Consider the following 57,671-nt stretch of genomic DNA (forward strand, 5'->3'; position numbering starts at 1 on the left):
CGCAGCGCCGGGCTGTGCCGTTAGATCCACGTATCCTTCCGGACGCGCCTGCGCGTCGTCCGCGCCGCTCTGATTGTCGCCATACGTTGCATCGGTCATGATGCGTTCCTTTCCTTCGACGCGATCGCGTCACGCGCCGCCGCCTCCCGCGACAGCGCCTCGGTGAGCATCGGCACCACGCAGTCGGGCACCATGCCGGTCACGTCGCCGCCGTGACGCGCCACGTCCTTGACGATGGAGCTGGAGATATGCTCGAGCACCGGGTCGGCGGGAAGGAAGACGGTCTCCACGTCGCCGATCTTGCGGTTCACGAGCGCCATGCCGAGTTCCGCCTCGTAGTCGCCGTTCTGCCGCAGTCCCTTCACGATCACGGTCGCTCCCACCTGACGACAATAGTCGGTGATGAGGCCTCCCGTGGAGGCGACGACGACGTTCGTGCAGCCGTCCTTCTCCAAGGCGCGGCGGATGATGTCGACGCGGGTCTCGGTGGGGAACATCGGCGTCTTCGCCGCGTTCACCGCCACCACGACATGCACCTCCTCGAAGAAGCGCGCACTGCGTTCGATTACGTCAAGATGTCCGGCGGTCACGGGGTCGTACGAGCCGGGGCACACTGCTATGGTCATGGCTCACTAGCCTACCGCGTCGCGCCGTCACGTCGCGGCGATGCCACGCGCCGGGCGGCGGGGATGCGGCGGGGATGCGGCGGGGATGCGGCGGGAACGTGGCGGGAACGTGGCGGGGATGCGGCGGGGATGCGGTGGCGGGATATATGCGGGATATATATGACGGCCGCGTGCGATGACGGGGATATGCGCCGGCGGCAACTATGATGGTGGGCGGTAGAGAAGACCAGAATGGTCGAATGGTCATGCAGGAGGTCGCCATGATGAACGATGATCTGAACGATGGCAGGATTCCCGCCGCCTTCCTCGACGCGGACACGTCGTCGCCGCTGTCCGACCCGGACGCCGGCGCCGGCACCGCGGTGCTCGAACGCCCGGAGGAGAAGGAGGAGACCCGTCGCTCCGACGACGGCGACGCGGACCGTTTCGCGCACTACGTCTCGCGCGACCGCATCGCCGAATCGCAGATGACCGGCCGGCCGGTGGTCGCGCTGTGCGGCAAGGTGTGGGTGCCCAAGCACGACCCGTCCAAGTACCCGGTCTGCCCCGACTGCAAGCGCATCTACGACGAGATGCGCGGCTGGTGACAAGGGTCAGCGCTGGGAGATCTCGTCGATCTTGGCGAGTTCCTCGGCGCTGAACGTCGTGTTCTTCAGGGCGCCGATGTTGTCGAGGATCTGCTGCGGCTTCGAGGCGCCGGCGAGCACGGAGGTGACGACGCCGTCGTGCAGCAGCCAGGCGAGGCTCATTTCGGCGAGCGTCTGGCCGCGGGCGATGGCGATGTCGTTGAGCTCGCGGATCTGCTGGAGACGTTCCGGCGTGAGCGCGGAATCCTTGAGGAAACGCGGGTCGAGGGCGATGCGGCTGTCGGCCGGCACGCCGTCGAGGTAACGGTTCGTGAGCAGGCCCTGCGCGAGCGGCGAGAAGGTGATGATGCCCTTGCCGAGGCGCTTGGCCGTGTCCTTGAGGCCGTTCTTCTCGATCGTGCGGTCGAAGATGTTGTAGCGGTTCTGGTTGATGACGAACGGCACGTGCAGTTCGTCGAGGATCTTCGCCGCCTTCTCCATCGTCGGGCCGTCGTAGTTGGACAGGCCGACGTACAGGGCCTTGCCGGAGTTCACGATCTGGGCGAGCGCGCCCATCGTCTCCTCGAGCGGGGTGTCCGGGTCCGGGCGGTGGTGGTAGAAGATGTCCACGTAGTCGAGGCCGAGGCGCGTCAGGGACTGATCGAGCGAGGCGATGAGGTACTTGCGCGAGCCGTGGTCGCCGTAGGGGCCGGTCCACATCTCGTAGCCGGCCTTCGTGGAGACGATGAGCTCGTCGCGGTGCGCCTTGAAGTACTTGTTCAGCAGCAGTCCGCAGTTCCTCTCGGCCTGTCCGGGTTCGGGGCCGTAGTTGTTGGCGAGGTCGAAGTGCGTGATGCCGTTGTCGAACGCGGTGAACACGAGCTGCTTCATATGCTCGAACGGCGTCAGGTCGCCGAAGTTGTGCCAGAATCCGAGCGAGACGGCCGGCAGTTTGAGGCCGGACGCCCCGCAGCGGTTGTAGGTCATGTGGTCGTAGCGGTCCTCGGCCGGCGTGTAGATGGTGGTCGCTTCCAGCATCGATGCTCCTTGCGTGTGTGTCGTGGTGTCGTGGTTGTTCCGTGGTTACGCAATCATCGTCGCAATTCAAGTAGACTTGAACGCAAGTCGGCGTCCGCGGCGTGTCGCGCGACGGCGGCGCGACGCCGCGACGACGACGGAACGTCGGCGGGAATCGCCGCGGACGCGCGGTCGCGGCGATGACGGTGATGACGGAACGGAAAGGAACGGGACGATATGGCGACGTACACGATTCGCGAGGTGGCGGAACGCTTCCACATGCAGACCTCCACGCTGAGGTACTACGAGGATCAGGGGCTGCTCACGAACGTCGGGCGTGACGCGGCAGGACGCCGTGAATACGAGGAGTGCCACGTCAACCGGCTGCGCGCCATCTGCTGCTTCAAGAACGCGGGCATGACCATCGAGGATCTGAAACGCTTCTTCGCCTACGAGCAGGACGAGCCGGCGCACATCGACGAGATCCTCGACCTGCTCGAGTCGCGCAGGAAGACGCTCGACGAGCAGCGGCGCGCGCTCGACGAGGCCGCGATGCACGTGCAGCGCAAACTGCACTACTACGGCGACATCAAGCGTGCGCTCGACGCGGGGGAGTCCCTGCCCGACTGGAAGGACTACAAGACCCGCGTCTACACCATCGACTGCTGAGCCGGTCCGACCTTAGAATCCGCGCGGGTTGGTCTGGCACTCCTGAAGCCATTTGGCCTTGTCCGCGTCGTAGTTCGGGTCGGCCATGTCATATGGAATCCATGAGAAACCGCCTGCGCCGTCGGTTCCGCCGTTCAGCTCCTGCTCGATTCGGGCGTCGCTCATGGAATCGTCCACGACATCATGCCGGCGAAGACAGTCGATGACCATGGATGTGTCGTTCTTGCCGTCGGGGTTGGTCTGTTCTTGTTGCCACAGGGCGGAGAGATAGAGAATGCCTGACTGGACGTCGCAGTCATGCATGTCCCGTTCCATACGCGTGGTCCACGCCTCGTCGAGGGTCTGGTCGGGATGATAGACATCCCCCGACCCGTCGATGGACTTCGTGGCGGTGTAGCCCTTGTCGGCCATGCACTGCACGTAGCGATCCGCCGATTCCTGCACCTCCGATTCGGCGAGTTCGCCATCGGAGAGCGCTTCGACGGCGAACTCGCTATGGTTCCGTTTCGCCTGCTCGTACGCTTGGGAATAATCCTGCGCATATGCGCCGGTGAATTCCGGTTCGGCAGTCGCGCTGGATTGCGAGGAAGGCGCGGAGGAACACGAGGCGAGCGAGATTAGAAGCACGCCGACAATCCAGGTTAATACGACTCTATGATGGTTTCGCATGGTCACCGCCTGCTTGTTTTACTGTGCAACCGATTAGGCGGAGTAAGTCCGTACTGCCCCGCTGTAATAGACGAATTTGCCTGTTCCCTTTTGGATGCCGTACAAGCCATTCACTGTGGAGCAGGAGGTCGCATTTGTGGATGAATAGGCTGTGGGAGCCGTGCGTGTGACGAGATGCCCTCCACTGTCGCTGCCGGTTGCTTGGTGGGATACGTAGTATACGGTTCGGGGATTGCGTGCGTAGATGCAGGATTGTGCTTTGGTTACGTAACCGTCCGTAAACGAGAATGCGCTCGCAGTGGCGGTGCCAATGGAAAGCGTGATTATAGAGGATAATGCTACGGCAAATATCCGTATAATATGCTTGCGGATATTCATGATGACTGAACCTTTCGTGAATACAGTGATTTGAATATATACTGGGACGACTGCGGTGTCGGTGTGAAGAATGCCTGTTCCTGGCGTACCGTTCATGATAGGGAAGATGCGCCACAGAGGAAAGGACGCCTGTAGACATGAGGATGACAGCGTTCCGTGGGTGATTGGTGGTGGGGGAATATGCTGGATACGACGATGGGAGGAGAGACATCATGAAACGGTCCGGCGTCTCCGCCGTAACGGCTGTGACACCAATCGCAATATTGGATAATGACGCGATTGCGTTGGAGGGATTGAGTCGGATCGTGGAACGGAACCGGTTGGGAATCGTGAAATGGTGTGCGCGGAACGGGAGGGATGCCGTGCAGCGTTGCGCGGATGGCGACCTTATGCCGCGTCTGCTTCTGGTGGATATGTCCCTTGAGGGCATGTCCGGTGTGGATGCATGCCGTCAGATTCGCAGGCGCACTGCGGCGGTGCTGTTGCTGGGTGTCACGGCTTTCCCCGTGGAACGATATGCTTCGCGTCTCATGGAGGCCGGGGCGCAGGGCGTCGTGACGAAAAACGAGGAGGCGCGGTTGGTCGCGGCTATGCAGACCGTGTTGGATGGTTCGTGGTTTGATGGCTTTGAATCTCCGCGTAACGCGCATATGCGGTTGAAACATGTTTCCGATGATGCCCGGATGCTTCTGTCCGACCGGGAAGAGGAGGTGATGATTCTCCTTAGTCGGGGATGGTCCATCGCGGATATCGCCGATCACATGCAGGTCAGCCGTGCCACGGCGGCGACCTATCTCAGTAGGGCCCGGCACAAGCTTGGTGCCCGGACGATTCGTCAGGCGGTGGCCATATGGACTGGTGAAGATGAACGGTGAGAACGGTGTAGCGAAATTGATTCGTCGGAGAACCGTATCTCTGAAGAGAGGCTTTCTTGCTCATCCGTTCCGTTTGATCATCGTCGCGGTCGCTGTGGCTCTTTCCGTGTTGGACTGGGCGGCGAATCCTACATCATCCTTATACGGGGTGTTTATGGGGAGCCTGCACATCCTGTTGTTGCTGTCGATGCTGATCGATTCCCGTTTCGGTTGCGTCGGACTGATCGTGGTGGAGCTCGTCTCCTGTGTTCTTCCGGTAGCCCAAGGCCCCAGCCGTTTCTGGGGCGTGTATTGTGCGATTGGATTGGTCGCTTATGATACGGGCCTTTCCGCCGTTGCGGTCTCCATGATGCTGTCTTTCCTAGGCACTCAATGCTATCAGGTGGCTCAGTGGCATGGCGGCACCTTGAGCTTCTCCGATTTGCTCGTATTCCTGATGTACGGTGTTACGGCAATTATCGTCGGATACGGTTTCCGTTGGTGGACGACGATGAATACGCGACAGGCCGACGAATATCTGGCCAGTGAGCATGAGCTGCGGCGGATATATCGGCTGCGTGACAGCGACAACGCCATCAGACTTCACGATTCGGTCGCGCAATGCCTGGCCGGCATCCAACTGATCGCGCAGAGAAACATCCGTGACGCCCACGATGGGGATGCCGCCGAGTGGCGCAGGGTCAATGATCTCGCAGCCAAAGGGCAGGCGGAGGTACGAACCATCATTGACATGATGTTGGAGGATGAGAAGGAACATGATTCTGCCGTGCGGAGGTCCGAATGGTGGCTTGCCGTCACTGCCATGGCCGACGATGGCGACGCCATGCTGAAGCGGAACGGATACCGGGGGAAGACCGAACTTATGGACGGCGGTATCGGAACGCGGAAAGTAAATGAACATGATGTTCGCACCCTTGGCGCGGTGCTGAAGGAATTGTATTCGAACATCGACAGGCATGCTGTTCCCGGCAGCGACTATCAGGCGAGCATCACTCTTCAAAAGTCCGCAACGGAAATCGTCATGTCGAATGTCATCGCGGCTTCACGGAATACGTCGGTGAGACAAGGATTGAAATCACGGTTGTATAAGCTCGAACTGATCGGCGGTGAACTCGACTACGAGATCGACGGTGATACTTGGGTGGTATACGCCCGTGTGCCGTTTGCCGATGCGTAAGCCGGGACTGGCGTGCCTGGGGTTTACGGTCGTGCGGGACACAGTATCTTGGGAATCCATGTGGGGCAGGAGAAACGTGCGGATGCCGCCGATTGCGCCGAGTCGTACTGCGCCTGCGGATAGCCTTCGGGAATCGGAACGGTCATCGGCGAACATAGCATGAATGCGGTGACGATTGCGGCTATGAACTGCATCATATGCTCCTTGCTGAATGGGTTGGTCAAAACACCAAATAATATATATGAAGGCGGAATCGCGCGCATTAATTTTTGTCATTCATGTGATGACATGAGGGTATATATATGAGACATCGGATAGTTGGATTGGGTCGGTGCTGTCCCATGGTGATTGATTGCGTGTGCTTGTCATACTGAGCACGACGAACGGCATAGGATTCCGGCTTGTTCCTTGTTGTGCTGAAAAACCCAATGGAGGGTGCGGCATTCGACATTGCGATGACGCAAATTCGGAAAGGATGTATTGTCATGATTTTCTGTAAGAGAATTGTTGTATCGATGATATCGATTATTTTGTCGGTATCTACTGCCTGCATTGCTGTAGGCAGTGCTCAGGCTGCGAATCCCGTGTACTTTCAGGATGGATATGTGAATCTGGTTGAAACGTGCGCATATGCTCGAAATCCCAAGGTAATTGATTGGATTAAGCATACGGGATATGGGTATGACAGCAGCGGGCATTCCGTTCATCGCACGGATGGGCGAATCTATGTTAAAACGGGAGTTATGACATGTGCCCGTGCCAATGGCCTGTATTCGCCTTACAGAGGTGAATCGGAAGTGGGTTACTATAGCGGCACGAAATATTATACCGCCCAATAAATCATGTGTGAGTTTATGTGTGAGCACGTTTTATGGCGCGCTCACACGCATGCGTCTTCAAAGGGGAAGGAGTGAGCGATGACGGTTGGAAGAGTGCTTGCCGGTATGGTGGTTGCGGTATTGACGGCCTTGCCGTGTGCCTGCGGATCGGTGCCCGTCGGCAAGGATGCCAAGTCGGAGACGCCGTCGTTTTCCGGTCCTTGGGCGGCGGAATACCGGCGATACTATGAGCGGGCCAAGGTGGCGGGCAATGATTTCGCGATGGAGGCGCTTGCCGATGGAACGCTGAGCGAAGGAGAGATGCAGGAGGCGACGAATCGCTGGACCGGTTGCATGACGGAGAAGGGGTATACGATTCTTTCGCGATCGTTGTCCGGGGGCGGTGACACCGCAGTGGACCCGGACACTATGCACAACCCCGCGGCTCTTGATGCGTGGGATCGGCAGTATGCCATCGATGATCAGGCATGCATGGAAAGCAGCGGATTGGAATACATGCAGGTGCTTTGGGTCGGCGAGCGGACCGATCCGGGGAAGGATGTCGACGCGGCAGCCATCGTGCGGTGTTTGCGTAGGCACGAGGTCGTCGATGAGTCCATCAGCGACGATGAACTCATCGAGGCGTTGACGGATGACAAGCCTTTCCCATGGACGGACCACGGCGCGTCCTCGCCAGAGCGCGATGGGGAAAAGGCGCGATGGCTGAGCGAATGTACTGTGAACCCGTTGGAGTTGGAGTACTGATTACCCCATCAGGCCGCTTGGCGGCCAGCTCCCCCTGAAGGGGGGGGGAGCAAGGGCAGTCGGTTCTACAGAACCGTGATCTCAGTAGCTGAGCCGTGAAACGGACACCCCGGTGGGGTGTCCGTAGGCGAAGTGAGCGATCGCGCCATAGGCAATCGCGAAGGATTCCTACTGAGATCACCGTTCTACAGAACGGTGATCTCAGTAGGAATCACCGGGTCGCCGCGCATGAGGCTCTGGGCGGCGATGGGCAGTTCGGCGAGGGCCTTCGCGCGGTATTCGTGCGCGTTGACGATCGCGTCGTGGCCCTGCCACTGGTGGTCGATCTCGCCGTGGTCGACGAACGGCACGAGCAGGTCCTTCCAGCCTTCCTCGGGCGTGAACGCGGCGAGCTGGTCCTCGGAACCGGAGACCACGTGCTCCACGTCGGCGAGATTGTATTCGTAGGAGCGGTAGGCGAGCTTCCTGCCCGGCACGGTCGCCTTGTTCTTCGACTTCTTCGCGACCGTCTGCATCGTGCCGTCCGCGCCCTCGCGCTCGGTGAGCTTGTACACCATCGCGCAGGTGGGGGCGCCCGAACCGGTGACGAGCATCGTGCCCACGCCGTACGAGTCGACCGGTGCGGTCTGGAGCGCGGCGAGCGCGTACTCGTCGAGGTCGTTGGTGACGGTGATTTTCGTGTTCGTCGCCCCCAGCGCGTCCAGCTGGTTGCGCACGCGCTGCGCCATGAGCGCGAGGTCGCCCGAGTCGATGCGCACGCCGCCGAGCTCCGGGCCGGCCACCTCGACGGCCGTCTTCACGGCCTCCTCGATGTTGTACGTGTCGACGAGCAGCGTCGTGTTCTTGCCGAGCGCGGCGATCTGCGATTCGAACGCCTGGCGCTCGCTGTCGTGCACGAGCGTGAAGCAGTGGGCGGCGGTGCCGATCGCCTTGAGCCCGTACATCTGGGCGGCGAGCAGGTTCGCCGTGCCCTTGAACCCGCCGACCACGGCGGCGCGGGCGGCGGCCACGGCCGACCATTCGTTCGTGCGGCGTCCGCCCATGTCCATGCACGGGCGGTCCTTCGCGGCGGAGACCATGCGGGAGGCGGCGGAGGCGACCGCGGAATCGTAGTTGAGGATGGACAGCACGAGCGTCTCCAGCAGCGTGCATTCGCCGAACGTGCCTTCGATCTCGAGGATCGGCGAGTTCGGGAAGAACATCTCGCCCTCGCGGTAGCCCTTGATCGAGCCGGAGAAGTGGAAGTCCTCCAGCCACTTGATGGTCTCGGGGCTCACCACGTGCCGGTCGGAAAGGAATCGCAGGTCCTCGTCGTCGAGGTGGAAACGCTCCAGTGCGTCGAGGATGCGCCCGGTGCCGGCGACCACGCCGTAGCGGCGGCCGGCGGGCAGATGACGGGTGAACACCTCGAACACGCACTTGCGGTTCGCGGTGCCGTCCTTCAGACACGCGTCCAGCATCGTGTACTCGTACATGTCGGTCATCAACGCCGGTGAATAATCCATGTTCTCTCCTTCGCCCGTGGGTACTGCACTGTTTTTCGGTTTTTTCGTTGCCAACCAGCCTACTCTTCGCCGCCCGCACTGCGCCAGTCCCCGCCCACCTCCCCGCCCAACTCGGCCAACCTCCCATGGTGCGGTAACCCCTCATGGCGCGGTCGGCGATTTTCGTTGGAAAATGGCGGATTTGCGAAACCGCACCATGGGAGGTTTGCCGCACCATGGGGACGGGGCGTGGGTGGGGAGGTGAGAGGGGTGGAATGAGGGCGGGACGAGGGGGTGGGGAAGAGCGGCCGCGTACACTGGGGGTATGAGATTCTTCGCGGGATTGTGGCGGCTGGCGATCGCCGGCATGTGCTTCGTCGGCACCTACGAGGCGTGGCATCGGCCCGAATACTGGACGTACTTCACGTTCCAGACCGGATTCGCGCTCGGATTCGTGATGCTGTGGGCCGGCGCGGCCACGATCCTGAAGGGCATCCAGCCGCCCGCCTGGCTGAAGGGGTGCCTCACCCTGTACGCGATCGTCACCGCCGTGGTCGCGTTCCTGCTCATGCCGCCCGACGACCCCGCCTACGTGCCGCAGGTGCTCGGGCTCATGACGAACACGTGGCTGCACCGCGTCGCGCCGATCATGGCGGTCGTCGACTTCATCGCGTTCGATCCGCACCGCCGGTTCCCGTGGCACTACATGTTCTCGTGGCTCATCTACTTCCCCGCGTACCTCGCGTTCGTGCTCGTGCGCGCCGCCATGTTCCCCGCGTCGGGTCCGGCGGCCGGCGGCAGCCCGTACCCGTACGCGTTCATCGACCCGACCGCGCTCGGATGGCCGCAGTTCGGCCTCAACTGCGGCAAACTCGCCCTGGGATTCCTCGTGTTGAGCCTCATCGTGTTCGTCGTCGACCGCATCCTGCCCGAACGGCAGCTGCTCGGCTGAATTCCACCGGCTCAAACACCCGGATTCGTGGATCTACAGCGCCAAATGGACGCAAAAGGGGTGTCGAAACGGGTATTCGACGCTGTAGATAATCGAAAACGGGGGTTTCGGACGGTACCATGCTTGGCCTGTAGTGTGCCGGCCTGTAGTATGCTCGGCCCCTCTGGTTTCGGGGCCCCGGGCTCTGGTGTTTCCAGGTGATCCTGGGCGATCTTGGGACCGGGGTTCCGGTGGTTCCGGCCGGTTCCGGGCCGGCCGGCCCTTTGCCGTTCGTCCGACTCGGCCACGTGGCGTAAGCTGGGCCGTATGGTTGAAATCACAGACATGCTGGGCAATCGCTCCATCACCCGTCAGGACGGACGCAAGGTCGACGAACTGCGTCCCGTGCGCATCACCCGCCACTTCACCGACGCGCCGGAAGGCTCCGTGCTCATCGAATGCGGCAATACGCGCGTCATGTGCACCGCCACGTTCACCCCCGGCGTGCCCCGCTGGCGCAAGGACTCCGGACTCGGCTGGGTGACCGCCGAATACGCAATGCTGCCGCGCGCCACCAAGGAGCGCACCGACCGTGAATCCGTCAAAGGCAGGATCGGCGGCCGCACGCACGAGATCAGCCGCCTGATCGGCCGCTGCCTGAGGGGCGTCATCGACATGAAGGCGCTCGGCGAGAACCAGATCCAGCTCGACTGCGACGTGCTCCAGGCCGACGGCGGCACACGCACCGCGTCCGTGACCGGCGCGTACGTCGCGCTCGTCGACGCCCTGAACTGGGCGGAGAGGAACCACCACATCAAGTCCGCCGACAAGGCGATCAAGGACGTCGTCTCCGCCGTCTCCGTCGGCGTCATCAACGGCACGCCGATGCTCGACCTGCCGTACGTGGAGGACAGCCAGGCCATGACCGACATGAACGTCGCCATGACCGGCCACGGCGAATTCATCGAACTGCAGGGCACCGCCGAACACCGCCCGTTCACGCGCGCCGAACTCGGCGTGCTGCTCGACCTCGCCGAAAAGGGCAACAAGGAGCTGCAGGCCGCCCAGCGCGCCGCGCTCGCCCTCGACTGAGACGATCCGACGATCCGACCGACCTCACGAAACGAAGGAACACGCATGAAACTCGTGGTAGCCACGCACAACGAAGGCAAACTCGTGGAGATCCGCCGCATCCTCGCCGAGGATCTGGGCGACGACGCGGCGCAGGTGGAGCTCGTCTCCGCCGGTTCGCTGCACCTGCCCGACCCGGTCGAGACCGGCGTCACCTTCCAGGAGAACGCGCTGCTCAAGGCCCGTGACGTGGCCCGCCGCACCGGACTGCCCGCCATCGCCGACGACTCCGGGCTCATCGTCGACGTGATGGGCGCCGCCCCCGGCATCCTCTCCGCGCGCTGGGCCGGCGCACACGGCCACGACAAGGCCAACAACGCGCTCCTGCTCGCCCAGATCGAAGACATCCCGGACGACAGGCGCACCGCGCGCTTCCGCTGCGCCGCCGCGCTCGTCGTGCCCGGCGACGCGGTGGACGCGACCGGCGGCGACGCCGTGGCCGCCGGGGACACGGCCGCACTCGCCGCCCACCACGAGATCGTCTCCGAGACGGTCGAGGTGGGGGAGATGCCCGGACGCATCATCCGCAAGGCGCGCGGCGAGCACGGCTTCGGCTACGACCCGATCTTCGTGCCCGACGACCAGCCGGGACGCACCAGCGACGACCCCGACCATGAGGGCGAGCCGCTGACCAGCGCCGAGATGACGCCGGCCGAGAAGAACGCGATCTCCCACCGCGGCAAGGCGCTGAAGGCGCTCGTGCCGGCCATCGAGGCGCTGCTGCGCTGACGCGCGGCATGGGCGGCGCGATGCCGGCGTGTGGCGCCATCGCGCGACACGCCGGGTTGCGTTTTGCGCGACGGCCCCTATACTTTTTCTCTTGTGCATGGGTAGCGAATGCTTCCCAAGCGCAAAGCCACTTTAGCTCAGTCGGTAGAGCGGCTCACTCGTAATGAGCAGGTCGTCAGTTCGATTCTGACAAGTGGCTCCACCACCCGGATTCGGTTCGCCGAGTCCGGGTTTTTCGTTCTCCGGCACCGTCTCACCGACTTTTCCGGCGGATTTCCCGGCGGACTGATAGATTGTCTTCTTGCGCGCGAGTGGCGTAATGGTAGCCGCGCAGGATTTAGGTTCCTGTGTCTTCGGACGTGTGGGTTCGAGTCCCATCTCGCGCACGCATACCTCGGGCCCCGTCCAACCCGGCGCCGCACGGCCGCGGGGTGGGGAGGGAAGATCATGACGGCGATACTCGGCCCGGCCTCGCTGCTGCTCATCATCCTGGCCGGATACCTGTTCAAACGCTTCGGCCTGTTCGGCGCGAAGGACTACCGCGTCATCCAGACGGCCGAGTTCAACGTCGTGCTGCCGGGCGCGGTCGTCTACTCGTTCGCCACGAACCCGCACGACATGAGCTATCTGTGGCTCAGCGTGTTCGGGTTCTGTTGCGCGCTCGTCCCGCCCGTCCTCATCTACCTGACGACGCGGCGGCGCAACGTGGCCGACCGCGCGTTCCTCATGCTCAACGGCGCCGGCTTCAACCTCGGCTGCTTCTGCTTCCCGGTCGTCACCTCGTTCTGGGGCGCGGGCGCGGTGGTGCCGGCCGCCATGTTCGACATCGGCAACTGCATCATGGTCGCGGCCGGCACGAACGTGATGACCCAGCAGCTGCTGCACATCCAACCCGGCAAGACGCTCGCCGAACAACACGCCGGCGACGCGCCCACCCTGCCGTATGAGAAGCCGAAGGACCGCGACGCGAAGCGTCTCGCCCGGCGCGCCTTCGCCAAGAACGTGTTCAAGAGCTTCTTCGGCTCCGTCCCGTTCGACACCTACATGCTCATGGTCGTGCTCATGGCGGCGAACATCCGCATCCCCGATTGGATCGCGACCGTCACCCAGCCGTTGAGCGGCGCGAACGCGTTCTGCTCGATGTTCATGGTCGGCATGCTCATGGACCTGCCGCGCGACCGGCACGACGTCAGGGAGGTGCTGGCCGTGGTCGCCTGGCGCCTGCCGTTCGCCGTCGCGTTCGCGTGCGTCGCCTGGTTCCTGCTGCCGTTCACGGCGGAGATCCGCGCGGTGCTCGTGATCTGCGTGATCGCGCCGATCGCGATCTTCTCCACGCTGTTCACCGACAAGGTGCTCGGCAACGCGAAGCTCGCCGGATTCTCGCTCGCGTTCACCGCGATCATCGCCTTGGTGATGATGGGCGCCGCCCACGCGCTGATGGGCGTGTGACGCGTTCCGTCCGCGCGTCCGTCCCCCGTCCGTTCACCGCACCGTCGCCGGCGCGTAGTCCGGTGTTCTTTTTGTGTTGTTGTGTCCGCTTTTGTGAGTATTCTGTTGCGTGATACGGAACGGAAGGCGGACCGAGATGCAAGCGGCCCGCACGCCGTCTCCAATCAATGATGAAAGGAATGGAATCCTATGGCCATCAATCCGCCCGTTGACGCCACCACCACCCCGGCGTGGGTCGCCCTGCAGAAGCACTACGACGAGCTTCAGGCCGAGGGCATCAGCCTCAAGAAGTGGTTCGCCGAAGACTCCGACCGTGTCAAGGAGCTGAGCTTCGACGCCGGCGACCTGCACTTCGACCTGTCCAAGAACCTCATCAAGCCGGAGACCCTCCAGCTGTTCGTCCACCTCGCCAAGGAAGTCAAGCTCGGCGAGCGCATCAAGGCCATGTACAGCGGCGTCCACATCAACAACACCGAGGACCGCGCCGTGCTGCACACCGCGCTGCGCCGCCCGGTCGAGGACGAGGGCAAGTACATCGTCGACGGCCAGGACACCGTCAAGGACGTGCGCGAGACCCTCGACAAGATCTACGCCTTCGCCGACGACGTGCGTTCCGGCAAGTGGACCGGCGTGACCGGCCGCAAGATCGAGACCGTCGTCAACATCGGCATCGGCGGCTCCGACCTGGGCCCCGTCATGGCGTACGAGGCGCTCAAGCCGTACGCGGACGCCGGCATCTCCGCCCGCTACATCTCCAACATCGACCCGAACGACCTGGCCGAGAAGACCAAGGGCCTCGACCCGGAGACCACCCTGTTCATCATCGTCTCCAAGACCTTCACCACGCTGGAGACCCTGACCAACGCCCGCGAGGCCCGCACCTGGCTGCTCGAGGAGCTCGCCGCCAACGGCGCCATCTCCGACGACGACGAGGCCCAGAAGGCCGAGGCCATCAAGAAGCACTTCGTCGCCGTCTCCACCAACCTGGAGAAGGTCGCCGAGTTCGGCATCGACCCGGCCAACGCGTTCGGCTTCTGGAACTGGGTCGGCGGCCGCTACTCCGTCGACTCCGCCGTCGGCACCTCCCTGGCCGTCGTCTTCGGCCCGGCCCGCTTCGAGGAGTTCCTGCACGGCTTCCACGAGATCGACGAGTACTTCGCCAACACGCCGTTCGAGAAGAACGTCGTCGTGCTGCTCGGCATGCTCAACGTCTGGTACCGCAACTTCTTCAAGGCCGCCTCCCACGCCGTGCTGCCGTACGACCAGTACCTGCACCGCTTCCCGGCCTACCTGCAGCAGCTCACCATGGAGTCCAACGGCAAGTCCGTGCGCTGGGACGGCACCCCCGTCACCACCGAGACCGGCGAGATCTTCTGGGGCGAGCCGGGCACCAACGGCCAGCACGCCTTCTACCAGCTGATCCACCAGGGCACTCAGCTCATCCCGGCCGACTTCATCGCGTTCGTCAACACGCCGAACCCGACCAAGGACGGCGACCAGGACGTGCATGAGCTGTTCCTCGGCAACTACTTCGCGCAGACCAAGGCGCTCGCGTTCGGCAAGACCGCCGACGAGGTGCGCGCCGAGGGCACGCCGGAGGAGATCGTCCCGGCCCGCGTGTTCACCGGCAACCGTCCGACCACCTCCATCTTCGGCGTGGCCCTGACCCCGTTCGCGCTCGGCGAGCTCATCGCCCTGTACGAGCACATCACCTTCGTCGAGGGCACCGTGTGGGGCCTCGACTCCTACGACCAGTGGGGCGTCGAGCTCGGCAAGCAGCTCGCCAAGCAGATCACCCCGGCGATCTCCAAGGACGACGAGGCCCTCGCCGCCCAGGACGCCTCCACGAAGTCCCTGATCGAGTTCTACCGCAAGAACCGCGAGTTCTGATCCCATGATCCCATGATCCCGATCCCGGCGAAGCCGGACGGGAAAGGGGCCGGCGAGACGCCGGTCCCGGATCGGAACCTATGATGATGCCCGGCGTCGAGAGGCGCCGGGCATCATCCGTATACGATGCAGCGCCGTCGGCGCAAAAGGAGACAAGAGTCACATGGTGGCAAGCAATTCGCAGAAGAAACGCAAGGCCGCGCGCCGCAACGCGCGGGGCGGTCGCGCCGACGCGCCGCAGACGCGCGAACGCCGTGAACGGCCGCGTTCCGGCGCGCCGGAGCCCGCGCGGAACGCCGGCGGGCGGAACGGGCGCAACGCCGCCGGCGGCCGCAACGGCCGGCCCGGATTCGGCATGACCGTGCACGGCGAGTTCACCGTCGTCATCACCCAGCTCGTCGCCTACGCGCTGTTCTTCGGCATCATCTACACGCTCGGCGTGCGGACGCCCGGCGGCATCATGGGCTCCGGCATGCTCGCCATGTCCGCCGCGATGCTGCTCATCGTCGGATGGCCGTTCGGCGGCGACGAGTCGCAGGCCATCTTCGGACGCGCCGTGGCCGCGGTCACGTTCGTGGTCTCCGCGATCGTCGTGCTGCCCAGCGAGTTCTACACGGACATGACGTACATCCGGTGGGCCGCGTACCTCGTCGTCGCCGCGGCGCTCGTCGTCGCCGCGTCGTTCCTGTGGACCAACCTCCAGCGGGGCAAAGGCAAGGACGCCGACTACACGCGCATCGGCGTCACCGCCGGATTCACCGCGCTGTGCGACGCCTCATGGATCTTCCTGCCCGCCATGTACTCGGACATGTCGAAGCCCGAGGCCGCGTCGTCCGTCGGATGGGCCGTGTTCGTCGTGCTCGTCGTGGCGGCCGTCGTGCTGCTGCGCGTCTCCACGAAACGCTGGAACGCGTTGGAGGAGCCCGGCGCCTACGCGTGGCTCGGCATGGGCATGGTGCCGGTCATGTGGTTCGGACTGGCCGTGTTCCTCGCCTCCTGCGCCACCAACTGGCTCCTGTGAGCCAATCGACGTGAGGCGGCGGATGTGAATCGTCCGCCGTGAATCGTCCCGGGCGTCTATCCTTGGAACCGGAAGTCCATCATGGAAGGCAAGGAGGCAGCACATGACGACGACCGATACGGGAAGGACGCCCGGAACCCACGAAACCGACTATCCGATGGCGCCGAAGGTCTACTTCACACGCGACATCAGCCCCGGCGGACTGATGCGCGCCTACGAGGCGCTCGGCGCGAAACCGCAAGGCAAGGTGGCCGTCAAACTCAGCTCCGGCGAAGGCGGCAACACGCATTATCTGCAGCCGGCGCTCATCAAGGACCTCGTCCACCATCTCGACGGCACCATCGTCGAATGCAACACCGCGTACGCGGGCACCCGCGACACCACCGAACACCATTGGAGGACCATCAGGGAGCATGGGTTCCTCGACATCGCCCCCTGCGACATCCAGGACGAGGACGGCGAGATCGAGATCCCCGTGGAAGGCGGCAGACGCATCACCGCCGACATCGTCGGCTCCCACTTCCCGAACTACGACTACTACGCCGTGCTCTCGCACTTCAAAGGCCACATGATGGGCGGCTTCGGCGGGGCGCTCAAGAACATCTCCATCGGCATGGCCTCATCGCGCGGCAAGAAGCGTCTCCATTCCGGGCAGGACGAGATCCTCGCCAACCCGTTCAGCGGCGACCAGGACGCGTTCCTCGAAGCGATGGCCGAAGCCGCCACCGCCGTGTTCAACACGCTCGAAGGCAGGATGTGCTTCGTCAACGTGATGAACAACCTGTCCGTCGACTGCGACTGCGACGGCAACCCGCACGCGCCCGTCATGGCCGACATCGGCATCTGCGCCTCGCTCGACCCGGTCGCCGTCGACCAGGCGTGCGTCGACATGGTGTACGTCTCGCACGACACCAAGGAACCGCTGATCGAACGCATCGAATCGCGCCACGGCATCCACACCATCGAACACGCCGTCGAGATGGGCCTCGGCAGCCGCGGATACCAGCTCATCGACCTCGACCTGCGCTGACAAACGAAGGAGTCTCCATCATGCAACCGCAATCCACCGCTCCGGCCCGCGCATACGCGCTGCCGTCCGTCACGTTCCAATCCGTCGCCACGCTGCTCGCCGTCGTGGCCGCCGTCGCCCTGCCGCAGGTCCTCCACCTCGCCGGCGCGGCGACGGGCCTCGGCACGATGATCGGCCAGACCCTGCTGCCGATGCACCTGCCCGTGCTGCTCGTCGGGCTGCTCGCCGGTCCGTTCGCGGGCCTCGCCACCGGCGCACTCGCGCCGATCGTGAGCTTCCTCATCACCGGCATGCCGATGGCGCCGATGGTGCCGTTCATGGTCATCGAACTCGCCGCCTACGGTCTGATCGCCGGGCTCCTGCGCGGCGTGCGTCTGCCCGCCGCCGTGCCGTCCCCGATCGGATGGCTGGCCAAGCTCGTCGCCGCGCAGATCGGCGGCCGCCTGGTCGACGCGCTCGCCATCGCCGTGGCCGTCACCCTGCTCGGCAACGCGCAGATGTCGGTCGCAAGCGTGTGGACGGCCGTCGGCGCCGGTCTGCCCGGCCTCGTGCTCCAATGGGTGCTCGTCCCGCTGGTCATGTTCGCCGTGGACCGTCATCGCAGTTGATTCCGCGATCGGATGAGGGGGAGGAACGAAGCCGTCATGGACGACTGGGAACGCGCGAAAAGCACGCTGGCGAAGAATGATTCGCTCGGCTGCGTGGCATGCCGCACGGACGCCGCCGGCCACACCGAAACGCTGACCGGCACGGGCGCGGCGTGCGTCCGCTGCTCGTATGGCTCGCCGAAGGCCGCAGCCTTGCCGGCTTCTGCGCCGCCGACCGCGTGGTAGGCAAAGGCGCGGCGCTGCTCTACGCCCGACTCGGTGCCAAGGCCGTATGGGCCCGCACGATGAGCGAAGCCGGATTCGCCACCCTGCGCGCCCACGGCATCGAAGCCGCCTACGGCACGCTGGTCCCCGTCATCCTCAACCGCGGGCGGGACGGCATGTGCCCGATCGAGCGATCGGTCGAGCACATCGACGACCCCGCAGTCGCCGAACCCGCCATCCGCGCCGCCGTCGCCCGCCTCATGGCGGCGCGCCACCGATAGCGTCGGGACGTTGCCGGCCGGCCGGGCGATACGCGGATTATGTATGCTTGAGTCGGTTGTGAATCATTTCAGGGCGGGGAGGTATCCGGATGGTGACGGGTTCACGTAAGGCGACGCTTCACGACGTGGCGAAACGCGCGCACGTATCGGTGGCTTCGGTCTCGAACTACCTCAACGACTACCCGTACATGAAGCCCGCCACACGTGAACGCATCCGCAAGGCCGTGGAGGAGCTCGGCTATGTCGCCAACAGTCAGGCCCGCAATCTCAGGTCCGGGCGTACCGGCCTCATCTCGTTGTCGCTGCCGGACCTCAACCAGATCTATTTCGCCGAGCTCGCCGAGGAGACCATCAAGCAGGCGCGTGAGCGCGGCTACCGCGTGATCATCGAATCGACCGGCAACGACCGCCGCCGTGAGATCGACAGCGCCCGCGCGATGGCGAGCAATATGACCGACGGGCTGATTCTGAGCCCCACGCAGCTGCGCGCCGAGGACGTCCATGAGCTCGAGGGCGACTATCCGCTGGTGATTCTGGGCGAGCGCATCTTCAACGCGCCCGCGCCCCACGTGGTCATGTCCAACGAGATGGGTGCGGCCATGGCGACCGCCCATCTGCTGCGTGCCGGATGCCGTACGATCGCCGTCGTCGGCGGCACGCTCGACGAGTCGGTGCCCTCGTCGCGCTCGATGCGCACGAAGGGATATCTCGGCGCGCTTGCCGAGCATGGCGTGGCGATGGATCCGTCGCTGATCCGCGAATGCGGGGAGTGGACCAGCGCGGAGGGCGCGAAGGCGGTGCGCGAGATGTTCGCGCAGGGCGTGCGCCCGGACGGCATCTTCGCTCTCAACGACCTGCTGGCATTCGGCGTGATCAGCCAGTTGCGCGAGATGCGCGTGCGTGTACCGGAAAGCGTGCGCGTGATCGGGTTCGACGACATCGACGAGGCGAAGTACACGATTCCCCCGATGACGACCGTCGATCCGGGCCGTACGCGGATCGCCGCACTGGCGGTCGATTCGATCCTCGCCCAGGTCGAGGCGGGGAAGCGGGCGCCCCGCGAGCGCATCGACGTGGATTGCCGTCTGGTGTATCGCGACTCTTCGCCCGAGGTGTGATGGCGCGCGGCGTGTCGCCGCCGGCCGTAAGGGCTTTCACGATATGGGACGGCTGGATTTGACACAGTTCTGAATCGTTATAGAATTGTGACCAACAACCAAATCTGAAACGTTCTAGAAACCGGCGCGCAGCAGCGCCGGCCGGAAAGCGAAGCCGCGAACCGTTTCCCCGGCGTAAAAGCCGCGTGGTCATTGCGAAACCCGATTGCGCCCCCGTTTTCCGTACGCCATTTCTGAAACGTTACAGAAAAGGGATTGCGCAGACGGAAACCCAAGGGAGGTCATTATGTCGGCAAGTCGAACCGCCGCCACCGCCGCACGGGCGGTACGGCCCGGCAAAGCGAAGGCGGTGAGCGAAGCCAGGGGAGGGGAGTCGATGAACTCGTGGCGGGCCAGACTGCGCCCGTACCTGTTCATCGCGCCGCTGGTCATCCTCTCCGGCGTGTTCATCTACTACTGCATCGGATTCACCGTGGCCACGTCGTTCACCGACTGGGACGGCATCTCCGACGAGATGGACTTCATCGGACTGAAGAACTACGCCAAGCTGCTCGCGCCCGGATCGGTGTTCTGGACGGCGCTGAGGAACAACATCATCTTCATGGTCGTCACCGTGGCGGTCCAGGCCGGACTCGGCCTCATCCTCGCCGTCATCCTCAAGGAGCGGCTCCCCGGATCGAACGTCTTCAAGGCCATCTTCTTCATGCCGATCGCCATGGCGCCGGTCATCATCGCCGCCATCTTCCGCATCATCATGGACCCGAACGTCGGCGCCATCAACGAGGCGCTGCGCTTCCTGCACCTCGACGCCCTGGCCCAGAGCTGGCTCGGCGACCCGAAGATCGCGCTCTACTCGATCTGCGCCATCAACATCTTCGAATGGATGGGCTTCTCGATGATCATCTACTACGCGGGGCTCATGTCCATCCCGGAGGACATCTACGAGGCGGCCAAGATCGACGGCTGCGGATTCTGGAACACCCTGTTCCGCATCACCATCCCGAACCTGTCCGGCACCACCAACACGCTCATCCTGCTCGGCATCGTCGGCTCCCTGAAGACCTTCGACATCGTCATCCAGACCACCGGCGGCGGCCCCGGACGCTCCACCGAATTCCTCAACACCTACCTGTACAAGGCGGGCGTGCAGCAGTTCAACGGCGGCCTGTCCGCGGCCATCGGCGTGATGGTGCTCATCATCGCCGTGGTGCTCTCCATCATCCAGGTCGTCGTCAACAACCGGGCCAACCGGTGACACGGGAAAGGAACGCATCATGAAACGCAAAGCCGGCACCACGACCATCATGTACGTGGTCCTGTTCTTCTTCCTCGCCATCTGGCTGTTCCCCATCGTCACGGCCATCGCCAAGTCCCTGCAGGTGGGCGGCGTCGAAAGCTACCGTTCGGTCATCGCCAACCCGGACGTGCACTACTTCCGCGTGGTGTTCAACTCGCTGTTCATCGCGCTGGCCACGGCCGTCGTGGTAGTGTTCATCACGTCGCTCGCGGGCTTCGCCTTCTCCAAGATGAAGTTCGCCGGCCAGAACGTCATCTATGTGCTCATGCTCGCCTGCATGGCCGTGCCGATCGCCTCGGTCACCATGCCGCTGTTCTTCACCATCAAGACCTTCGGCCTGACCAACACCTACCTCGGCATGATCATCCCGCTCGTCGCGTTCAACGCCCTGCAGATGCTGCTGCTGTGGCGCAACTACTTCGACGGCATCCCCAACGAGCTCATCGAGGCGGCGCGCGTGGACGGCTGCTCCACCTGGCGCATCTACCTGCGCATCCTCATGCCCGTGTCCACCCCGATAATCGCCACCACCGGCGTGCTCACCTTCGTCTACTCCTGGAACGAATACCTCATCCCGTTGCTGCTCATCCGCGACGAGACCAAGTACACGGTCACGCTCGCCTCCACCTACTTCATGGAGACGCGCAGCCAGACCCCGGAGATGGTCGCACAGGAGTACGCCGCCCTGATCCTCATGACCATCCCGTCCATCATCGTCTACCTGATCAGCCAGAAGTGGCTGCAGTCCGGCATCACCGCCGGCGCCGTGAAGAGCTGAGGTGAGCGTGATGACTGCACACGCATCCACGTCCGCCCCAGCCACGCTCACCGGCCGCACCTACGCCAACCCGGTGCCCTACGCCGACGGCCGCGCGCACACCGCGCCGGACCCGTTCGTGATCCGCTACCGCAGCCTCTATTACTGCTACGCCACCGACGAGCATGGCGTGCTCGTCTCCACCTCGCCCGACCTCACCGTCTGGACGAGCCGCGGCTACTGCTACACCGAGCCCGGGCGCAAGAACTACTGGGCGCCCTCCGTCATCCTCCTCAACGGCGTGTTCCACATGTACTTCTCGAACATGCCCGAAGACGAGACGGACCCGCACACCGAAATCATGCGCGTGGCCACGAGCGACGACCCGCTCGGCCCGTTCGTCAAGCAAGCTGAACTGTTCGACACCTTCGCCATCGATTCGCAGGTCGTCATGGGGGACGACGCGCGGCTCTACCTGCTGTACGCCGACAACCAGGCGCGCGGTCTGAGCGACGTGCGCCCCGGCACCTCCGTGATGGTCGACCGGCTCGTCACCCCCTTCCGCCGCGCGGGCGAGCCGAAACCGCTCATCACGCCCACGATGGATGAGGAGATCTTCGCCCGCAACCGCTTCGGCGACGGACGCGACTGGCACACCGTCGAAGGCGCCACCTACTTCACCTACCGAGACAAGGCGTTCATCACCTATTCGGCAAACGCGTACGAGCACGAGGATTATTTCGTAGGATACTCCGTCGCCTCGCTGCCCGCCGCCCCCGCAGACAGGCGCATCGACGCCCTCGACTGGCGCAAGCAGCTCAACGCCGGCCGTTTCGACCCGCTGCTCATCCGCTCCGACCGCGTGGAAGGCACCGGCCACAACTCGCTCGTCAAAGCGCCCAACGGCGTCGACGACTGGCTCGTCTACCACGGGCGCAACGCCGATGACGAACTGTACGTCGGCACCGAACAGCGCGTCATGCGCATCGATCCGCTCTACCATGCGGAAGGGCTGCTCGACACCGACGGCCCCACCTCCTCCCGCCGCGTCGCCCCGCTCGCCGCCGACGCCGCCGCGGACTTCGCCCACGGCGTTCCCGACGACTGGACCGTGATCGGCGGCGAGGCACGCGCCGTCGACGACGCCGGCCTGCCCGCGCTCGAAACCGACGCCGCCGCGAACTTCGCCGCGCTCGCGCCGATCGACTCCGCCACGCAGACCGTCGGTGCGTGGGTGAAGGGCGGCACGGCGCCGTTCGGCAGCCGCTATGGCCTCATCGTGCGGTGCGGCGGCGTGCGCGACCTGACCGGCGTGCGGATCGATGCCGGCGCCCGCGGCATCGTCGTCATCGACATGGCCGACGGCATCGCCCGCACGCGCACCTTCCCGCTGCCCGCCGACGTCGACCCGGGCGCGTGGCACGAACTCGTCGCCGTGCGCGCCTACGAACGGCTCGGAATCCTCCTCGACGGCCGATACGTAGGCGAGACGACGATCAGTCCCGACCCCGGCCGTGCCGGCATCGTCGCCACCGCGACGCGCGCCCGGTTCGCCGCGTTCACGGTCACCGACCACGTCGACCTGTGGGGGAAGGCGATGGCCGACGTCGACCGTGAGATCGAGGCGAAGGACCCGGCCCGTCTCGCCGACGGCGAACTCGCCGCATGGGGCGTGCGTCCCGCCACGTTCGTGGTGCGGCCGGGACTGACAGGCCGGCGCTTCGTGCTCGACTTCGCGTTCCGCACCGACCGCGCCGAGACGCTCATCGGCATCGACGGCTACCGCGTGACGTTGGGGACGAGACGGGTGGAACTGCTGCGCGACGGCGTGCCGATCGCCGCCTCGCCCGAACCGGTGCGGCTGCGCGAGACGGGCGACGACGTGTGCCACGACGGCGAAGGCCGGGCGTTGCGCACCATCCGCATCGCCGCCGCGAACGGACTGCTGCGCGTCCACACGCGCGGCCGCGGATGGACGTTGCCGTTCGACGGCGTCGTCGACGACCGCATCCGCATCACCCTCAGCGGGTCGGCGCTCGCCGGCTACGCGAGGACCTCGCTCGGCCCCATCGTCGGGGCAGATGCGACGCAAGCCACGACGAAGTGAACCAAACCCAAGGAAAAGGAAAAGGAGAACACCATGTTCACCATGAAGAAGGCGATCGCCGCCATCGGCGCCATCGCGATGTCCGCAGGACTGCTCGCCGGATGCGGCGCCGGAGGCGGCGACTCCGCCGACGCGGGCCTCGGCACCAAGGACGATCCGGTCGAACTGACCTTCTGGACCTGGCAGCCCACCGACGCCCAATGGAAGACCATCTACGCGGCCTTCCAGAAGAAGTACCCGAACATCAAGATCAAGTGGTGGCGCACCTCGGAGATCGCCGACTACCAGAAGAAGCTGCAGACCTCGATGGCCGGCGGCGAAGGCCCCGACGTGTTCGGCCTGCAGGCCGGCAGCCTCGTCGAACAGTACGGCCGCTTCGCCGAGGACATGAAGTCGCTCGCCGACAAGGACATGTCCGGCTGGGACTCCAAGGTCTCCGAGGGCGCCGTCGCGCAGGTGACCGACAAGGACGGCAAGATGGTCGCCATGCCGACCATCACCTCCGGCTCCGAATACATCCTGTACAACAAGACCCTGCTCGACGAGAACGGCGTCAAGGTGCCCACCACCTACGACGAGCTCGTCAGCGCGAACAAGGAGCTCACCTCCAAGGGGCTCATGCCGATGGCGCTCGGCGCCAAGGACGGCTGGCACCTCGACGACATCTTCGTGTGGCTGTCCAACCAGTACGGCGAAGGCGACGTGTACAAGGCGGCCGCCGGCAAGGCGAAGTTCACCGACCCAACCTTCGTCAAGACGATGAAGGCGTGGAAGCAGATGATCGACGACGGCCTGTTCCAGGACGGCGCCGTCGGCACCGCCACCTACCCGGACGCCCGCGACAACTACTTCTACGCCCGCAAGACCGCGTTCTTCCCGACCGGCTCCTGGCACGTGACCGCCACCATCCCGAACGACGAGACCAAGGGCACCGCCGTCGAGAAGGACGAGATCGGCATGATGGAGTTCCCGCAGGTCGGCGACAAGGACGCCGGCCCCACCACCGGCGTGGACTTCGCGCTCGCCGTGAACAAGGACTCCAAGAAGAAGGCCGCCGCCATGAAGTTCATCGAGTTCATGACCACCGGCGAAGGCCAGCAGGAGTGGGTCGACACGCTGCAGGGCTCTCCGGTCGACAAGGACGTGACCGCCAAGCTGCCCGACGACGCCTCCGAGACCGCCAAGCAGTCCGTCGAACTCGTGACCAAGGGCCAGGCCGCCTCCAAGCTCGAACGCAAGCTCACCTCGCAGGAGCTCAACGACGAGATCGGCGTGCAGATGCAGAACATCTACACCGGCGACGCCACCGTCGATTCGGCGCTCAAGGCGATCCAGCAGGTCAACGAGGGCCTGGACCGCTGACGGCCCGGACTCCCCGCCCCGCGTTCTCCGCGATTCCACGACCCCTGTCCCGGCACGGCAATATATTGGATGATTGCTGTGCCGTGGCGGGGGTCGCCGCATAAACCCCCGTCGCACAAGGTCCAGCCGGTCCGCCTTAAGGCGCGTTTCCCGGCGGATCGGCACCCCTCGCAGGCAGACCTGCGGGGAAGGAACATCGGTGTGCGCACCGAGACCGGGCGGAACGAAACGCCCGGAGCCCGCGGAACGACGCGGGTCGTGCGCGCGCCCCGTCCGGTGGCCGATATGCGGCGGCACCTAAGGAACAATCATGGTCAACGCCATCGAGGCTTTCGACGCCAAGCACATGAAGCCGGCCGAGGAGATCCCGACCTTCCGTCCCGGTGACACCGTCGACGTGAACGTCAAGATCAAGGAAGGCAACAACTCCCGTATCCAGACCTTCACCGGCGTGGTGATCGCCCGCCAGGGCGCCGGCGTGCGCGAGACCTTCGTGGTCCGCAAGATCAGCTTCGGCACCGGTGTGGAGTGTCGCTTCCCGCTGCACTCCCCGTCCATCGACTCCATCAAGGTCGTGCGTCTGGGCCGCGTCCGTCGCGCCAAGCTGTACTACCTGCGCGCGCTGCGCGGCAAGGCCGCTCGTATCGTCGAGCGTCGCGCCAAGTGAGTCGTCCGAGTCGCTGACTCGCGCGAAGCGTAGAACGGTCCGGAACCTCCGCGGTTCCGGACCGTTCTCGTATCTCCGGCGCCCGTGCGCCCCGTGCGCGTTCGGTGCGCGTCACGCCCCCGGCATGCGCGTGTGCATGCGCCCTATTACGATGAATGGAGTTTTCGCGGGGAACAGGAGGGCACATGCCATACGAGAACGACGAGCGCGACCGCCACACCGTCCAGGTGGCCGACCACGGCGTCGACCCGACCGCCATGCCGTCGGCGTCGGCCGCGGGCGCCGCGGGCGCCGCGAGCGAGGCGGCGACGACGGACGCACGGCGTCGGCAGGCGCGCAGACCGCGCCGCGACGACGGCTTCTCCTGGCGCGACACGCTCATCTGGTGCGGCATCCCGATCCTCGTCGTGATCCTCATCCGCGTGTTCCTCGTCGGCTTCTACGAGATCCCCACACGGTCGATGGAAAGCACCATCGAACCCGGCGACCGCGTCGTCACCTACAAGCTGGCGACCAAGACCACCGGCGTCAAGCGCGGCGACGTCGTCGTCTTCCACGATCCGGCCGGATGGCTCGCCAACGAACAGTCCACGAGCCCGCTCGCCGGCGACTATCTCATCAAACGCGTCATCGGCCTTCCCGGCGACACCGTCGCCTGCGCAGGCGACGGCCAGCCGATCACGGTGAACGGCGTCGCCATCACCGAGACCGCCTACCTCAAGAACGGCGTGCAGCCGAGCGCGTTCCCGTTCAGCGTGACCGTCACCGCCGGGCACGTCTTCGTCATGGGCGACAACCGCGCCAACTCCGCAGACTCCCGCTACCATCAGGACGACGGCGACCACGGTCTCGTCCCCATCGCCAACGTGGTCGGCGTGGGCCTGTGCCGCTACTGGCCGTTGAGCCGTCTCGGCTCGCTCGACGCGCACCACGAGGTGTTCGCCGACGTGCCGGACGCGAGCGCCTCCGCCGCGACCGGCACATCCGATGCGACCGGCACCGCCGACACGTCCGGCGACGCGACCGACGGCACGTCCGATGCGGACGTGACGACCATCGACCCGAAGCACGCGAACGACGGCGTGGGCAACTGATGATCACGCCGACGCTCGACCTCGAACGGGAGCTCGCCTCCCGAGGCTACGACCTCATCGCCGGATTCGACGAAGTGGGACGCGGCGCGCTCGCCGGTCCCGCGATGGTCGGCTGCGCCATCATCCGCGCACGCGACCTGACGGGGGAGAGGACGGGCGATGCCGGCGCGGACGGTGCCGGTCCCGTCTCCGCTCTCGCCGTGCCCGCCGGCGTCGCCGATTCGAAGCTCCTCACCGAACGCCGCCGCGAGGCCATCTACGACGAGCTCACCGGCTGGGCCGCCGCGTGGGCGGTCGGCGCGGCGAGCAACGCGGAGATCGACGAGTGGGGCATCGGCCACGCGCTCGGCGTCGCCGCGCTGCGCGCGCTCGCCGAGGCGGAGTCGAAGCTGGGACTCGACGCGCCGGGCGTGTCGGCTGCGTCGAACGCGACGAACGCCGCGGGGGAGCGGCGCGTGCGCGTCGGCGCGATCCTCGACGGGCCGTACGACTACATCACCAAGGCGCTCAACACGTTCGACGCGCCCGACGTGCCCGTCCCCGCCGACGTGACCACCAAGGTGAAGGGCGACCGTTCCTGCGCGACCGTTGCGACCGCCGCCGTCATCGCGAAGGTGACGCGCGACCGGCTGATGGAGCGTCTCGCGGAACGCCCGGAATACGCGGCGTACCAGTGGGCGCACAACAAGGGCTACGGCACGGCGGTGCACAAGGCCGCGATCGCCGCGCAGGGCCCGTGCGACCTGCATCGCGTCTCCTGGAAGCTCGTCTGACCGGCGGCCGATCGGTGGGCGATCGGTGGGCGTCGGCCGCGGCGATCGGCGGACGGTCGGCGTCGCGACACGCACGACACGGGAAAACCAGCGTGTGAACGTTCACGTGTCGCGGCGGTTTTCGCGCTACACTGCGTAAGTCAGTGCAGTGCCGCGCGAAAGGAGAAGAGGTTATGTCCGCTCGCCGCGCCAACAAAAGGCCGTCGATGTTCGAGGTGGCGAAGCTCGCCGGGGTGAGCCACCAGACCGTCTCCCGCGTCATCAACAATTCCCCGGACGTCTCCGACGCCACGCGCGCACGCGTCAAGGCCGCGATCCGCGAACTCGGCTACCGCCCCTCCAACTCGGCGCGCGCCCTCGCCTCCAGCCGGTCGCGCACCATCGGCCTGATCGCCGGCGGCCTCAAGTTCTTCGGCCCGATCTCCGCGATCTCGTCCATCGAGTCGATCGCACGCGGCCACGGCCTGTTCATGAGCGTGATGATGGTGCACGAGGCGCTGTGCACGCAGGCCGAGTTCGACGATCTCATCGACACGTTCAACGAGCAGAACGTCGACGCGTTCATCTTCCTGACGCCCACCGACGTGATGCTCGACGTCGCCTGCCGCGCGCGCGTCAGCCAGCCGCGCGTCATCGTCACCTCGACGCACGGCGGCATGAGCATGCGCGAGGCGCGCTCGCTGCTGTCCTCCGACGATCTGGAACGCACGTCGTTCGTCGGCATCGACCAGTGGGGCGCGATGGCCGACGTGATGCGGCTGGTCAAGTCCGCCGGCCATCGCCGCGTCCTCTATCTCGCGGGCCCGCACGACTGGCGTGACGCCGCGACGCGTCTCGCCGCGTGGGAGACGCTCTCCGGCGCGGAGTCGATCCAGACGCAGGTGATGCGCTGCGACACGTGGGATTCCGGCGAGGCGTACGCGAAGATGAACCGTCTCATCGACACGGCCGGCGTGACCGGCGCGAAACTGCCGACCGCGGTCGTCGCCGCGAACGACGCGCAGGCGGTGGGCGTGGCGCGCGCCGTCCAGGAGCACGGGCTGCGCATCCCGCAGGACGTGAGCCTTGTCGGCTTCGACGACATGACCGGCATGGACAACCTGTTCCCGCCGCTGACGACCGTGCGCCCCGACTTCGAGGGGCTCGGCACGGCGGCCATGCGCGAGGTGCTGCGGCTGCTCGGCGAGGGCCAGGAGCCTTCGCTGCCGAACTCGCAGCATGGCGTCGGACTGGTGCCGGCGACGGTGTGCGACCGCATCTCGCTCGGACCGGTGCCCCGTGTGTGAGGCCGCGGGGACGCGGGGCGCTGGGCCGCGGGGTATCAGACGCGCCGATGACCTGTTATCAAACCGTTATCTTTCAGGGCACGTCGGGGTTGTGATACGGCCATGGGGCCGTTACAATGAATACGGAAATTGTGAGCGTTAACGGCCACCCAAGGAAGGGGTGCGGTCAGCGCCCAAGGAACGACGATCGGGCGGTGATGGCCGGCCGGTCAGAAGGAGTCCACAGAATGGCAGCAACGAACGCCTCCGAGCAGGTCGCCACGATCGCGGAGAAGATTCGCGCCGGCAAGACCTCGCTGGGCATCGAATTCGGTTCCACGCGCATCAAGGCGGTCCTGATCGACGACGAATACAAGACCATCGCCTCCGGTGACTACGGCTGGGCCTCCCATCTGGAGGACGGCCTGTGGAGCTACTCCAAGGAGGAGATCTGGAAGGGCCTCCAGACCGCCTACGCGTCCATGGCCAACGACGTGAAGACCGCCTACGGCGAGACCCTCAGCCACATCGGCCACATCGGCTTCTCCGCCATGATGCACGGCTACCTCGCCTTCGACAAGGACGGCGAACTGCTCGTGCCGTTCCGCACCTGGCAGAACACCAACACCTCCGAAGCGCACAAGAAGCTCTCCGAGCTGTTCCAGTACAACATCCCCGAGCGCTGGTCCATCGCCCACCTCTACCAGGCCGTGCTCAACAAGGAGGAGCACGTCGGCAAGGTCGCGTACTTCACCACGCTCGCCGGCTACGTCCACTGGAAGCTCACCGGCCAGAAGGTCCTCGGCGTCGGCGACGCCTCCGGCATGTTCCCGATCGACCCGACCACCCACGACTACGAGACCGAGTTCATCGAGAAGTTCAACGCGCTGCCCGAAGTCGCCGCCCAGCCGTGGAAGCTCACCGACCTCCTGCCGAAGCCGCTCGTCGCCGGCACCCCGGCCGGCGAGCTCACCGCCGAAGGCGCCAAGCTGCTCGACCCGTCCGGCGCGCTCCAGCCCGGCGTCGTGCTCGCCCCGCCGGAAGGCGACGCCGGCACCGGCATGGTCGCCACCAACTCCGTGCGCGTGCGCACCGGCAACGTCTCCGCCGGCACCTCCATCTTCGCGATGGTCGTGCTCGAGCACAAGCTCAAGGCCCTCCACCCGGAAGTCGACCTCGTCACCACCCCGGCCGGCGACCTCGCGGGCATGAGCCACGCCAACAACTTCACCTCCGACCTCAACGCGTGGGTCGGCCTGTTCGGCCAGTTCGCCAAGGCCATCGGCAACCCGGTCGACGCCGGCACCCTGTACGGCACGCTGTTCCGCGCCGCCATCGCCGACGACGTCGACTCCAACTGCGGAGGCCTGCTCAACTACCCGTTCCGCTCCGGCGAATTCCTCGCCGGCCTGCCGGAAGGCCGCCCGCTGTTCGCCCGCAGCCCCGAAGCCAACATGACCCTCGGCAACTTCATGCGCGCCCAGCTGTTCTCCGCGTTCTCCCCGGTCAAGATCGGCATGGACGTCATGACCAAGCAGGAGCACGTGCAGATCGACTCCCTCGTCGGCCACGGCGGCATCTTCACCACCCCGAAGGTGGCCCAGAAGATCCTCGCCGCCGCGTTCAACACGCCGATCAAGGTCATGTCCACCGCGGCCGAAGGCGGCGCCTGGGGCATGGCCGTGCTCGCCGACTACCTGTGGCACACCGACGAGGCCCACGACAACCTCGCCGACTACCTCGACGGCTGCGTCTTCAAGGACGCCGAATCCACCACCGAGGAGCCCTACGCGGGCGACGTCGTCGGCTTCGAGGACTTCTTCGCGCGCTTCAGCAAGGGCCTGCCCATCGAGCACACCGCCATCGAGAGCATCGACCTCGAAGACAAGTGAGCGCGGGCCGAGTCCCAAGCAATCCAAGCAACCGCAGATTTTCATAAACGTCAATCCCAATCGGAAAGGAAAACCAATCATGGCAACTTTGGCTGATTACGGTCCCGAGGTGCGTGCCGAGGTCAAGCAGGTGCGCGAGGTCGTGTCCACCCTGCACCAGCAGCTGATCAAGTGGAACCTGGTCGTGTGGACGGCGGGCAACGTGTCGCAGCGTCTGCACACGGCGGACCTGTTCGTCATCAAGCCGTCCGGCGTGCGCTACGAGAACCTGACGCCGAACTCGATGGTCGTCGTCGATCTGGACGGCAACGTGGTCGACGGCACCGAGGCGCCGAGCTCGGACACCGCCTCCCACGCGTACATCTACCGCAACATGCCGGACGTGTACGGCGTGGTGCACACGCACTCCACGTATGCGACCGCGTGGGCGGCGACGGGCCAGAACATCCCGTGCGGCCTGACGATGATGGGCGACGAGTTCGGCGGCCCGGTGCCGGTGGGCCCGTTCCGTCTGATCGGTTCGGAGGCGATCGGCGAGGGCGTCGTCGAGACGTTGAAGAAGTATCCGAAGTCTCCGGCGGTGCTCATGCAGAACCATGGTCCGTTCACGATCGGCAAGGACGCTGAGGGCGCGGTGAAGGCCGCGGCCATGACCGAGGAGGTCGCGCACACGATGTGGGCCGCCCGTCAGCTGGGCGACATCATCGAGATCGACCAGGCCGACATCGACAAGCTGAACGACCGCTACCAGAACGTCTACGGCCAGCACTGAGGGTTTTTCTTCGGCCCCCTCTGGAGGGGGCTCCCGGCGAAGCCGGGTGGGGGAGAGACCTCACAAGAAACAACGGAAAAGACTTTGGGTCCCGTTGCGAAAACGGGACTCGAGATGTGATTCCATCCATCACAACGAAGTAAAGGAAGCAAACATGGTTATGGAGAACCCCTTCGAGGGCAAGGAAATCTGGTTCGGCGTCGGCTCGCAGGACCTGTACGGCGAGGAAGCGCTGCGCCAGGTCGCCGCGCACTCCGCCGAAATGGTCGACTACCTGAACAAGACCGGCAAGATCCCGGCCAAGATCGTCCTCAAGCCGACCCTGAAGTCCTCCGACGGCGTCAAGCAGTTCATGGTCGAGGCCTCCGCCGACCCGAACGTCATCGGCGTCATCACCTGGTGCCACACCTTCTCCCCGGCCAAGATGTGGATCCGCGGCCTCGAAGTGCTGACCAAGCCGCTGCTGCAGCTGGCCACCCAGCACCACAAGGAGATCCCGTGGGAGACCATCGACATGGACTTCATGAACCTGAACCAGGCCGCCCACGGCGACCGTGAGTTCGGTTACATCGTCTCCCGCCTCGGCATCCCGCGCAAGATCGTCGTCGGCCACTACACCGACCCGGAGGTCGCCGAGAAGGTCGGTACCTGGGCCCGCGCCTGCGCCGGCTGGGACGCCTCCAACAATATGAAGGTCATGCGCTGGGGCGACAACATGCGCAACGTCGCCGTCACCGAAGGCGACAAGACCGAGGCCGAGCGCGTCTTCGGCGCCTCCATCAACACCTGGGCCGTCAACGAGCTCGTCGCCGCGTACGACGCCGTCAAGGACGACCAGGTCAAGGAGATCATCGAGGACTACAAGGCCAAGTACGACGTCGACCCGGCCCTGCTGGACGCCAAGTACGACTCCCTGTTCATCGCCGCCAAGGAAGAGGCCGCGATGGTCAACATGATGCGCGCCAACGGCTGCACCGCCGGCGTCGACAACTTCGAGGACCTCGGCGCCCTGCCGCAGCTGCCGGGCGTCGGCCCGCAGCGCTTCCCGTCCGAGTACGGCTGGGGCTTCTCCGCCGAAGGCGACTGGAAGACCGCCGTCCTCGTGCGCATCGGCGCCGTCATGGGCTACGGCCTTGAGGGTGGCGCCTCCCTCATGGAGGACTACTCCTACAACTTCACCGAGGGCAACGAGCTCGACATGGGCTCCCACATGCTCGAGGTCTCCCCGGCCATCGGCACCATCGCCAAGCCGAAGCTGGAGATCCACCCGCTCGGCATCGGCGGCAAGGCTGACCCGGTCCGCCTGGTCTTCTCCGGCAAGCCGAAGAAGGATGCCGTCGTCGTCTCCATGGCCGACGAGCGCGAACGCTTCCGCCTGCTCATGGACGTCGTCGACGTCGTCGAGCCGCAGGGCTCCCTCAAGGAGCTTCCGTGCGCCCGCGCCGTCTGGAAGCCGCAGCCGGATCTGAAGACCGCCGTCCAGTGCTGGATCACCGCCGGCGGCTCCCACCACACCTGCATGACCACCTCCGTCGGTCGTGAGGCCTGGGAGGACTTCGCCCGCATCGCCGGCGTCGAGCTCGCCGTCATCGACGACAAGACGACCGCCCGCCAGTTCGAGAAGGAACTGCAGCTGTCCGAGATGTACCACCGTCTCGACAACCGTCACTGATCGGCGGAGTGTCCTCGTCGTTGCTCCTCGGTCGACGTACCTTCGTACGCCTTCCTTCGGTGCGCCTGGAGGACACACGCATCAATCAATGCCGGCAAGTCGTCACTGATTGACGGCGGAACGTTCGTTCCGCTGACCGATTGGTAGTTCAAGGGTCCACCCCATCCGGGATGGACCCTTGTTCGTTCCCTGCCTGTTCCTAATTCCACGCCGTCGTTCCTTTCCCTTCCGTCGTTCCTTTCCCTTCTGTCTTTCTTTTTTCCTTCTTTCCTTCTTTCCTTCTTTCTCTTTTCCTTCTCTCACTTCCCCTCTCTTTCTTCCTCCAGACACCTCCCCGTACCAAACCCCCGTTATCCTCGATTTACAGCGCCAAACACCCGGAATGGCACCATCAAAACGGGTGTTTGGCGCTGTAGATTCCGGATAACGGGGGTTTCGTCCCCGAGATTCGCGGCGCCGAACCCCTCTACAATGAGGACATGGTAAGGCATCATGCGGTTGATGCGCTGTTCGCCCAAGCGCGTCGGGAGAAGCGTTGCGTCGTGGCTCCCACGGACACCGAATTCAAGGCGATTCAGCGTCGCATGCGTTCCGGCGCCATCGTGAAGCCTTTCCGTGGGTTGTATGCGCAGACCGACTATTGGAATGCCCTCGACCGTTACGAACGGATCCGTCACATCGTCCGCGCATTGGCCAAGCGTCATCCCGATTGGGTGTTCAGCGGTCCCACCGCGGCCGTCATGCATCGGTTGGACTGTTCCTATCGTCTGGCATGGCCGTTGCACGTCGTTGGATCTCCCGACGCGCACTACCGCAACACCAGTCGGTTGAGGCGGTATGTCATCTCCGACCCCGAGGTCGTTGAGTTGGAAGGTGTGAAGGTGACGGGGTTGCTGCGCACTCTGTTCGACTGCGCTGCCACCTTGGATCTGAGGTATTCGCTGGCCCCCATCGACTCGTCGGTACGTTCCGGTTTCGTCGATAAGGACGTTCTGCTCGCGTATCCGTCATCGGTGAAGTATTCCAGTCATCGCCGAACCGTCATGCGGGCGTTCGATCTGGCGGACGCGCGCAGCGAGAACGGCGGTGAATCGTCGGCACGGGGCATGCTGCATGACATGGGTTGTCCTCCGGACGATATCCAGGTCGAATTCCCGTGTCTGGACTATCCGAATCGCCGCCATCGCGTCGATTTTCTCTGGAGGATATCGAGAGATGGGACGTCGGATGATGGGCAGGTGGCATTGGAATTCGACGGAACACGGAAATACGTCGACCCGGACATGACCTCCGGCAGAGCGATCCGCGAGGTCGTCGACGATGAGCGCCGTCGGCAGCAGTGCCTGGAGCGGCAGGGCCTATCGGTCGTCCGCATGCACGCCAACGAGTTGGACGCCCCATGGCGTGTCATCCACGAGCTGGAGGAACAGGGCGTACGGAGAACGAAGTGATGGGGCGGACTGGTACGGGCATCTGGGTGACTGCAATCGATATCATGAATGTTGAGGGATTCGCCCATGCGCCGCTATGATAAAGACTTGGAACGTGGGGCATCAATCGAGGGGGATGAATGATATGGGCAATGGCGTCAACGCAGCGGACAATGCGGTGACTCGAGCGGATGGGCGCCGGAATCCCAGCCGGAAGGAAATCGCGAAGAGCCTGTCCTCCATCAAGGTGAAACTCGAGTCCTTGGACATCGACGTCGATACGGACAAGGCGATCGCCATTCCTCTGGATCAATTGCCGGCGCTGGGAGTGGCGTTCGCATCGTTGCCCAACGCTATCCGTACGGTTGTCGGCTCAGTGTCCGTTCCCGATAATCTGTTCTTCGTCAATGACGCTTTCGGCAATCCGCTTAACGCGGCGGCTCTGCAGCACTTCAAGGATGGGTCGGGTCTTCTGGCGTCGTTCAGGGACGCGATCAACGGATTCGGACAGGCGCGACTGCATGAGGCGGCGGGCGGTGCCTTCCAGACCACCGGAGTCATGCCTTATGACCCCACGATGCTATTCATCGCCGCAGCGATCATGCAGATCAACGGCAAACTCGATGCCATCCAGGACACACAGCGTAGGATGTTCCGGTACCTCCAACAGAAAGACAAGGCCCAGCTGCGTGGAGACGCCGAAACGCTCGTCGGCATTCTCAACGACTACCAGTACAACTGGGACAATGACGTATGGCGGGACAACAGCCATATGAAAGTGCTCGACATCAGACAGGACATGGCGACGTCGAGTATTCATCTACGTGCGCAGATCTCGACATTGCTAAAGGAAGGAGGATTCCTCGAGGTCCGTGGCGTCGTCGGCAAACGATCGGACGATATCGCCGATGTGATGAAGGAATACCAGCTCGCCACATACAATCATGCGTTCGCCTCGTTCCTGGAACCTATGTTGAGCGAGAACCTTGATGCGGAATACCTGACGAAGATCGCCGACGACATCGAAGATCGTAGGCTCGACTATCTCCGTTTCTACACGGATTGCTACAACGCGATCGAGAAGAAATCCAACGAATCGGTCGAAGGCAGGTTGCTTGACGGTGTCTCGTTCCTCGGGAGAAAACTCGGCGAAACGATCTCCTCTACACCAATCGGCGACCATATTCCGGTAGACGACACGTTGATCGGCATGGGTGATGCCGTGAATCGGTTCAACATGGAGCGGACCGATGCGCTGCTCGCAAGGATGCGCGATGCGCGTCTGCCGCATGTGCGGCCGTTCTGCGAGACGGTGCGGATGCTGAACCGTCTACACAATGCTCCGATGGTGATGGCGGCGGATGGCGATGACCTCTATCTGCTGCCGCAGAAGAGAGCATAAAGCTACGCGCCATCCGCACGAAAACGCACGCGAAAGCGTTTTTCTTTTACAAGAAATGCGTTCTGTCAATTGCGACACGCGGTGAAACCCTTTTCTCAATGCGGGATTTCTCTCATTGCTATAGACTTGTGGGCGTTGGTTCGAGAGCGTTCACAGTCAATGGAGACAAGGGCTGTAAACGCTAACGAGGAAGAAGCCGACGGCACGGTGAGAGACAACCCACAACGGTGTTCAAGTTCACATCGTGCGAACGTCATGCGCACCGCATGCGCACGTCATGTAAGGAGAGAATGTGCTCGAACACATCCGAGACCACACGCTGAAGAGCCGCGTATTCCGTGCGGCGGTCGGCGTGCTGGCCGCATTGGCCATGCTCGTCACCGCGCTGCCCGCGCAGGCGGCGGTCGACTGGGCGGGCAAGAAGCTCGTCAACCTCGCCCTCTACGCCACCGCCGGCGCGGACAAGGAGAACACGCCTGTGGCCAACGTGAACAACGGCTACCTGGCCGGCGCGGCCGCGACCTCATGGAACACGTGGGCGCAGGGCGGCGTCGACTATCCGACCAAGGTGTGGCTCAAGTGGGACGCCCCGCAGCAGTTGTCCGGCTCGCGCGTCATCTGGTGGGCCGACAGCAACGACATCACGTCCACGGACAACGTCACCTTCCCGAAGTCCGCGACCATCGAATACCTCGACGACGCCACCGGCGAGTGGAGGCGGCTCACCGGCATGGCCGACGAGGACAACAAGGCCACCGACCGGATGGGCGTCAAATACGACACGGCCGACGGCAACGGTCTCAACGGCGCCAACAAGTACTGGAACGAGGTGCTGTTCGCCGCCGACGTGACCACCACGCAGATCCGCATGACGATCGAACGCAACGGCAGCGGCAGGAACGGCATCGGCATCAGCGAATGGGAGGTGTACGGCGCGCAGTCCGAGGACTTCCAGCCCGGCATCGCCCAAGGCAAGAACATCGCGCCCGAAGGCGTCGTCTCCGCCGGCTACACGAACTCCGGCACGTCCACCGCCAACGTCAACGACATGAACCTCGCCACCGACTCCAAGACCTCATGGAACACGTGGAAGCAGGCCGGCGACCTCACATACCCGCAGCCCATCGAGCTCACCTTCGACGAGCCGCGGAACATCCAGAGCATGCGCGTCATGTGGTGGGCCGACGGCGGCGGCGTCCGATACCCGAAGAGCGCCAGGCTCCAGTACTGGGACCACGCCGCCGAACAGTGGACGGACGTCACCGGCATGATCGACGCCGACGGCAAGAGCGTCGACACGGTCGGCGTCGGCACCACCGACGGCGCGACGCTCGGCAAGAACCGCACGTGGAACGGCGTCGCCATCGACGCGAAACACCCCGTCAAGACCACGCGCATCCGCCTGCTCGTCGACCGCCCGGACGGCGTCGACGCCAAGACCGGCATCGGCATCGGCGAATGGGAGGTGTACGGCGAGACCGTCACCGACGAGTTCGTCGCCGCGAAGGTGACCGGCAAGGCGAAGATCGTCAACGGCGAGAACGCCACCTACACCGCGTCCCCGCTGCCTTCCGGCTACGCGGGCGACTTCGCCTACCAGTGGAGCACGGAAGGCGACGCCCTCTCGATCGTCGGCGACAGGACCGGATCCACCGTGACCGTCGCCGGCGCGAAGAAGGGCGAGGGGACCGTCAAGGTCGCCATGACCGACAGGACCAGCGGCGAGACGCGCACGGCGACCGCCTCCGTCGCCGTCGAGGAGGTCACCGGCGTCGACACGTACAAGACGTCCACCGTGGCCGGCACCGCGCCGATCCTGCCGAACAGCGTCGTCGTCGACGGCATCCAGTTCGACGATTCGACGCCCTCCACGCACAACACGGGGCAGAAGACCGTCTCCTACGACTTCGGCGAGACCTTCGACTCGAAGCTCATGCCCGTCACGTGGGACAAGGTCGATCCGGCCAAGTACGCGGCCGACCAGGTCGGCAAGACGTTCACGGTGACCGGCACCGTGTCCGTCAACGGCGTCGAGTTCCCCGCCGAGGCGGAGATCACGGTGAACAGCAAGGTCGCCGCCTCCACGGCGAACCAGTCCGTCACCTTCGAGAACGTGACCCTCACCGACGACTTCTGGAGCCCGAAGCAGAAGGTCAACATGATGAAGTCCCTCGAAGTGTCGATCGGGCACATCGAGGAGGCGTCCGGCGGCGAACCGAACTTCGAGAACGCCGTGAAGAAGCTCAACGGCGAGGAGTATTCGGCGTTCCAGGGCTTCGTGTTCCAGGACTCCGACATCTACAAGTCCCTCGAGGCGATCAGCTACACGCTCGCCGCGATGAAGGACGAGACCGACCCGGCCGTGCTCGAGCACAAGGCGCGCCTCGAGAAGAAGCTCGCCGAATGGGTGGACCTCATCCAGAAGGTGCAGTACGCGGACGGCTACATCAACACGCACTTCACGCTGCGTTCCTCCAGCTACTCCGGCGGCCGCGCCCCCGGCACCCACCGCTGGCGCAACTTCAACAACCACGAGATGTACAACGCCGGCCACTTCATCGAGTCGGCCGTCGCATACACCCGTTACCGCGAAGGCATCGGCGACCCCGACTACAGCCTGTACGTGGCCGCCAAGCGCTACGCGGACGAGATCGTGAGCCTGTTCGGGCCGAACGGCACCCGCCACGAGGTCCCCGGGCACGAGGAGATCGAGCTCGCGCTCGCCAAGTTCTCCGAACTCGTCGAACAGCATGAGGGCGAAGGCGCCGGCGACAAGTACGTCCAGACCGCCAAGACGCTCATCGACCGCCGCGGCGAGGATCCGAAGCTGCGCGACAGCCAGTACGACGGCTACTCGTCCGGCCAGCGCGAATACTCGCAGGACGCGCTGCCGTTCACCGAGGAGACCAACGCGGTCGGACACGCCGTGCGCGCCAACTACCTGTATGCGGGCGCGACCGACGTCGCGCGTCTCGTCGGCGGCGAGACCGAGACCTCGTACCTGCACGCGCTCGACGAGGTGTGGGATTCCGTCGTCAACCGCAAGTCGTACGTCACCGGATCGATCGGCGTGGCCAGCCACGGCGAGGACTTCGGCGCCGACTACGAGCTGCCCAGCAACGACTCCTACGCGGAGATCTGCGCCTCCATCGCCCTGGCGAACTGGAACCTGCGCATGAACCTCGTGCACGAGGACGCCAAGTACGCGGACGTCGTCGAACGCGCCATGTACAACGCGATCCTCGACGGCGTGAACCTCGAAGGCGACCGCTTCTACTATGCGAACAGGCTCGAACTGCCCACCAAGAACGGCGGCACGCTCGGCCGTTCCAGCTGGTTCGCCTGCGCCTGCTGCCCGCCGAACCTCATGCGCACGCTCGCACGCCTCTCCGAATACATGTACACGACGCACGGCGACAACGTGTTCGTCAACATGTACATCGGCAGCGAGGCCACCATCAGCGTGTCCGGCGTGAAGGTCGGCGTCACGCAGAAGACCGCCTACCCGAACGACGGCAACGTCGAGATGACCGTCAGCCCCGAGCAGTCCAAGGAGTTCACCCTCAAGGTGCGCATCCCCAGCTGGCTCAAGGGCCAGAGCGACGAGACCCCGGTCATCAAGGTCAACGGGAAGAAGGTCAAGGCCGAGGCCGTCAAGGGCTACGTGTCCATCGACCGCACGTGGGTCAAGGGCGACGTGGTCTCCCTCGGGTTCCCGATGGAGATCAAGCTCACCGAGGGCAACGAGAAGGTCTCCGACCAGCAGGGCAAGGTCGCCATCGAACGCGGTCCGCTCGTCTTCTCGATGGAGAAGGCCGGCAACGCGCAGCTCAACAGCGGCATCGCCAACTTCGACCCGCGCAAGATCCAGATCCAGCGCGGCGAGAAGAGCACGCTCAAGGCCGCCGAAGGCACGCTCATCGAAGGTATGGACGCCAGCCGCATGATGATCATCACCGGCAAGGCCAAGTACGTGGACGGCGACACGTCGCAGGACATCGACATCCAGGCGATTCCGTTCTACGCGACCAACAACCGCTCCGACGGCACCACCTACGTGCAGAACAGCAACTCCACCGGCATGGTGACCTGGACGAAGGCCGCCGGCACGGCCAAGGTCGACACGGCCGCCCTCGAATCGGCGCTCGCCGAGGCCAAAGGCTATGAGGCCGCCGACTATGAGGCCGACGAGGCGTGGGATGCGCTGCAGAGCGCGATCGACGCCGCCGGGAAGCTGCTGAAGAAGACCGACGCCACGCAGGCCGAGGTCACCAAGGCCACCGCCGACCTCAAGAACGCGATGGCTTCGGTCACGGCGAAGAGCGTCCAGCCCGAGGCGACCGTCGAGAGCATCGCAGTCACCAAGGCACCGGACAAGACGACCTACACCGTGGGCGACGCTGGCCCGGACCTGAACGGCCTCGAAGTGACCGCCACGCTCTCCGACGGCACCACCAAGGCGCTGACCTACGGCGACGACTACGAACTGGCCGACCCGTCCGGCTTCGACACCACGACCGCCGGCGAGAAGACCGTCACCGTCGCGCTCAAGTCGGATACGACGAAGACCGCCACGTTCACGGTCACCGTCAATCCGACCGAAGGTAACACGGTCAACAAGTCGGCGCTCGAATCCGCGATCGCCGCCGCGTCCGCGCTCAAGGAGGCCGACTACACGCCTGTCACGTGGAAGGCGTTCCGCGCCGCGCTCGAGAATGCGATCAGCGTCCACGACGACGCGACCGTCTCGCAGACCGACGTGAACGACGCGCTCGCCAAACTCGAGGCGGCGAGGAAGGCGCTCAAGCCCGCGCCCGCCGCCGGCAAGCAGGACGGCACGCTCACCGGCGGTGGGACCGGAGGCCTGTCGCGCACCGGCACGGCCGTCGCCGGCCTCGCCACGGCGACGCTCGCGCTCGCCATGGCCGGCCTCGCGTTCCTGTCCATCCGCCGCCGTCGCCGCGAGTGATCCGGCGCTGATCGTCCGCCCATCGGCGTCGGGTCCATGCCATCCTTGGCACAACGACGACGCCGATGCGGGTCCTGGCGTCGTTGTTGTGCCAAGGATGGCCGGCGGCGACGCAAAACGAGCCCTTGGCGTCGTCTCCGGCCAGTGACTGGCATGGAACCGACGCCAAGGGCTCTCTCAGTGGCGTTTCCGCGCCATGGGCCGGCCGGAACCGACGCTTATGGCACGGAACCGACGCCTACGGCACGGAAACGACGCGAGTGGCCGAGGCCGCACCTCAGCGCTTGCCGTTGTAGATCTCGTGGTCGATCACGTCGGCGAACACGCGGGTCACGGCCGGGCGCACCACCTTGAGCGACGGGGTCAGGCACTTGTTCTCCTGCGTGAGGCGCTCGTCGAGCACGACGAACTTGCGCACCGATTCGGCGCGGGAGACCGTCGCGTTCGCGCGATCCACGTACTCCTGGATCTCGTCGCGCACGGCCGCGTTCGTGGCGAGCCGGTCGACCGGCGTGTCCAGCGACAGTCCGTGCGCGGGCAGCCAGACGGCCAGCGCCTCCGGGTCGAGCGTGACGAGCGCGCCGATGAACGGACGCTGGTCGCCGACCACGACCGCATGCTCGACGATCGGGCACTTGGCGATCTCCTCCTCCAGCGGGATGGGGGAGACGTTCTTGCCGCCGGCCGTGATGATGATGTCCTTGATGCGGCCGGTGATCGTGATGCGGCCCTTGTCGTCGATCGACGCGAGGTCGCCGGTGCGAAGCCAGCCGTCCGCGGTGAACGCCTCGGCGGTCTTCTCCGGCAGGTTGTGGTAGCCGCGGAACACGTTCGGCCCTTTGACCTGCAGCTCGCCGTCCTCGGCGATGCGCACCGAGGAGCCGGGCGCGGGCTGGCCGACCGTGCCGATCACGTTGTCGTGCACGCGCGTGGCGGCGAACGGGGCGGCGGTCTCGGTCATGCCGTAGCCCTGGATCATCGGCAGGCCGATGCCGTTGTAGAAGTGCGCGAGGTCGAGCGACAGGGGCGCGCCGCCGCACGCCACGTACTTGATCTTCGGGCCCAACGCGCCGCGCACGGTGCGGTAGACGAGCGTCTCGTACTTCGCGTGTTCGGCGATCTCGGAGAGCGTATGCTTCTCGCCGGCCTGTTCTTTCCGGCTCCACACGCGCGCCGCCTCGGCCGCGCGCAGGAACAGGCGCCCCTTCCAGCCGGCGCCCGCCTTGTGCGAGGCCGCGTTGTACACCTTTTCGAACACGCGCGGCACGCCCAGCAGGTACGTGGGTTCGAACGAGCGCAGGTCGGGCAGCAGGGACTTCGTGTCCGGCAGGTAGCCGACCACGCCGTCGTCGGAGGCGATCGACGCGTACTGGATGAACCGTGCGAAGCAGTGGGCGAGCGGCAGGAACAGCAGCAGACGCGGATGGTCGTCGGTGATCATCTCGTGCAGCGCCTCGGAGGCGGCGATGGTGACGGACACGAAGTTGCGGTGCGTGAGCTCCACGCCCTTCGGCGTGCCCGTGGATCCGGACGTGTACACGATGGTCGCGAGGTCGTCGATGTGCACGGAGGCGATGCGCTCGTCCAGCTCCTCGTCGGACACGGTCACGCCGAGGCCTTCCAACGCTCCCAGCGCGTTGCCTTCGATCATGAGGATCTGCTTCAACGCCGGGCAGTGGTCCTTCACCGAGTCGAGCCGGTCGAAGCGCGTGCGGTCGTCGGCGACGGCGAGCCTCACGTCCGCGTCGTTCATGATGCGTTCGGCCTGCGAGGCGGAATCCGTGTCGTAGATCGGCACGCTGACCGCGCCGATCGCGGCGAGCGCGAAGTCGAGCACGCCCCATTCGAGGCGTGTGGAGGAGAAGATCGTCACCGCGTCGCCCTTGCCGATGCCGAGCGCGATGAGGCCGCGCGCGGCGGACAGGACCATGCGGTGGAATTCGCCGGTGGTCACGTTCGCCCAGCGGCCTGGTCCGAGCTTCTTCTCGGCGATGACCGTGTCCGCGCCGGTGCGGGCGAGACGGTCGGCGAGCAGCGAGTAGATGGTCTGGTCGTCGCGCAGTTCGACGGACGATCCGGGGGTGGTGTAGTGGTCAAGCATGATTGCGCGTTCCTTACCGTTCCTTGCGTTCTTCGGCGGCCGTGCGCCTCTCCCCGCGATCCGTATGTCGCGGTGTCGTGGCGCGGTTCCGGCCGATCATCGCCTAAGTTACGCGCGCGTAGGTCGGCGCGTGTTGTGCGCCATGCCACAACCGCGCCGTCGTCTTTTGTGGATTGCTGCAAACCCTTCCATTCCGCTGCGTTTTCCGTTACGGTGGCTTGAGATTCACGAAAGGGGATTCATGTTCGACAAACGATTGTTCCGGATGGCGCCCGGCATAGGCCGTCTGGTCGCCGGCAAGGTCGCCTGCATGTGGGTGGGGCTGCTCGCCAACATCGCGTTCGTGACGGCCGTCGTCGGTCTGCTCGCCCATCTGCTCCATGCCGCCACGCCGGGATTGATCGTCTGTAGCACCACGCCCTCCGGCTCCGCCTGTCCCGTGGATGAGCTGTCGATTTCCGGCGCCACCGTCACGCCGCTGCCGGGCGACGTCGTGTTCTGCACCGGCGTCATCGTCGCCGCAGCCCTCGTGCGCTATCTGACGACGGCCGCCGCCGCGCGTCTCGGCACCGAGGCGTCCGAACGCGTCAAACTCGCGTTGCGCGAGAGGCTCTACCGCAAGATGCTCGCGTTCGGCCCCTCCTACGCGCAGCGCGTGAAGACCGCCGACGTCGTCCAATCCGCCGGCGAGGGCATCGAACAGATCCAATCGTTCTTCGACCTGTTCCTGCCGCAGTTGTTCTACGCGGTCCTCGCGCCGATCACCCTGTTCTGCGTGGTCGCGCCGATGAACCTGCCGACCGCCGTCACGTTCCTCGTCTGCGCGCCGCTCATCATCGTCGTGGTCGGCATGGTCGCGATGAGCGCCGCCCGCACGTTCAAGAAATACTGGGGACGCTACACGGACATGGGCGCCGCGTTCCTCGACGACCTGCAGGGCCTTGAGACGCTGAAGGCGTTCGACGCCGACGGCCGCGCCGCCCGCGAACTCGACGGGAAGGCCGAGAACTTCCGCGTGATGACGATGCGCGTCCTGCAGATTCAATTGCGTTCCCTCACCGCGATGGACGCGGTCGCCTACGGCGGCACCGCGGCCGGCATCGGCGTCGCCCTGTGGCGTTTCTCCGTCGGCGCGCCGATGACGCTCGCCTCGCTGCTGCTCATCGTCCTGCTGTCCGCCGACTTCTTCATCCCGCTGCGCCAGCTCGGCTCGTTCTTCCACGTCGCGATGAACGGCATGACCTCCACGAAACGCATCTTCGCGCTCCTCGACGCGCCCGAACCCGCGCGCGGCGACGCCGACCTGCCCGAAACGCGCGACGCCGGTCTCGACGTCACGTTCGACCACGTCGCCTACGCGTACGGCGACGGTTCCGGCAGCGCGGCCGGCGCGGCTGGCGACGCCGACGCCGACGCCGCGCCCGCGCTCGCCGACGTCGCCTTCGACGTGCGTCCCGGCGAACTCACCGCCATCGTCGGCGTCTCCGGTTCCGGCAAGTCGACGGCCGCCGCGCTGCTCGCCGGCACGCTCGCCGGATACTCCGGCTCGCTGCGTCTCGCCGGCGCGGAGGTCGCGACGCTTTCCGGCGAGACGCTGTCGCGCGCCGTCACGGTGATCGGCGCGCGCAGCCACCTGTTCGCCGGCACGTTGCGCGAGAACCTCGCGATGGCATTGCCGAAACGGATCGACGACGACGCCGCGGCCGATACGGACGCGATGATGTGGGAGGCGCTGAAGCGCGCCCGCATCGACGATTTCGTGCGCGCGCAGGCCGACGGACTCGACATGACGATCGAACAGGACGCCGCCAACCTGTCCGGCGGGCAGCGCCAGCGCATCGCCATCGCCCGCGCCCTCCTGCACGACGCGCAGGTGGTCGTGTTCGACGAGGCGACCAGCAGCGTCGACGTGGAAAGCGAGACGCTCATCCTCGACGCGATCCGAGACCTCGCGCACAGGGACGGCAGGACGGTCGTCATGATCACGCACCGCATGGCCAACGCCGAACACGCCGACCATATCGTCGTCCTCGACCACGGCAGCAGCGTCGAGGACGGCACGCACGCCGAACTCATGGCCATCGACGGCGGCAAGTACGCGAAGCTTTTCCGCACCCAGGCCGACATCGAGCGCCTTGGTGGTGACTCGGAGGCAAACGAGGAGAACAAGCCCCCTCTGACGAGAGGGCTGTCCCGCAACGCGGGACTGGGGGAGAGCGCCGCTCCGGCCACGCCGGGCCAACCTGCCGACAAGCCGGCCCGACCCCTCTCCACGTTCCGGACCATCACACGGCTGCTGGGGGAGGCCCGGCCGCTCGCGCGGCTCATGGCCGCCGCGTCGCTCGCCGGCACCATCGGCCACCTCGCCGCCACGATGCTGCCCGTGTTCGCGATGGTCGGCGCGTTCGCGATCGCCGGCCATTCCGTGTGGAACATGGGCGTCGCGCCGGCCGTCGCCGCGATGATCGTGTGCGCGCTGCTGCGCGGCCTCATGCGCTACGTCGAACAGTATCTCAACCACAACGTCGCCTTCCGCCTGCTCGCCCTGTTCCGATCCAAGGCGTTCGCCGCGCTCCGCCGTCTCGCGCCCGCCAAGCTCGCCGGACACGGCAAGGGCGACCTCATCGCTCTGGTCACCACCGACGTCGAACTGCTGGAGATCTTCTTCGCGCACACCATCAGCCCCGTCGTCATCGCCGCGGCCACGACCGTCGTCTACACGGTCCTGCTGCTCACGCTCGACCCGTGGATGGCGCTCGCGCTCATCGTCGCGCATCTCGTCATCGGCGTGCTCGTGCCGCGCTTCTTCGCGACCGGCGTGCGGAACCTCGGCCCCACGATCCGCAGGCAGGCGTCGTCGCTCGACGACGTCATGCTCGACGACATGCGCGGCCTCGGCGAGATCATCCGCTTCGGCCGCGGCGAGGACCGCGTCGCCGTGATCGTGCGGCTCACGAAACGCCTGTGGACGGAACACGTGCGGCTGAGCCGCGTCAACGGCCGGTTCGCCGGCATCGCCGGCGTGCTCGTGCTCGCGCTCACCACGGCCGCCGCCGCGCTCGCCATCGCGCTCGCCGCCGCCGCGCCCCTGCATGGGCCGGCGCTGGTCGTCGCGTTCACGCTGATCGCCAGCTCGTTCGGCCCGACGATGGCGTTGAGCGCCCTGCCCGCGAACCTCACGCAGACGTTCGCCTCCGCCCGCCGCCTGTTCGCCCTGATGGACGAGACCCCGGCCGTCACCGAGACCGGCACCGCCGCTCCCCGCTACGAAGGCATGCGCCTCGACCACGTCACCTTCGCCTACCCCTCCTCCGTTTCGCGCCCCCTGCCTGAACCGGACGGTACCGCTTCTTCGCGCCCTCTGCTTGAGCCGGAGGCTTCTTCTTTGCTCCCCCTTGAGGGGGAGCTGTCCGCAACGCGGACTGAGGGGGTGTCCGCCGACTCCGCCCCCGTCCTCGCCGACTTCTCCCTCGACGTGCCGGCCACCGGCATCCTCGGCGTGCAGGGGCCGTCCGGGCGCGGCAAGTCCACGACGATCAAGCTCCTCATGCGCTACTGGGACCCGCAGGCCGGACGCGTGACCCTGTCCGGCACGCCGCTGCCCGACGTGGACGCGCATCACCGCCGCCGCGTGCAGGCGCTCATGGGGCAGGAGACGCACCTGTTCGACGGCACGATCCGCGACAACCTGCTGCTCGCCTTGCCGCAGGGGGAGCGCGGAGGCTGCTCCGCGACCGACGGGCTCCTGCGCGACGCCCTCGCCAAGGCCTCCGCGCTGGACCTCGTCGACTCGCTGCCCAGGGGACTCGACACCCCGGTGGGCGAGCTCGGCGACCGGCTGTCGGAGGGCGAACGCCAGCGCATCGGTCTGGCTCGCGTGTTCCTGCGCGACGCCGACCTTGTGCTGTACGACGAGCCGACGAGCCGTCTCGACGCGTTGAACGAGGCGGTCATTCTCCGGTCCATCCGCGACACGTCCGAGGGCCGCGCCGCCGTGCTGGTCTCGCACCGCGAATCGGCGATGCGCATCGCCGACCGCGTCGTGGCGTTCTGAGCGCGGTTCTCCGGACTGTCACGATGGCCCGGAAGCATGCGAAAGCCCCCGTCGAAGATCGGCGGGGGCTTTCGCATGCGCAGACTATCCCTTGATGAACGAGTCCAACGTGTCGAGGGCGTCGTCGATGGCCTTCGCCTCGCGCGCGTCCTCGGCGCGTTGGCGGGCCAGCGTATCCGCGTGCTCGCGGGCGGCGATCAGCGGGTCCGGCGCGCTGGCGGTCGGCGGGATGCGCCGCGGGTCGAGGCGCCGGGTCGCGTCCATGTCCGGCAGTTCGGCGTCGTCCAACGCGGTCGGGTCGATGTCGGTGTGGCGGGAGTCGGTCGCCGCCGTGGTCCTGCCCTTGTCCGCGACGTCGAGCATGTCGATGGCGTCGACGGCGGCCGTCGCGTCCGCGTCGAGGTCGCGCGCCGGCAGGTCCGGCTCGCGTTCCGGCTCATGTCCCGGCTGGCGTTCCGGCAGGTCGACGGTGATGTCGCGGGCGATGTCCGCGCCGTTCATCGGATTGGATTCGACGGTGATGCGCCGCACCTCGTCGTCGCCCAGTTCGGCCGCGGTGGCGGTGCCGGCCATGAGATCGGCGGCGATGCGGTGCGCGCGTTCCGTCGCGGCGACCGCATCCGGATGCGCGTCGGACCGGGCGAGTGGCACCGTGGTGGACATCAGCTTGTCGTCGCCGCCGTTCTCCGTGTCGAACTCGTGCGTGACGCGCGTGGTGAGATCGTCAGCCGTGGGGTGACGGTGCGTCGCCGACGCCGCGGCGCCGGCGTTCGGCGGCAGCGGCACGGACATGAGCGTGTGCGCGGCCCTGCGCGCCTCCTCGACGGCGCGTTCGGCGGACAGGCGCTCCGCCTTCGCGCGTTCCTTCGCCTGGATCTCGAAGATCTGCTTCTGGGCGGCGACGCGTGCGCGTTCCGCCGCCTCCATGATGCCCATCGCCTGCAGGCGCTCGTTCTCGGCGCTCACGATCGCCGCCTCCGCGTGGCGGATGTTCGCGTCCGCCGAGCTCAACGCGTATCGTGCGGCGGCGAGCGACGTGCGCGGCTGCCACAGATGCTCGATCTCCTCGAGCGTGCGTCCCATCGTCTCCGGCACGAGCGTGACGATGCCGAACATGCAGACGATGTCGAGCAGGCCGAAGATGAGGAAGGTGATGCCGCCGCCGAGGCTGTCGACCATCATCGGCGTGAACTGCGCGACCGCCCAGTTCACCGTCAGCAGGCACATGACGCACAGGCCGGTGGCGCGGCCGCGCAGGAACGTGGGGAACAGTTCGGGGATGACCACCCACGGGATCGGTCCCATCGAGAACGCGAACGAGGCGGCGAACAGCATGATGAACACGAGCGTGAGCAGCGGCATGCCGACGATGTACGATCCGGCGATGCACATGGCGAACACGGTCATCAGTCCCGATCCCACGGCCATGAGGCGTTTGCGGCCGATCGTGTCGATCAGGTACATGCCGATCACGGTGAACACGAGCTCGAATCCGCCCACGCATGCGGAGGCGAGGAATTCGGTGTCGCCGCCGAAGCCGAGACGGGAGAACATGACCGGACCGTAGTAGGAGATCGCGTTGATGCCGACCGCCTGGTTGAACACGGCGAGGAAGATGCCGATGAACAACGCCTTGCCGAGACCGGGGCGGAACAGGTCGGTGAACTCGCTCGACATCTCCCGTTCCAGTTGGATGGACGCCTGGATGTCGTCGGTGCGGATGCGGGCGTCCTCGGTGCCGAGGATGTGCTCGAGCACCCGGAACCCCTCGTCGGCGCGGTCGTGCTGGATGAGGTAGCGGGGGCTTTCGGGCGCGCGCCACATGGCGAGCAGGAAGGCGAGCGCCGGGATCGCGCCGAGTCCGAGCATCCAGCGCCAGCCGGTCGACAGGTCCCATGCGGGCGTGCCGTAGGAGGCGATGATGTAGTTGATGACGTTCGTCAGGAAGATGCCGCACACGGCGAGCATCTGATAGGAGAACGTGAGCGTGCCGCGGATGTTGGTCGGCGCGGATTCGGTGATGTACGTGACGGCCAGCGCGGCGGTCAGGCCGATGCCGAATCCGCCGACGACGCGTGCGGCGATCAGGTCGTAGGGGCCGAACGTGATCGCGCTCCACACGGCGGAGATGCAGAAGAAGCATCCGCCGGCGATGAGCACGCGGCGGCGGCCGAACCGGTCGGAGAGGAAGCCCGCCCAGGCGGCGCCGATGATCGCGCCCAGCATGATCGAGGAGATGACGAGGCCCTCCATCACGGTGTCGAGCCGGTAGCGGGTGCGCAGGAACTCGATGGCGCCGGAGATGGAGACGGTGTCGTACCCGTACAGCAGGCCCGCGAGGCCGGCGCTCAACGCCAGACCGAAGGTGTACCGTCCCGAGCCGTGCAGCCGTACGGCCGTTCCCAAGGGGTTCCGCTGTTTCGAGACAGCATGAAACAGACCCGCCATGCGCCTTCCTCTCAATGCATCGATGGGGGATTACATACCGATAGTAGCCGGGGGTGCCGTTTTCGTCATGGTGCATTCCACGCGCCGGTGACGAATTCGGCCGTGGTGTCAGCCGGAGGGCTGCGGGGAGGTCGCCGAGGGAGCCTGCGGGACGCGTGGCGTGGCGCCGGGCGGGCGGATGGGCTTGGGGCGACACGCCGGACCCCCACAAAGGTACACAGGTGTATCATAATACCTGTTGGTACACGGGTGTACCGCTTGGAGGCACTCGTCAGGAGCGTCGCGGAGGAAGGTCTCCGCGACGAGGATAAGGAGAATGAACATGCGCAACGTCAAGAAGGTCATCGCGGCCGCCGCGGCCGTGGCCACCCTCGTCGGACTCGCCGCCTGCGGTGGCGGCTCCGACTCCGGACAGGGCGACGCCGACAACGCCGAACTCGTGTTCTGGGGCTGGGACTCCGGCAACTCGATGAAGGAGATCATCTCCGGATTCGAGAAGGCCAACCCCGGCATCACCGTCAAGTTCAACAACACCGGCACCGCCGAGAAGACCTCCACCGCGCTCTCCAACGCCATCGCCGCCGGCAACGGCGCGCCCGACGTCGTCATGCTCGAGGATCCGACCGTCACCCAGTTCGCCGTGACCGACGGCCTCGTCGACCTGAGCCAGTTCGGCGCCGACAAGCTCGAATCCGACTTCGCCGCCGGCCCGTGGAACAAGCTCCAGTACAACGGCAAGCCGTACGCGCTGCCCATCGACTCCGGCCCGGAGATGTTCTTCTACAACAAGGCCGTGTTCGACAAGGCCGGCGTCGACGGCGAATCCATCACGACGTGGGACGACTACTACGAGGCCGCCAAGAAGATCCGCGCCACCGGCTCCTACATCACGAACCTCGCCGGCACCTCCGGCGACTACCAGCCGTTCACCGCGCAGGTCTGGCAGGCCGGCGCCAAGCCGTGGAAGGTCGACGGCGAGAACATCACCATCAACATGACCAAGGACGAGGGCATGCAGCGCTACATCACGTTCGTCCAGAAGCTCATCGACGAGGACCTCGTCGACACGAAGACCCCGAACTGGTCCGACGACTGGAACCGCGAGCTCAACGACGGCACCCTCGCCTCGCTCACCATCGGCGCGTGGATGCCGATCAACCTGATGACCGGCGCCCCCGACCAGGCCGGCAACTGGCGCGTCGCCCAGCTGCCGCAGTGGGAGGAGGGCCAGAAGGTCTCCGCCGAGGACGGCGGCTCCGCCCTGTCCGTCGTGAAGCTCTCCAAGAACCAGGCCGCCGCCTACAAGTTCGTCGAATACATGACCCATGGCGACGGCGCGCAGAAGATGGCCGACACCGGCACCTTCCCGTCCCTCAAGAAGATCCTCACCTCCGACTCGTTCACCGACCCGACCACCGAGGCCAACAAGAAGACCAACGACTACTTCGGCGGCCAGAACGTGAACAAGATCCTCGCCGAGGCCGCCCAGCGCCCGACCGAGAAGTTCCAGTACCTGCCGTACAACCCGTTCGCCCAGTCCGCCTACGGCGACGAGGTCTCCAAGGCGTACACCAAGGAGATCACCCTCGAACAGGCGCTGAAGAACTACGGCGACAAGCTCGCCAAGCAGGGCGAGGACCAGGGCTACACCGTCACCGTCAAGTGACGGCCGTCCACCCGGCCTAAGACCTCGCGGCACCGCCGTCGGGCGCCTCCTCCTTCCGCCCGACGGCCTTTCTTCCCGGTCGCCGCGACGCCCTCACGCATGGGGCGGGGATTCCGTCATCCCCGCCCCATGCCATGCCCATCGATCAGACGATTCCCCTCTCGCAAAGGACCACCAATGTCCGCACAGACATCCGAACAGACGACGGGCCTCCTGCCCGACATGGCCTCGCGCCACACGGCGCGGGCCCGCATCAACAAGCACAAGGCCGACTGGCGCGGCTGGAAGTTCATGTGGCCGTTCGCCGTCGTCTTCGTCTTCGTGTTCATCATCCCGATCGCGTACGCCGTCTACATCTCGTTCTTCAAGAACCAGATGATCGGCGGCACCAGGTTCGTCGCGTTCGAGAACTACACGCGACTGCTCGCCGACCGGCAATTCTGGTCGTCCGTCGGCCGCGTCACCGTCTTCACCGTCTTCCAGGTGCCGATCATGCTGTTCCTCGCGGCCGCCATGGCGCTCGCCCTCGACTCGATGAAGCTGCACGGCACCAAGTTCTTCCGCATCTCCACGTTCCTGCCCTACGCGGTGCCCGCCGTCGTCTCCACGATGATCTGGGGCTTCGTCTACGGCGCCAAGTACGGCCTCGTCGGCTCCCTCAACGACCTGCTCGGAACGAACATCGACGTGCTCAAACCAGACGTGCTGCTCGCCTCCATCGCGAACATCAACACGTGGGAATACGCGGGCTACAACATGCTGATCTTCTACTCGTCGCTCTCCACGATCCCGCACAGCCTCTACGAGGCCGCATCGATCGACGGCGCCTCCGAATGGCAGATCGTCAAGAAGATCAAACTGCCCGAACTCAAAGGCAGCCTCGCGATCACCGTGATCTTCTCGATCATCGGCTCGTTCCAGCTGTTCAACGAACCCTCGATCCTCCAGAACATGGTGCCCGGCAACGCGATCACCACGTACTACACGCCGAACATGTACGCCTACAACCTGAGCTTCAGCGGCAACCAAGCCAACTACGCGGCCGCATTGGCGATCGTCATGGCCGTCATCACCATGGCCATCGCGTACATCGTCCAGCTCAAGAGCATGAAGGAGCAGATGAAGTGAGCACCGCAACCGCAACCGCGACCGGCGACGCCGGAACCATCAGAACGTTGACCCCCGCCGAGCTCAAAGCCCAGGAGAAGGCCGCGAAGGCCGCCGAGAAGGCGCGCCAGAAGCGCATCGCACGCGACGAGGCGGCGGAACGCAGACGCGCCGCCAAGACCGGATTCTCCAACCCGGCGAACCCCACCCGTTCGATCGGCCTCACCATCGTGTGCGCGATCTTCGCCGTCTACTGCCTGTTCCCGTTCGTGTACCTGATGATCAACGCCACCAAGACCCAATCCGACTTCACGTCCACGTTCGGTCTCGGCTTCGGCCACACGTTCGCCCTCTGGGACAACATCGTCACCGTGTTCACCTATCAGGACGGCATCTTCGGCCGCTGGTTCGTCAACACGATCCTCTACGTGGTCGTCGGCGCTGGCGGCGCCACCCTGCTCGCCATCATGGGCGGCTACGCGCTCGCCAAGTTCCGCTTCCCCGGGCGCCGACTGTGCTTCGCGATCATCATCGGCGCCATCTCCGTGCCCGGCATCGCGCTGGCGGTCCCGCAGTTCCTCCTGTTCGCCAAGCTCGGGCTCACGAACACCCCATGGTCGATGATCATCCCGTCGCTCGTCTCCACGTTCGGCCTGTACCTCATGTGGATCTTCTCCGACCAGGCCGTGCCGGACGAACTGCTCGAAGCGGCCCGCGTCGACGGCGCCGGCGAGTTCCGCACGTTCTTCCAGATCTCACTGCCGCTGCTCGCGCCCGGCATCGTCACCACCGCCCTGTTCGCCATCGTCGCCACATGGAACAACTACTTCCTGCCGTTGATCATGCTCAAGGACTCCCAGTGGTATCCGTTGACCATCGGCCTCAACCAGTGGAAGGACCAGGCGAGCACGGCGGGCGGCCAGGCGATCCAGAACCTCGTGATCACCGGCTCGCTCATCACCATCATCCCGCTCGTCATCTCCTTCCTCTGCCTGCAGAAGTACTGGCAGTCCGGCCTCGCCGCCGGCGCCGTCAAGGAGTAAACACCAGTAAATATCCCAAAAGGATCCATCATGACTACTCGTAGAGCGTTCAGGTGGCCGGCTCTGCTCACGCCGGACGGGCGCGGCATCGCGTTCGGCGGCGACTACAACCCCGACCAGTGGCCGGACGAGACCATCGACGACGACATCCGGCTCATGCGCGAGGCGCACGTCAACACGGTGGCCCTCGCCATCTTCAGCTGGGACCGGATCGAGCCGCGCGAAGGCGAATTCACCTTCGACTGGCTGGACTCCGTCATCGACCGGCTCGGCAAGGCCGGCATCGCCGTCGACCTCGCCTCCGCCACGGCGACCGCGCCGCTGTGGCTGTACGAGAAGCATCCGGAGGTCCTGCCCGTCGACCGGTACGGCCACGTCGTCAACGCCGGGTCCCGCCAGTCCTGGCGGCCCACCAGCCCCGTGTTCAAGGAGTACGCGCTGCGCCTGTGCCGCATGCTCGCCGAACACTACAAGGACAACCCGTATGTCACCGCATGGCATATGGGCAACGAGTACGGCTGGAACAACCGCCACGACTATTCGGACGACGCGCTTCACGCGTTCCGCGCATGGTGCGAGGCGAAGTACCGTACCGTCGACGCGTTGAACGAGGCGTGGGGCACCGCCTTCTGGTCGCAGCATGTCAACGCGTTCGACGAGGTGCTGCTGCCGCGCCATATGGGCGGCGACAGCATGGTCAACCCGCCGCAGCAGCTCGACTACGAACGGTTCGGCAACGACATGCTCCTCGACTTCTACAAGGCGGAACGCGACGCGATCGAGGCGATCTGTCCCGGCAAGCCGTTCACCACGAACTTCATGGTCTCCACCGACCAGTGCTGCATGGACTACGCGCAGTGGGCGGACGAGGTCGACTTCGTCTCCAACGACCACTACTTCCACGAGGGCGAATCCCATCTCGATGAACTCGCCTGCTCGGACGCGCTCATGGACTCCCTCGCCCTCGGCAAACCTTGGTATGTGATGGAGCACGGCACGTCCGCCGTCCAATGGAAGCAGCTCAACACGCGCAAGCGTCACGGCGAGCTCATGCGCGACTCGCTCGCCCACGTTGCGATGGGCGCCGACGCGATCAACTTCTTCCAATGGCGGCAGTCGCGTTCCGGCGCCGAGGCGTTCCACTCCGCGATGGTGCCGCACGCCGGCGAGGACTCCAAGATCTTCCGCGGCGTCGTCGAACTCGGCAGGACGCTTGCCGCGCTCTCCGATGCGGGATTGCAGGGCACGGAGCTGAAGCGTTCCGGCACGGCGATCCTGTTCAGCGCGACAAGCGAATGGGCGACGCGCAGCGAGACCCTGCCGAGCATGAAGCTCGGCCATTGGCATGACGTGCGCGACTGGTATCGCGCCTTCCTCGACGCGGGGAGCCGCGCCGACATCGTCCCGCTCGCCTACGACTGGAGCTGCTACCGGACCATCGTCCTGCCGAGCGTGCTCGTCCTGTCCGACGCCGACGTGCGACGCATCGCCGATTTCGCCGAAGCGGGCGGCACCGTCGTCGTCGACTACGCGACCGGCATCATCGACGAACACTTCCACGCCGGTCTCGGAGGCTACCCGGGCGCCGGCAAAGGGCTCCTGCGCGACGTGCTCGGCGTGCGCGGCGAGGAGTTCAACATCCTCGGTCCCGAAGCCGAAGGAGAACCCGACGCGATTGCGCTGTCGAACGGACTGACGACCCGACTGTGGCAGACCGACGTCACCTCCGTCGCCCCAGACGCGACCGTCATCGCCACGTATGCGGGCGAGGCGGCCGCCGATTGGGAGCTCGACGGCACGCCCGCCGTCACCAGCCATCCCTATGGCGAGGGTCGGGGCATCTACGTCGGCTGCGACCTCGACCGCCACGACATCGCCGCCCTCATCCCCTCGCTGGGACTTGGCGACGTCACGGATTCCCGCATCATCCACACCATCCGCGAATCCGCGGACGGTGCCATCCGCTTCGACTTCTACCTCAACCGCACGCGCGGCGACGTCACGCTGGAAGGCGTTCCCGGCGAACCGGTCGTCGCGCACCGCACGGAAGCCGGAACGGCGGACCGTGCGGATCGTGCGGATGCCGCGGACGCAACGATCGACGCGGGCGGAACCGCCGCGTACACGCTGCGGCGCAACGCCATCCTCATCACGACGACCGTGCGCCGCGTGTAGTCCACGCCGGCCGCGGGCGGGTAGAATGGCGACGGTCGGAGCAATGGAAGCGAGGTGCGGAGATGAGCGGGACGAAACCGGCGAAAAGACGCGTCACCCTGCGCGACGTGGCGCAGGAGGCCGGCGTCTCGCTCAAGACCGCCTCGAACGTGATCAACGGCAACGGGCGCATGAGCGAGGCCACGCGCGAACGCGTCGAAACGGTCATCAAGGATCTCGGCTACCGCGTCAACGTGGCCGCACGCAACCTGAACCGCGACCACACCGGATTCATCACGCTCGCCGTGCCGTCGCTCACCCCGCCGTACCTCGCCGAACTCGCCAACCGCGTGATCGACGCGGCGCGGCAGCACGACTATTCCGTGTACGTCACCACGTACGCGGAAGGCTCGGCGAAGGGCGCGCGCGACCTGCTGGAGAAGTTCAACACCACCGTCTCCGACGGCATGATCCTGTCGATGAGCGAGGTGGAGACCATCACGCCCGACGATCTCAAGGTCGATTTCCCGCTCGTCGTGGTCGGCGCGCGCACCACGTGGGGCGTCGCCGACCATGTGACCCCGGACGACGTGCATGCGGCCGCCCGCGCCGCCGGATACCTGTACGACCACGGCTCCACGCGTCTCGCCGTGGTCGGCGCGCGCGGCGTCTACGACGAGGCGGCGCTGCTGGGGGCGACCGAAGGCAATGCGCAGCTGCGACTGCGCGGCATCATCGAGGAGAGCCGTCGCCGCGGCATCACGGTGGACGCGCGGCTCGTCGGCGACATGGCCGCGGACGTGGACTGGACGATCGGCGCTGGAGCGCGCGCCACGCAGCGTCTCATCGATTCCGGTGTGCCGTTCGACGGCGTCGTCGCGTTGAACGACCAGTTGGCGATCGGCGCGATGACCGCGCTGCGCACCAGCGGCATCGACGTGCCGGCCCAAGTGCAGGTGATCGGCTTCGACGATATCGAGGAGGCGCCGTACCTGCAGATCCCGCTCACCACCATGTCGTCGCGTCTCGAATGGACGGCGCCCGTCGCGGTCGAGAGGATCCTCGGGCGCATCCGCGGCGACATCACGAAACCGGAGCTGCTCACCTGCGAGTCGGAGGTCATCGCACGCGAATCCACGCGGTGATGCGCGGTGTCGCGGCGAGCGGTGGATCGCTGTGATCCGTGGATTGCGGTGGCCGCCGGCGATACAATCGTGGGTGGAATCCGCCGTTCGACCCGGATGGCGATACCCGGATGGCGACGTGCCGGACCTGATGCGTCGGATGCGATGCGCGTCGCCGTCCGATGCCGGTAAGGAGGCATGACGTATGGTCGGTGATGTGCATGCGGATGATGCGCGGGACGATCGGAACACGCGTCGCGGCGAGACGCCGCCGCACGGAACGACGCCGCAAGAGGTGACGCTGCCGGACGGGAGCGTGATGCCGCGGCTCGGCATGGGAACCTGGTATCTGGGCGAGGGGCGCCGGCCGTTCGACGACGAGGCAGCGGCGTTGCGCGCCGGACTGGATGCGGGCGTGCGCCTGATCGACACGGCGGAGATGTACGCGGACGGAGGCGCCGAACGGCTCGTCGGCGCGGCGATCGACGGGTATGATCGCGGATCGCTGTACCTCGTCTCGAAGGTGTATCCGCACAACGCCGGACGCCGTCACCTGCGCCGCAGTCTGGAGGCGTCGCTGCGTCGTCTCGGTACCGATTACCTTGACATGTACCTGCTGCATTGGCGTGGCAGCGTGCCGTTGCGCGAGACCGTCGACTGCATGGAACGGGCGGTCGATGACGGTCTGATCCGTCGGTGGGGCGTTTCGAACCTCGACCTGCACGACATGCGCGAGCTGATGGACGTGTCCCGCGGATCGCATTGCTGCGTCGATCAGGTGCTCTACCACTTGGGGTCGCGCGGCATCGAAGTCGATCTGCTGCCGTGGCTGCGCGGGCGGCATATCCCCGTGATGGCGTACTGTCCGCTCGCCCAGGCCGGGCGCCTGCGTGACGGGCTGCTCGGCAGCGCGGCGGTGCACGAGGTCGCGGCCGCACACGGATTCACGCCGATGCAGGTGCTGCTCGCGTTCGTGCTCCACCAGCCCGACATGATCGCCATCCCGCGTTCCGGCGTGCCCGAACACGTACTCGCCAACGCCGCCGTACTCGACTCCCCGCTCTCGGACGCCGAGTATG

At 65.5% G+C, this 57,671-nt stretch carries 42 protein-coding genes and 2 tRNA genes (1 of these 44 running past the window's edge); 38 read left to right on the forward strand and 6 right to left on the reverse strand.

Translation table 11 applies throughout. From position 1 onward, the window contains the following. Positions 1-95: 95 nt before the first annotated feature. Positions 96-626 carry a pantetheine-phosphate adenylyltransferase gene (coaD, locus tag Uis4E_RS07520; protein WP_101622578.1) on the reverse strand — a complete coding sequence of 177 codons (531 nt, stop codon included), beginning with the start codon at positions 624-626 and terminating at the stop codon, positions 96-98. A gap of 260 nt (positions 627-886) precedes the next feature. Between coaD and Uis4E_RS07525 the strand changes: the two genes are divergently transcribed. Next, complete coding sequence (locus Uis4E_RS07525) at positions 887-1,213, forward strand: DUF3039 domain-containing protein (RefSeq protein WP_423734932.1); 327 nt, start codon at positions 887-889, stop codon at positions 1,211-1,213. Positions 1,214-1,219: 6 nt separating this feature from the next. Here the strand turns inward: Uis4E_RS07525 and Uis4E_RS07530 are convergent, their stop codons facing one another. Continuing rightward, the gene (locus tag Uis4E_RS07530; RefSeq protein WP_101622579.1) at positions 1,220-2,230 is read right to left on the reverse strand and encodes an aldo/keto reductase; all 1,011 of its coding nucleotides are present in this window, start codon (positions 2,228-2,230) and stop codon (positions 1,220-1,222) included. A 216-nt stretch (positions 2,231-2,446) separates the two neighbouring features. Here Uis4E_RS07530 and Uis4E_RS07535 point away from each other — a divergent pair, with 216 nt between their 5' ends. Continuing rightward, a complete protein-coding gene (locus Uis4E_RS07535; protein WP_101622580.1) occupies positions 2,447-2,878 on the forward strand; it encodes a MerR family transcriptional regulator in 432 nt (143 codons plus the stop codon). A gap of 12 nt (positions 2,879-2,890) precedes the next feature. Here Uis4E_RS07535 and Uis4E_RS07540 read toward each other — a convergent pair whose 3' ends face one another. Next, entirely contained in the window at positions 2,891-3,505 is a 615-nt protein-coding gene (locus Uis4E_RS07540; protein WP_101622581.1) for a hypothetical protein, read from the reverse strand. Positions 3,506-4,137: 632 nt separating this feature from the next. Here Uis4E_RS07540 and Uis4E_RS07545 point away from each other — a divergent pair. The 3 genes from Uis4E_RS07545 (at position 4,138) to Uis4E_RS07555 (ending at position 7,560) form a co-directional block, all read left to right on the forward strand. After that, positions 4,138-4,800, forward strand: coding sequence for a response regulator (locus Uis4E_RS07545; RefSeq protein WP_101622582.1), 663 nt, complete (start codon positions 4,138-4,140; stop codon positions 4,798-4,800). Beyond that, positions 4,790-5,977, forward strand: coding sequence for a sensor histidine kinase (locus tag Uis4E_RS07550; protein WP_101622583.1), 1,188 nt, complete (start codon positions 4,790-4,792; stop codon positions 5,975-5,977). The genes Uis4E_RS07545 and Uis4E_RS07550 overlap by 11 nt, the downstream gene beginning before the upstream one ends. A 917-nt stretch (positions 5,978-6,894) precedes the next feature. Further along, positions 6,895-7,560: a hypothetical protein gene (locus Uis4E_RS07555; protein WP_101622584.1), complete on the forward strand. Its 666-nt coding sequence runs from the start codon at positions 6,895-6,897 to the stop codon at positions 7,558-7,560. Between the two features lie 185 nt (positions 7,561-7,745). Here Uis4E_RS07555 and Uis4E_RS07560 read toward each other — a convergent pair whose 3' ends face one another. Further along, positions 7,746-9,065, reverse strand: coding sequence for a nicotinate phosphoribosyltransferase (locus Uis4E_RS07560; RefSeq protein WP_101622585.1), 1,320 nt, complete (start codon positions 9,063-9,065; stop codon positions 7,746-7,748). Between the two features lie 304 nt (positions 9,066-9,369). Between Uis4E_RS07560 and Uis4E_RS07565 the strand changes: the two genes are divergently transcribed. The 26 genes from Uis4E_RS07565 (at position 9,370) to Uis4E_RS07690 (ending at position 40,895) form a co-directional block, all read left to right on the forward strand. Then, positions 9,370-9,996, forward strand: a complete 627-nt coding sequence (locus Uis4E_RS07565; protein WP_101622586.1) for a Pr6Pr family membrane protein — start codon at positions 9,370-9,372, stop codon at positions 9,994-9,996. A gap of 306 nt (positions 9,997-10,302) precedes the next feature. Beyond that, positions 10,303-11,067 carry a ribonuclease PH gene (rph, locus tag Uis4E_RS07570; protein ID WP_101622587.1) on the forward strand — a complete coding sequence of 255 codons (765 nt, stop codon included), beginning with the start codon at positions 10,303-10,305 and terminating at the stop codon, positions 11,065-11,067. A 45-nt stretch (positions 11,068-11,112) separates the two neighbouring features. Continuing rightward, positions 11,113-11,835: a non-canonical purine NTP pyrophosphatase gene (locus tag Uis4E_RS07575; RefSeq protein WP_101622588.1), complete on the forward strand. Its 723-nt coding sequence runs from the start codon at positions 11,113-11,115 to the stop codon at positions 11,833-11,835. A gap of 126 nt (positions 11,836-11,961) precedes the next feature. Further along, positions 11,962-12,037: transfer RNA gene (locus Uis4E_RS07580), tRNA-Thr, on the forward strand. Positions 12,038-12,140: 103 nt separating this feature from the next. Further along, positions 12,141-12,221, forward strand: a tRNA-Leu gene (locus Uis4E_RS07585). 61 nt (positions 12,222-12,282) lie between these two features. After that, positions 12,283-13,284: an AEC family transporter gene (locus Uis4E_RS07590; RefSeq protein ID WP_101622589.1), complete on the forward strand. Its 1,002-nt coding sequence runs from the start codon at positions 12,283-12,285 to the stop codon at positions 13,282-13,284. A gap of 189 nt (positions 13,285-13,473) precedes the next feature. Further along, positions 13,474-15,174 carry a glucose-6-phosphate isomerase gene (pgi, locus tag Uis4E_RS07595; protein ID WP_101622590.1) on the forward strand — a complete coding sequence of 567 codons (1,701 nt, stop codon included), beginning with the start codon at positions 13,474-13,476 and terminating at the stop codon, positions 15,172-15,174. 163 nt (positions 15,175-15,337) lie between these two features. Next, entirely contained in the window at positions 15,338-16,195 is an 858-nt protein-coding gene (locus Uis4E_RS07600) for a hypothetical protein (RefSeq protein WP_101622591.1), read from the forward strand. A gap of 103 nt (positions 16,196-16,298) precedes the next feature. Beyond that, entirely contained in the window at positions 16,299-17,225 is a 927-nt protein-coding gene (locus Uis4E_RS07605; RefSeq protein WP_207764560.1) for a DUF362 domain-containing protein, read from the forward strand. Positions 17,226-17,245: 20 nt separating this feature from the next. Beyond that, complete coding sequence (locus Uis4E_RS07610; RefSeq protein WP_101622592.1) at positions 17,246-17,833, forward strand: ECF transporter S component; 588 nt, start codon at positions 17,246-17,248, stop codon at positions 17,831-17,833. A gap of 152 nt (positions 17,834-17,985) precedes the next feature. Next, complete coding sequence (locus tag Uis4E_RS07615; protein WP_165784910.1) at positions 17,986-18,318, forward strand: DUF1893 domain-containing protein; 333 nt, start codon at positions 17,986-17,988, stop codon at positions 18,316-18,318. A gap of 89 nt (positions 18,319-18,407) precedes the next feature. After that, positions 18,408-19,436: a LacI family DNA-binding transcriptional regulator gene (locus tag Uis4E_RS07620; protein WP_101622594.1), complete on the forward strand. Its 1,029-nt coding sequence runs from the start codon at positions 18,408-18,410 to the stop codon at positions 19,434-19,436. A gap of 286 nt (positions 19,437-19,722) precedes the next feature. Continuing rightward, the gene (locus Uis4E_RS07625) at positions 19,723-20,691 is read left to right on the forward strand and encodes a carbohydrate ABC transporter permease (protein WP_101622595.1); all 969 of its coding nucleotides are present in this window, start codon (positions 19,723-19,725) and stop codon (positions 20,689-20,691) included. Positions 20,692-20,710: 19 nt separating this feature from the next. After that, entirely contained in the window at positions 20,711-21,511 is an 801-nt protein-coding gene (locus Uis4E_RS07630; protein WP_101622596.1) for a carbohydrate ABC transporter permease, read from the forward strand. Positions 21,512-21,521: 10 nt separating this feature from the next. Beyond that, a complete protein-coding gene (locus Uis4E_RS07635; protein WP_101622597.1) occupies positions 21,522-23,597 on the forward strand; it encodes a glycoside hydrolase family 43 protein in 2,076 nt (691 codons plus the stop codon). 33 nt (positions 23,598-23,630) lie between these two features. After that, positions 23,631-24,959 (forward strand): ABC transporter substrate-binding protein, encoded by a 1,329-nt coding sequence (locus Uis4E_RS07640; RefSeq protein WP_101622598.1) that lies wholly within the window; start codon positions 23,631-23,633, stop codon positions 24,957-24,959. A 310-nt stretch (positions 24,960-25,269) separates the two neighbouring features. Continuing rightward, positions 25,270-25,626 (forward strand): 50S ribosomal protein L19, encoded by a 357-nt coding sequence (rplS, locus tag Uis4E_RS07645; RefSeq protein WP_101622599.1) that lies wholly within the window; start codon positions 25,270-25,272, stop codon positions 25,624-25,626. 185 nt (positions 25,627-25,811) lie between these two features. Beyond that, a complete protein-coding gene (lepB, locus tag Uis4E_RS07650; protein WP_101622600.1) occupies positions 25,812-26,720 on the forward strand; it encodes a signal peptidase I in 909 nt (302 codons plus the stop codon). After that, positions 26,720-27,493: a ribonuclease HII gene (locus tag Uis4E_RS07655; RefSeq protein WP_101622601.1), complete on the forward strand. Its 774-nt coding sequence runs from the start codon at positions 26,720-26,722 to the stop codon at positions 27,491-27,493. Before lepB ends, Uis4E_RS07655 begins: the two co-directional genes overlap by 1 nt. 173 nt (positions 27,494-27,666) lie before the next feature. Continuing rightward, a complete protein-coding gene (locus Uis4E_RS07660; protein WP_101622602.1) occupies positions 27,667-28,779 on the forward strand; it encodes a LacI family DNA-binding transcriptional regulator in 1,113 nt (370 codons plus the stop codon). A gap of 227 nt (positions 28,780-29,006) precedes the next feature. Continuing rightward, positions 29,007-30,650 (forward strand): xylulokinase, encoded by a 1,644-nt coding sequence (locus Uis4E_RS07665; RefSeq protein WP_101622603.1) that lies wholly within the window; start codon positions 29,007-29,009, stop codon positions 30,648-30,650. Positions 30,651-30,729: 79 nt separating this feature from the next. Further along, positions 30,730-31,422: an L-ribulose-5-phosphate 4-epimerase gene (locus Uis4E_RS07670; RefSeq protein WP_101622076.1), complete on the forward strand. Its 693-nt coding sequence runs from the start codon at positions 30,730-30,732 to the stop codon at positions 31,420-31,422. A 154-nt stretch (positions 31,423-31,576) separates the two neighbouring features. Beyond that, on the forward strand, positions 31,577-33,094 hold the full coding sequence (gene araA, locus Uis4E_RS07675; RefSeq protein WP_101622604.1) for an L-arabinose isomerase: 1,518 nt from the start codon (positions 31,577-31,579) through the stop codon (positions 33,092-33,094). Between the two features lie 479 nt (positions 33,095-33,573). Further along, positions 33,574-34,545, forward strand: a complete 972-nt coding sequence (locus tag Uis4E_RS07680) for a CTP synthase (RefSeq protein WP_243394432.1) — start codon at positions 33,574-33,576, stop codon at positions 34,543-34,545. A 124-nt stretch (positions 34,546-34,669) separates the two neighbouring features. Next, positions 34,670-35,926, forward strand: a complete 1,257-nt coding sequence (locus tag Uis4E_RS07685; protein WP_133125429.1) for a hypothetical protein — start codon at positions 34,670-34,672, stop codon at positions 35,924-35,926. A gap of 292 nt (positions 35,927-36,218) precedes the next feature. Beyond that, positions 36,219-40,895: a beta-L-arabinofuranosidase domain-containing protein gene (locus tag Uis4E_RS07690; protein ID WP_101622606.1), complete on the forward strand. Its 4,677-nt coding sequence runs from the start codon at positions 36,219-36,221 to the stop codon at positions 40,893-40,895. Positions 40,896-41,172: 277 nt separating this feature from the next. Here Uis4E_RS07690 and Uis4E_RS07695 read toward each other — a convergent pair whose 3' ends face one another. After that, a complete protein-coding gene (locus Uis4E_RS07695) occupies positions 41,173-42,996 on the reverse strand; it encodes an AMP-dependent synthetase/ligase (RefSeq protein ID WP_101622607.1) in 1,824 nt (607 codons plus the stop codon). Positions 42,997-43,237: 241 nt separating this feature from the next. Between Uis4E_RS07695 and Uis4E_RS07700 the strand changes: the two genes are divergently transcribed. Beyond that, a complete protein-coding gene (locus Uis4E_RS07700) occupies positions 43,238-47,050 on the forward strand; it encodes a thiol reductant ABC exporter subunit CydD/CydC (protein ID WP_101622608.1) in 3,813 nt (1,270 codons plus the stop codon). 84 nt (positions 47,051-47,134) lie between these two features. On the opposite strand, the gene Uis4E_RS07705 is transcribed toward Uis4E_RS07700, so the two are convergent. Further along, on the reverse strand, positions 47,135-49,498 hold the full coding sequence (locus Uis4E_RS07705; RefSeq protein WP_207764562.1) for a sugar porter family MFS transporter: 2,364 nt from the start codon (positions 49,496-49,498) through the stop codon (positions 47,135-47,137). A 322-nt stretch (positions 49,499-49,820) separates the two neighbouring features. On the opposite strand from Uis4E_RS07705, the gene Uis4E_RS07710 reads away from it, so the two are divergent. The 6 genes from Uis4E_RS07710 to Uis4E_RS07735 form a co-directional block, all read left to right on the forward strand. Next, on the forward strand, positions 49,821-51,164 hold the full coding sequence (locus Uis4E_RS07710) for an ABC transporter substrate-binding protein (RefSeq protein ID WP_101622616.1): 1,344 nt from the start codon (positions 49,821-49,823) through the stop codon (positions 51,162-51,164). A gap of 222 nt (positions 51,165-51,386) precedes the next feature. Then, positions 51,387-52,292: a carbohydrate ABC transporter permease gene (locus Uis4E_RS07715; RefSeq protein WP_243394433.1), complete on the forward strand. Its 906-nt coding sequence runs from the start codon at positions 51,387-51,389 to the stop codon at positions 52,290-52,292. After that, positions 52,289-53,314: a carbohydrate ABC transporter permease gene (locus Uis4E_RS07720; RefSeq protein ID WP_101622610.1), complete on the forward strand. Its 1,026-nt coding sequence runs from the start codon at positions 52,289-52,291 to the stop codon at positions 53,312-53,314. The genes Uis4E_RS07715 and Uis4E_RS07720 overlap by 4 nt, the downstream gene beginning before the upstream one ends. A 30-nt stretch (positions 53,315-53,344) precedes the next feature. After that, positions 53,345-55,489, forward strand: a complete 2,145-nt coding sequence (locus Uis4E_RS07725; protein WP_101622611.1) for a beta-galactosidase — start codon at positions 53,345-53,347, stop codon at positions 55,487-55,489. 62 nt (positions 55,490-55,551) lie between these two features. Then, positions 55,552-56,613, forward strand: coding sequence for a LacI family DNA-binding transcriptional regulator (locus tag Uis4E_RS07730; RefSeq protein ID WP_101622612.1), 1,062 nt, complete (start codon positions 55,552-55,554; stop codon positions 56,611-56,613). Positions 56,614-56,797: 184 nt separating this feature from the next. Then, positions 56,798-57,671, forward strand: partial view of an aldo/keto reductase gene (locus tag Uis4E_RS07735; protein WP_133125430.1) — the 5' portion only. Its footprint extends 59 nt past the window's final position; 874 of the gene's 933 nt are visible here — the first part of the coding sequence; its start codon is at positions 56,798-56,800; the stop codon falls past the right edge of the window.

It is taken from the genome of Bifidobacterium parmae (assembly GCF_002860365.1).
In the GTDB taxonomy this organism is placed as follows: Bacteria; Actinomycetota; Actinomycetes; order Actinomycetales; family Bifidobacteriaceae; genus Bifidobacterium; species Bifidobacterium parmae.

What these genes read in the sequence shown, in the direction of transcription:
- coaD (WP_101622578.1), bottom strand. Translation starts at nt 626, where the DNA reads ATGACCATAGCAGTGTGCCCCGGCTCGTACGACCCCGTGACCGCCGGA.
- Uis4E_RS07525 (WP_423734932.1), top strand. Translation starts at nt 887, where the DNA reads ATGATGAACGATGATCTGAACGATGGCAGGATTCCCGCCGCCTTCCTC.
- Uis4E_RS07530 (WP_101622579.1), bottom strand. Translation starts at nt 2,230, where the DNA reads ATGCTGGAAGCGACCACCATCTACACGCCGGCCGAGGACCGCTACGAC.
- Uis4E_RS07535 (WP_101622580.1), top strand. Translation starts at nt 2,447, where the DNA reads ATGGCGACGTACACGATTCGCGAGGTGGCGGAACGCTTCCACATGCAG.
- Uis4E_RS07545 (WP_101622582.1), top strand. Translation starts at nt 4,138, where the DNA reads ATGAAACGGTCCGGCGTCTCCGCCGTAACGGCTGTGACACCAATCGCA.
- Uis4E_RS07550 (WP_101622583.1), top strand. Translation starts at nt 4,790, where the DNA reads ATGAACGGTGAGAACGGTGTAGCGAAATTGATTCGTCGGAGAACCGTA.
- Uis4E_RS07555 (WP_101622584.1), top strand. Translation starts at nt 6,895, where the DNA reads ATGACGGTTGGAAGAGTGCTTGCCGGTATGGTGGTTGCGGTATTGACG.
- Uis4E_RS07560 (WP_101622585.1), bottom strand. Translation starts at nt 9,065, where the DNA reads ATGGATTATTCACCGGCGTTGATGACCGACATGTACGAGTACACGATG.
- Uis4E_RS07565 (WP_101622586.1), top strand. Translation starts at nt 9,370, where the DNA reads ATGAGATTCTTCGCGGGATTGTGGCGGCTGGCGATCGCCGGCATGTGC.
- rph (WP_101622587.1), top strand. Translation starts at nt 10,303, where the DNA reads ATGGTTGAAATCACAGACATGCTGGGCAATCGCTCCATCACCCGTCAG.
- Uis4E_RS07575 (WP_101622588.1), top strand. Translation starts at nt 11,113, where the DNA reads ATGAAACTCGTGGTAGCCACGCACAACGAAGGCAAACTCGTGGAGATC.
- Uis4E_RS07590 (WP_101622589.1), top strand. Translation starts at nt 12,283, where the DNA reads ATGACGGCGATACTCGGCCCGGCCTCGCTGCTGCTCATCATCCTGGCC.
- pgi (WP_101622590.1), top strand. Translation starts at nt 13,474, where the DNA reads ATGGCCATCAATCCGCCCGTTGACGCCACCACCACCCCGGCGTGGGTC.
- Uis4E_RS07600 (WP_101622591.1), top strand. Translation starts at nt 15,338, where the DNA reads ATGGTGGCAAGCAATTCGCAGAAGAAACGCAAGGCCGCGCGCCGCAAC.
- Uis4E_RS07605 (WP_207764560.1), top strand. Translation starts at nt 16,299, where the DNA reads ATGACGACGACCGATACGGGAAGGACGCCCGGAACCCACGAAACCGAC.
- Uis4E_RS07610 (WP_101622592.1), top strand. Translation starts at nt 17,246, where the DNA reads ATGCAACCGCAATCCACCGCTCCGGCCCGCGCATACGCGCTGCCGTCC.
- Uis4E_RS07620 (WP_101622594.1), top strand. Translation starts at nt 18,408, where the DNA reads ATGGTGACGGGTTCACGTAAGGCGACGCTTCACGACGTGGCGAAACGC.
- Uis4E_RS07625 (WP_101622595.1), top strand. Translation starts at nt 19,723, where the DNA reads ATGTCGGCAAGTCGAACCGCCGCCACCGCCGCACGGGCGGTACGGCCC.
- Uis4E_RS07630 (WP_101622596.1), top strand. Translation starts at nt 20,711, where the DNA reads ATGAAACGCAAAGCCGGCACCACGACCATCATGTACGTGGTCCTGTTC.
- Uis4E_RS07635 (WP_101622597.1), top strand. Translation starts at nt 21,522, where the DNA reads ATGACTGCACACGCATCCACGTCCGCCCCAGCCACGCTCACCGGCCGC.
- Uis4E_RS07640 (WP_101622598.1), top strand. Translation starts at nt 23,631, where the DNA reads ATGTTCACCATGAAGAAGGCGATCGCCGCCATCGGCGCCATCGCGATG.
- rplS (WP_101622599.1), top strand. Translation starts at nt 25,270, where the DNA reads ATGGTCAACGCCATCGAGGCTTTCGACGCCAAGCACATGAAGCCGGCC.
- lepB (WP_101622600.1), top strand. Translation starts at nt 25,812, where the DNA reads ATGCCATACGAGAACGACGAGCGCGACCGCCACACCGTCCAGGTGGCC.
- Uis4E_RS07655 (WP_101622601.1), top strand. Translation starts at nt 26,720, where the DNA reads ATGATCACGCCGACGCTCGACCTCGAACGGGAGCTCGCCTCCCGAGGC.
- Uis4E_RS07660 (WP_101622602.1), top strand. Translation starts at nt 27,667, where the DNA reads ATGTCCGCTCGCCGCGCCAACAAAAGGCCGTCGATGTTCGAGGTGGCG.
- Uis4E_RS07665 (WP_101622603.1), top strand. Translation starts at nt 29,007, where the DNA reads ATGGCAGCAACGAACGCCTCCGAGCAGGTCGCCACGATCGCGGAGAAG.
- Uis4E_RS07670 (WP_101622076.1), top strand. Translation starts at nt 30,730, where the DNA reads ATGGCAACTTTGGCTGATTACGGTCCCGAGGTGCGTGCCGAGGTCAAG.
- araA (WP_101622604.1), top strand. Translation starts at nt 31,577, where the DNA reads ATGGTTATGGAGAACCCCTTCGAGGGCAAGGAAATCTGGTTCGGCGTC.
- Uis4E_RS07680 (WP_243394432.1), top strand. Translation starts at nt 33,574, where the DNA reads ATGGTAAGGCATCATGCGGTTGATGCGCTGTTCGCCCAAGCGCGTCGG.
- Uis4E_RS07685 (WP_133125429.1), top strand. Translation starts at nt 34,670, where the DNA reads ATGGGCAATGGCGTCAACGCAGCGGACAATGCGGTGACTCGAGCGGAT.
- Uis4E_RS07695 (WP_101622607.1), bottom strand. Translation starts at nt 42,996, where the DNA reads ATGCTTGACCACTACACCACCCCCGGATCGTCCGTCGAACTGCGCGAC.
- Uis4E_RS07700 (WP_101622608.1), top strand. Translation starts at nt 43,238, where the DNA reads ATGTTCGACAAACGATTGTTCCGGATGGCGCCCGGCATAGGCCGTCTG.
- Uis4E_RS07705 (WP_207764562.1), bottom strand. Translation starts at nt 49,498, where the DNA reads ATGGCGGGTCTGTTTCATGCTGTCTCGAAACAGCGGAACCCCTTGGGA.
- Uis4E_RS07710 (WP_101622616.1), top strand. Translation starts at nt 49,821, where the DNA reads ATGCGCAACGTCAAGAAGGTCATCGCGGCCGCCGCGGCCGTGGCCACC.
- Uis4E_RS07715 (WP_243394433.1), top strand. Translation starts at nt 51,387, where the DNA reads ATGGCCTCGCGCCACACGGCGCGGGCCCGCATCAACAAGCACAAGGCC.
- Uis4E_RS07725 (WP_101622611.1), top strand. Translation starts at nt 53,345, where the DNA reads ATGACTACTCGTAGAGCGTTCAGGTGGCCGGCTCTGCTCACGCCGGAC.
- Uis4E_RS07730 (WP_101622612.1), top strand. Translation starts at nt 55,552, where the DNA reads ATGAGCGGGACGAAACCGGCGAAAAGACGCGTCACCCTGCGCGACGTG.